48 protein-coding genes (1 of these 48 running past the window's edge) are annotated in these 57671 nt (G+C 73.9%); 33 read left to right on the top strand and 15 right to left on the bottom strand.

The window, feature by feature from the left end:
- The 11 genes in view from ACTMS2_RS24855 to ACTMS2_RS24805 are tightly spaced (each overlapping or abutting the next) and all read left to right on the top strand, a layout consistent with a single transcriptional unit that may run on beyond the window.
- Positions 1 to 3354: the final stretch of an eCIS core domain-containing protein gene (locus tag ACTMS2_RS24855; protein WP_441177547.1), read on the top strand. The gene continues 4206 nt to the left of window position 1, outside the view; the window shows 3354 of its 7560 coding nt (coding positions 4207-7560); its start codon lies beyond the left edge, outside the window; it ends in the stop codon at positions 3352 to 3354.
- Positions 3351 to 3995 (top strand): hypothetical protein, encoded by a 645-nt coding sequence (locus ACTMS2_RS24850; protein WP_089000538.1) that lies wholly within the window; start codon positions 3351 to 3353, stop codon positions 3993 to 3995. Before ACTMS2_RS24855 ends, ACTMS2_RS24850 begins: the two co-directional genes overlap by 4 nt.
- Positions 3992 to 4414 (top strand): hypothetical protein, encoded by a 423-nt coding sequence (locus ACTMS2_RS24845; RefSeq protein ID WP_441177546.1) that lies wholly within the window; start codon positions 3992 to 3994, stop codon positions 4412 to 4414. The genes ACTMS2_RS24850 and ACTMS2_RS24845 overlap by 4 nt, the downstream gene beginning before the upstream one ends.
- Positions 4407 to 5558, top strand: coding sequence for a hypothetical protein (locus ACTMS2_RS24840; RefSeq protein WP_441177545.1), 1152 nt, complete (start codon positions 4407 to 4409; stop codon positions 5556 to 5558). The genes ACTMS2_RS24845 and ACTMS2_RS24840 overlap by 8 nt, the downstream gene beginning before the upstream one ends.
- A complete protein-coding gene (locus ACTMS2_RS24835) occupies positions 5555 to 6061 on the top strand; it encodes a phage baseplate assembly protein V (RefSeq protein ID WP_101409696.1) in 507 nt (168 codons plus the stop codon). The genes ACTMS2_RS24840 and ACTMS2_RS24835 overlap by 4 nt, the downstream gene beginning before the upstream one ends.
- Positions 6061 to 6405, top strand: a complete 345-nt coding sequence (locus tag ACTMS2_RS24830) for a hypothetical protein (protein ID WP_441177544.1) — start codon at positions 6061 to 6063, stop codon at positions 6403 to 6405. The genes ACTMS2_RS24835 and ACTMS2_RS24830 overlap by 1 nt, the downstream gene beginning before the upstream one ends.
- Positions 6402 to 6764 (top strand): GPW/gp25 family protein, encoded by a 363-nt coding sequence (locus tag ACTMS2_RS24825; RefSeq protein WP_089000541.1) that lies wholly within the window; start codon positions 6402 to 6404, stop codon positions 6762 to 6764. The genes ACTMS2_RS24830 and ACTMS2_RS24825 overlap by 4 nt, the downstream gene beginning before the upstream one ends.
- Positions 6761 to 9139, top strand: coding sequence for a baseplate J/gp47 family protein (locus ACTMS2_RS24820; protein WP_441177543.1), 2379 nt, complete (start codon positions 6761 to 6763; stop codon positions 9137 to 9139). The genes ACTMS2_RS24825 and ACTMS2_RS24820 overlap by 4 nt, the downstream gene beginning before the upstream one ends.
- Positions 9136 to 11592, top strand: coding sequence for a hypothetical protein (locus ACTMS2_RS24815; protein ID WP_441177542.1), 2457 nt, complete (start codon positions 9136 to 9138; stop codon positions 11590 to 11592). Before ACTMS2_RS24820 ends, ACTMS2_RS24815 begins: the two co-directional genes overlap by 4 nt.
- Entirely contained in the window at positions 11589 to 13712 is a 2124-nt protein-coding gene (locus tag ACTMS2_RS24810) for a hypothetical protein (RefSeq protein WP_441177541.1), read from the top strand. Before ACTMS2_RS24815 ends, ACTMS2_RS24810 begins: the two co-directional genes overlap by 4 nt.
- Complete coding sequence (locus ACTMS2_RS24805; protein WP_441177540.1) at positions 13709 to 17140, top strand: DUF6519 domain-containing protein; 3432 nt, start codon at positions 13709 to 13711, stop codon at positions 17138 to 17140. Before ACTMS2_RS24810 ends, ACTMS2_RS24805 begins: the two co-directional genes overlap by 4 nt.
- 190 nt (positions 17141 to 17330) lie before the next feature.
- On the opposite strand, the gene ACTMS2_RS24800 is transcribed toward ACTMS2_RS24805, so the two are convergent.
- The 3 genes from ACTMS2_RS24800 to ACTMS2_RS24790 form a co-directional block, all read right to left on the bottom strand.
- Positions 17331 to 18623: an RNA polymerase sigma factor gene (locus tag ACTMS2_RS24800; protein ID WP_441177539.1), complete on the bottom strand. Its 1293-nt coding sequence runs from the start codon at positions 18621 to 18623 to the stop codon at positions 17331 to 17333.
- Positions 18624 to 18628: 5 nt separating this feature from the next.
- A complete protein-coding gene (locus ACTMS2_RS24795; protein ID WP_231926197.1) occupies positions 18629 to 18970 on the bottom strand; it encodes a YciI family protein in 342 nt (113 codons plus the stop codon).
- 178 nt (positions 18971 to 19148) lie between these two features.
- A complete protein-coding gene (locus ACTMS2_RS24790; RefSeq protein WP_441177538.1) occupies positions 19149 to 21140 on the bottom strand; it encodes a SpoIIE family protein phosphatase in 1992 nt (663 codons plus the stop codon).
- Between the two features lie 246 nt (positions 21141 to 21386).
- Here ACTMS2_RS24790 and ACTMS2_RS24785 point away from each other — a divergent pair, with 246 nt between their 5' ends.
- The 4 genes from ACTMS2_RS24785 to ACTMS2_RS24770 all read left to right on the top strand — a co-directional run bounded on the left by ACTMS2_RS24785 (position 21387) and on the right by ACTMS2_RS24770 (position 25001).
- On the top strand, positions 21387 to 22499 hold the full coding sequence (locus ACTMS2_RS24785) for a DUF4185 domain-containing protein (RefSeq protein ID WP_441177537.1): 1113 nt from the start codon (positions 21387 to 21389) through the stop codon (positions 22497 to 22499).
- A gap of 104 nt (positions 22500 to 22603) precedes the next feature.
- Entirely contained in the window at positions 22604 to 23731 is a 1128-nt protein-coding gene (locus ACTMS2_RS24780) for an ABC transporter permease (protein WP_441177604.1), read from the top strand.
- Entirely contained in the window at positions 23728 to 24405 is a 678-nt protein-coding gene (locus tag ACTMS2_RS24775; protein ID WP_358168520.1) for an ABC transporter ATP-binding protein, read from the top strand. Before ACTMS2_RS24780 ends, ACTMS2_RS24775 begins: the two co-directional genes overlap by 4 nt.
- Before the next feature lie 14 nt (positions 24406 to 24419).
- Positions 24420 to 25001, top strand: a complete 582-nt coding sequence (locus ACTMS2_RS24770; protein WP_101409688.1) for a TetR/AcrR family transcriptional regulator — start codon at positions 24420 to 24422, stop codon at positions 24999 to 25001.
- Positions 25002 to 25004: 3 nt separating this feature from the next.
- On the opposite strand, the gene ACTMS2_RS24765 is transcribed toward ACTMS2_RS24770, so the two are convergent.
- From ACTMS2_RS24765 to ACTMS2_RS24750, 4 genes are all read right to left on the bottom strand, one after another.
- Positions 25005 to 25178, bottom strand: a complete 174-nt coding sequence (locus tag ACTMS2_RS24765) for a hypothetical protein (RefSeq protein ID WP_441177536.1) — start codon at positions 25176 to 25178, stop codon at positions 25005 to 25007.
- A 28-nt stretch (positions 25179 to 25206) separates the two neighbouring features.
- Positions 25207 to 25482, bottom strand: a complete 276-nt coding sequence (locus tag ACTMS2_RS24760; RefSeq protein WP_357718634.1) for a potassium transporter TrkA — start codon at positions 25480 to 25482, stop codon at positions 25207 to 25209.
- Positions 25483 to 25599: 117 nt separating this feature from the next.
- Complete coding sequence (locus ACTMS2_RS24755) at positions 25600 to 26364, bottom strand: rod shape-determining protein (RefSeq protein WP_441177535.1); 765 nt, start codon at positions 26362 to 26364, stop codon at positions 25600 to 25602.
- 144 nt (positions 26365 to 26508) lie between these two features.
- Positions 26509 to 26715 (bottom strand): hypothetical protein, encoded by a 207-nt coding sequence (locus ACTMS2_RS24750; protein WP_441177534.1) that lies wholly within the window; start codon positions 26713 to 26715, stop codon positions 26509 to 26511.
- A gap of 287 nt (positions 26716 to 27002) precedes the next feature.
- Here ACTMS2_RS24750 and ACTMS2_RS24745 point away from each other — a divergent pair, with 287 nt between their 5' ends.
- The 10 genes from ACTMS2_RS24745 to ACTMS2_RS24700 all read left to right on the top strand — a co-directional run bounded on the left by ACTMS2_RS24745 (position 27003) and on the right by ACTMS2_RS24700 (position 40539).
- Positions 27003 to 27443 (top strand): hemerythrin domain-containing protein, encoded by a 441-nt coding sequence (locus tag ACTMS2_RS24745; protein ID WP_441177603.1) that lies wholly within the window; start codon positions 27003 to 27005, stop codon positions 27441 to 27443.
- Between the two features lie 228 nt (positions 27444 to 27671).
- The gene (locus ACTMS2_RS24740) at positions 27672 to 31391 is read left to right on the top strand and encodes a nitrate reductase subunit alpha (RefSeq protein ID WP_441177533.1); all 3720 of its coding nucleotides are present in this window, start codon (positions 27672 to 27674) and stop codon (positions 31389 to 31391) included.
- Positions 31391 to 33085: a nitrate reductase subunit beta gene (gene narH, locus ACTMS2_RS24735; RefSeq protein WP_441177532.1), complete on the top strand. Its 1695-nt coding sequence runs from the start codon at positions 31391 to 31393 to the stop codon at positions 33083 to 33085. Before ACTMS2_RS24740 ends, narH begins: the two co-directional genes overlap by 1 nt.
- Positions 33082 to 33708: a nitrate reductase molybdenum cofactor assembly chaperone gene (gene narJ / locus ACTMS2_RS24730; protein WP_441177531.1), complete on the top strand. Its 627-nt coding sequence runs from the start codon at positions 33082 to 33084 to the stop codon at positions 33706 to 33708. The genes narH and narJ overlap by 4 nt, the downstream gene beginning before the upstream one ends.
- 55 nt (positions 33709 to 33763) lie before the next feature.
- The gene (gene narI, locus ACTMS2_RS24725) at positions 33764 to 34525 is read left to right on the top strand and encodes a respiratory nitrate reductase subunit gamma (protein ID WP_441177530.1); all 762 of its coding nucleotides are present in this window, start codon (positions 33764 to 33766) and stop codon (positions 34523 to 34525) included.
- 33 nt (positions 34526 to 34558) lie between these two features.
- Complete coding sequence (locus ACTMS2_RS24720) at positions 34559 to 35818, top strand: MFS transporter (RefSeq protein ID WP_441177529.1); 1260 nt, start codon at positions 34559 to 34561, stop codon at positions 35816 to 35818.
- 364 nt (positions 35819 to 36182) lie between these two features.
- Positions 36183 to 37550: an endo-1,4-beta-xylanase gene (locus ACTMS2_RS24715; RefSeq protein ID WP_441177528.1), complete on the top strand. Its 1368-nt coding sequence runs from the start codon at positions 36183 to 36185 to the stop codon at positions 37548 to 37550.
- A 174-nt stretch (positions 37551 to 37724) separates the two neighbouring features.
- Positions 37725 to 38621, top strand: coding sequence for a GNAT family N-acetyltransferase (locus tag ACTMS2_RS24710; protein WP_441177527.1), 897 nt, complete (start codon positions 37725 to 37727; stop codon positions 38619 to 38621).
- 136 nt (positions 38622 to 38757) lie between these two features.
- Positions 38758 to 40086, top strand: coding sequence for an extracellular catalytic domain type 1 short-chain-length polyhydroxyalkanoate depolymerase (locus tag ACTMS2_RS24705; RefSeq protein WP_441177526.1), 1329 nt, complete (start codon positions 38758 to 38760; stop codon positions 40084 to 40086).
- Positions 40087 to 40173: 87 nt separating this feature from the next.
- On the top strand, positions 40174 to 40539 hold the full coding sequence (locus ACTMS2_RS24700) for a hypothetical protein (RefSeq protein ID WP_441177525.1): 366 nt from the start codon (positions 40174 to 40176) through the stop codon (positions 40537 to 40539).
- 61 nt (positions 40540 to 40600) lie between these two features.
- Here ACTMS2_RS24700 and ACTMS2_RS24695 read toward each other — a convergent pair whose 3' ends face one another.
- The 3 genes from ACTMS2_RS24695 to ACTMS2_RS24685 form a co-directional block, all read right to left on the bottom strand.
- Entirely contained in the window at positions 40601 to 41806 is a 1206-nt protein-coding gene (locus tag ACTMS2_RS24695) for a hypothetical protein (RefSeq protein WP_441177524.1), read from the bottom strand.
- A gap of 100 nt (positions 41807 to 41906) precedes the next feature.
- Positions 41907 to 43430, bottom strand: coding sequence for a metallophosphoesterase family protein (locus ACTMS2_RS24690; RefSeq protein WP_441177523.1), 1524 nt, complete (start codon positions 43428 to 43430; stop codon positions 41907 to 41909).
- A gap of 343 nt (positions 43431 to 43773) precedes the next feature.
- Entirely contained in the window at positions 43774 to 45669 is a 1896-nt protein-coding gene (locus ACTMS2_RS24685) for a protein kinase domain-containing protein (protein WP_441177522.1), read from the bottom strand.
- Positions 45670 to 45908: 239 nt separating this feature from the next.
- On the opposite strand from ACTMS2_RS24685, the gene ACTMS2_RS24680 reads away from it, so the two are divergent.
- The 3 genes from ACTMS2_RS24680 to ACTMS2_RS24670 all read left to right on the top strand — a co-directional run bounded on the left by ACTMS2_RS24680 (position 45909) and on the right by ACTMS2_RS24670 (position 47777).
- On the top strand, positions 45909 to 46340 hold the full coding sequence (locus ACTMS2_RS24680; protein ID WP_441177521.1) for a hypothetical protein: 432 nt from the start codon (positions 45909 to 45911) through the stop codon (positions 46338 to 46340).
- Positions 46341 to 46407: 67 nt separating this feature from the next.
- Positions 46408 to 46680 (top strand): GlsB/YeaQ/YmgE family stress response membrane protein, encoded by a 273-nt coding sequence (locus ACTMS2_RS24675; protein WP_441177520.1) that lies wholly within the window; start codon positions 46408 to 46410, stop codon positions 46678 to 46680.
- Positions 46681 to 46850: 170 nt separating this feature from the next.
- Positions 46851 to 47777, top strand: a complete 927-nt coding sequence (locus ACTMS2_RS24670) for a mechanosensitive ion channel family protein (protein ID WP_441177519.1) — start codon at positions 46851 to 46853, stop codon at positions 47775 to 47777.
- Here ACTMS2_RS24670 and ACTMS2_RS24665 read toward each other — a convergent pair.
- Positions 47746 to 48978 carry a cation:proton antiporter domain-containing protein gene (locus tag ACTMS2_RS24665; RefSeq protein WP_441177518.1) on the bottom strand — a complete coding sequence of 411 codons (1233 nt, stop codon included), beginning with the start codon at positions 48976 to 48978 and terminating at the stop codon, positions 47746 to 47748. The genes ACTMS2_RS24670 and ACTMS2_RS24665 overlap by 32 nt on opposite strands.
- A gap of 322 nt (positions 48979 to 49300) precedes the next feature.
- Between ACTMS2_RS24665 and ACTMS2_RS24660 the strand changes: the two genes are divergently transcribed.
- Positions 49301 to 50506 (top strand): DUF2254 domain-containing protein, encoded by a 1206-nt coding sequence (locus tag ACTMS2_RS24660; protein ID WP_441177517.1) that lies wholly within the window; start codon positions 49301 to 49303, stop codon positions 50504 to 50506.
- 45 nt (positions 50507 to 50551) lie between these two features.
- Here the strand turns inward: ACTMS2_RS24660 and ACTMS2_RS24655 are convergent, their stop codons facing one another.
- Positions 50552 to 51343 (bottom strand): potassium channel family protein, encoded by a 792-nt coding sequence (locus tag ACTMS2_RS24655; protein ID WP_441177516.1) that lies wholly within the window; start codon positions 51341 to 51343, stop codon positions 50552 to 50554.
- Between the two features lie 100 nt (positions 51344 to 51443).
- Here ACTMS2_RS24655 and ACTMS2_RS24650 point away from each other — a divergent pair, with 100 nt between their 5' ends.
- Positions 51444 to 51902 carry a MarR family winged helix-turn-helix transcriptional regulator gene (locus tag ACTMS2_RS24650; protein ID WP_441177602.1) on the top strand — a complete coding sequence of 153 codons (459 nt, stop codon included), beginning with the start codon at positions 51444 to 51446 and terminating at the stop codon, positions 51900 to 51902.
- A gap of 38 nt (positions 51903 to 51940) precedes the next feature.
- On the opposite strand, the gene ACTMS2_RS24645 is transcribed toward ACTMS2_RS24650, so the two are convergent.
- Entirely contained in the window at positions 51941 to 52456 is a 516-nt protein-coding gene (locus ACTMS2_RS24645; RefSeq protein WP_441177515.1) for a DUF421 domain-containing protein, read from the bottom strand.
- A gap of 230 nt (positions 52457 to 52686) precedes the next feature.
- On the opposite strand from ACTMS2_RS24645, the gene qcrC reads away from it, so the two are divergent.
- Both qcrC and qcrA read left to right on the top strand, forming a co-directional pair.
- Positions 52687 to 53511, top strand: a complete 825-nt coding sequence (gene qcrC, locus ACTMS2_RS24640) for a cytochrome bc1 complex diheme cytochrome c subunit (RefSeq protein ID WP_441177514.1) — start codon at positions 52687 to 52689, stop codon at positions 53509 to 53511.
- On the top strand, positions 53508 to 54596 hold the full coding sequence (gene qcrA / locus ACTMS2_RS24635; RefSeq protein WP_441177513.1) for a cytochrome bc1 complex Rieske iron-sulfur subunit: 1089 nt from the start codon (positions 53508 to 53510) through the stop codon (positions 54594 to 54596). The genes qcrC and qcrA overlap by 4 nt, the downstream gene beginning before the upstream one ends.
- A 109-nt stretch (positions 54597 to 54705) precedes the next feature.
- Here qcrA and ACTMS2_RS24630 read toward each other — a convergent pair whose 3' ends face one another.
- Complete coding sequence (locus tag ACTMS2_RS24630; RefSeq protein ID WP_441177512.1) at positions 54706 to 55305, bottom strand: TetR family transcriptional regulator; 600 nt, start codon at positions 55303 to 55305, stop codon at positions 54706 to 54708.
- Positions 55306 to 55405: 100 nt separating this feature from the next.
- Between ACTMS2_RS24630 and ACTMS2_RS24625 the strand changes: the two genes are divergently transcribed.
- On the top strand, positions 55406 to 56563 hold the full coding sequence (locus tag ACTMS2_RS24625; protein ID WP_441177511.1) for an FAD-dependent oxidoreductase: 1158 nt from the start codon (positions 55406 to 55408) through the stop codon (positions 56561 to 56563).
- Between the two features lie 70 nt (positions 56564 to 56633).
- On the opposite strand, the gene ACTMS2_RS24620 is transcribed toward ACTMS2_RS24625, so the two are convergent.
- Complete coding sequence (locus ACTMS2_RS24620; RefSeq protein WP_441177510.1) at positions 56634 to 57356, bottom strand: VOC family protein; 723 nt, start codon at positions 57354 to 57356, stop codon at positions 56634 to 56636.
- Positions 57357 to 57671 lie beyond the last annotated feature (315 nt).

Genomic DNA, 57671 nt, shown 5'->3' with positions numbered 1-57671 from the left:
GTGCGCGCCGGCGCGTACGCGGTGGAGCGGGTCGAGGCGCGTCGGCTGCGGCTGCGCGCCGACCTCGACACCGACGGCGGCGGGCTGCTGCCGCCCGAGTTGGCCGGCGCGGCCGCCGAGCAGGGCCTGCCCACCCGGCGGACCGCCCTCGGCGTCGGCGTCGGCGACCTCGCCGTGACCGGGGCGAGCGGGCCCGGCCTGGAGGCCCGCCGGATCGCGTTCACCGCGCCGGCCCGGGGCGACGGGCAGCCCGGCGAGGCCGTCCACGGCCGGGTGGTGCCGCGCGGCGACGACCTGAGCATGCCCGACCTGGTGGTGGAGCAGACCGAGCTGACCGGGGTCATCCTGCGCTCGCCGGGGCGCAGCCTCTACTCGCGCGGCAGCACCCGGATCGGGCGGATGAGCCTCGACGTGCTGATCCGCACGGCCGCTACGGGCTCGGGCCGGCAGACCCGCGGCGCGCTGGTACGCAGCATGGTCATCGACCGCATCGACGCTGACCAGGTCGGCATGGACGTCACCGAGCCGGCGCCCGGCTACTCCGTGGAGGCGGTCTCCGGGGCGCTGGTCGGCGTCCGGCTGCGCGACCTCGACGTCGACCTCTCCGGCGCGGAGGCGACCTACTCCGGGCGGCTCACCGTCGGCCAGCTCGACCAGCTGCGCTTCGCCGTGCTCTCCCGCGCCCTGCAGGGGCCGGCGACCACGATCACCGGCACGGTGGGCGGGCAGCCCACCGGCCCGGGGGCGGCGGCGGTCACCGTCGACCTCATCCGCGCCGGCGCGCACCAGGTCGACCCGGCCACCGGACGGGTGGTCAGCGACCCCACGGACGCCGTCGCCACCCGCCTCGACGGGCTCACCCTCACCGACACCACCCTGCGTACGCCCGACGGCCGGGTCACCGTACGCCGGGCCGGGGTGAGCGGGCGCATCGTCACCGAGCAGGGCGGCGGGCTGCGGTTCGAGGACATCGGCCCGTCCCGGATCGAGTTGTCGGCGATCGACTGGCGGGCGGGCGACGGGCGGATCACCTCGCGCGGGCCGACGGTGCTCGACGGGCTCACCGTCACCGGCCGCTGGGACAGCACCCCCGAACACCGTGACGCCGCAGGGCGCCTCGTCCCCGCCACCGCCGAGCTGTTCGTCGAGCGGCTGCACATCGACCGGGTCACCGGCCGCGACCTGCGCTACCGCAGCGGGGTGCTCGACATCGGGCTCGGCCGGGCCACCCCGGTGCCGGCGGGCGAGCCGGACCTGCCGCCGCTGGAGATCCTCGACGTGGACCTGCGCGGGCTGCGCTGGAGCAGGGCGGCCGGGCTGGTGGCCGGGCGGCTGCGCACCGGGGCGACCCGGGTCGAGATCGCCGGCCAGATCGACGCGGCCCTGCACGTCGACGGCGCGCTGTCGGCCGCGCAGCTCACGCTGGGCTTCGGCCGGGGCGGCCGGGTCGAGGCCAGGGTCGTCGGCGGCGAGGGCCACCTCGGCGTGGGCCCGCGCCCCGGCGAACACGAGCAGCACGTCGGCATCCAGGGCCTGGACACCGGCCTGATCCGCGTCGCGCCGGACCGGATCGAGATCGGCCCGGACGGCTCCCCCGGGCTACGCCTGGCGACGGTCGCGGTGGACGCCCTCAACTGGCAGGGCGAGTCGCTCGGCCTGCGCATCGCCCCCGGGGAGGGCGCGCTCACCTTCACCGGCATCACCGCGCGGGCACGCATCGACCTGCACCCGGCCGGCACCCCGGGCGGCCGGTTCCGGCGGCTGCTGCTGCGCGAGGTGGTGGTGCAGGAGACCCGCGCCAGCGGCCTGCTGGTCGACCTACGCGACGGCGTCACCATCCGCCTCGACGCCGACCGCGAGGCCGTCCTCGGGGAGCTGCGGCTGCGCCCCGGCGCCGGCCAGGAGGGGTTCGTGGTCGAGGCCACCGGCACCGCCGCCGGCATGCGCGTCCTCGGCGGCCTGGACATCGGCGCGATCAGCGCGCCCCGGGTCGGCTTCGACATCGGCACGTTCCTGTCGCGCGGCAGCGCCGACCTCGCCGCCACCGGGCTCACCGTCGACTTCCTCGACCTGGGGGCCCTGCGGGTCAACCTGCGCGAGCCCGCCCTCACCGCGATCCGCGCGCAGATCACCGCCGAGTCCGGGCGGGAGCTGCGGCTGCTCGGCGCGCCGGCCGGCCGGCCCGAGTACGGGCTGCGCTTCACCTCGATCGGCTACACCCAGGACCCGGCCACCCCCGGCGGTCCCGCGCCCGGGCGCCGCATCGCGGTACGCGGTGGGGAGATCACCGGCCTCACCTTCACCGACACCGGTCTCGGCCTGCACATCTTCGTCGAGCGGGGCCTGCTCGGCGACCTCACCCACGACCTGGACACCGGCTCCGGCGAGCTGCCCTCGCTGGACATCCGCGACGCGACGTTCAGCCTCGACCTCGCCACCCTCCTCGGCGGCGCCGCCCCGGCCGCGCCGGCCCGCACCACCAGCGCCCAGCGGCGGGCCGCCATGGCGACGCAGTGGGACGGGCTGCTGCGGATCCTGCACACCTACAACCTGAGCGAGGTGATCGACAGCCTCGACGGGCACGTCGACTTCGACGTCGCCCACGACGGCTTCCTCTACGGCACCCGCGTGTGGGAGGTCCGGCTGTCCCTGCGCGACGGCACCGTGGACTACCGGCGGCTCACCGGGGCGCTGCCGTGGTGGACCCCGGGTCGGTTCGTCGTCGAGGGCGACGCCCTGGTCTACCGGGTGCACGTGCCCACCGTGGGCCCGGAGGGGGCGCCGCCGCCGGACAGCGACGTCGACGTGCTGCGCTGGCAGCTCACCACCGGGGAGGTGCAGCAGGCCCGCACCGAGCACCTGGTCCGGCTGAACCGGCTGCTCCAACCGACCCCCGAGTCCCGCGACGACCTGCTGCACACCATCGCCGACGTCGGCGACGACGAGCCGTCGACCGAGCCGCCCGGCCGGCTGGCCATCCGCAACGTCGACGTGGACCTCTCGGTGCGCAACCCCCGCGAGATCACCCTGCCGCTCGGCACCGGCAACGAAATCGTGCTCGCCCCCGACGCGCTGATGCACCTGACCGTCGGCGGCGGGCTGCGACGGGCCGCGGGCGGGGCCGGGCGCCCCGGCGCGCTGCGCCCGATCGCGCTGGAGAGCGCCACCGTCGCCCGGCTGAACCTGCTCTTCGGCTCCGTCGGCGTCTCCAGCGGCCAGATCCGGATCACCCACCTCACCGACGCCCGGCTCACCTTCGACGGGCTCAGCCCGCAGCTGCTGACCGGACGGATCGACCGCGCCGTCGCCGAGCGCATCCGCTGGCGGCGTACCGCTCCAGGAGGCACCCCGTGACCAGTCCGCTCAGCCCCCGCCTGCTCCGCGCCGGCCTGGTCGTCCTCGACCCGGACAGCGGCCGGACCCGCCGCGTGATCACCCTCCAGTACAACCCGGACGCGCTGACCCGGGGCTTCCAGCTCAAGACCGGCGGTGCGGAGGGCGGCGCGAAGGGCGAGGCGCTGCGGATCACCGGTCCGCCCGTACAGACCCTCACGCTGGAGGCCGAACTCGACGCCGCCGACCAGCTCGCCGAGCGCGACACCGCCGAACTCGGCCTGACCGCACAGCTGGCCGCCCTGGAGTCGCTGGCCTACCCCAGCCTGGCCGCCGTGCAGGACGCCGCGGCGCTGCTGGCCGCCGGGACCCTGGAGGTCGTACCCCCACCGGCCCCGCTGGTGCTGCTGGCCTTCGGACGGCGCCGGCTCTGGCCGGTACGCATCACCGAACTGACCATCACGGAGGAGGCGTTCGATCCCATGCTGAACCCGATCCGCGCGAAGATCCGGCTGGGCCTGCGGGTGCTGACCGTCAACGACGTGGGCACCGCCGGGCGGGCCGGCGGGCTCGCCATGGCCGCCCACCAGCAGCTCGAACAGCTCGCCGGCCGGGCCCGCGGCGGCCGGCTGGGCGACCTCGGAATCGACCGGCTGCCGTGACCGGGCCCGGCGACACCGACCCGGCCCTGGTGGCCGCCCACAGCCGCGTCGCGGAGACCCTCTTCGCCGCGACCGGCACCGGCGGCGTCGGCGAGCCGTCGCCGGGGGCGATCCCCCCGGAGAGCCGGTACGCCGGCGTCGGCACCACGACGACCGTCGACCCCGACACCGGTGCGGAGCTGGTCCACCTGCGCCGCCGGTTCGTGCCGCCCGCCGAGCGGCTGGCCACGGCCGGCTGGGAGCGGGTCGCCGACGGCGACCGGGTCGACCTGCTGGCCGCCCGTACCCTCGGCGACCCGACGGCCTTCTGGCAGCTCTGCGACGCCAACGGCGCCTTCGACCCGGCCGAGCTGGAACAGCCGGGCCGGGTGGTGCGGGTGGCGCTGCCCGAGGGCTTCCCGGGAGGCGGCGATGCCTAGGGGCGTACGCCTGCAACTGCTGATCGGGCCGCTGACCTTCGGCCCCGCCCCGTACGAGCTGGTGGAGGCGTTGCAGGAGGCGCAGGTGACCCAGAACGCCGGGCAGCGCTCCGGGTTCCAGCTCCGCTTCGCCCTCGGGCGGGGCTCGCTGGCCGAACGGATGCTCGCCGACGGCAGCCTCGACCCGCCGACGCGGGTGCTGCTGGTGCTGCACCTCGACGGCCGACCGCAGGTGCTCTCCGACGGCGTCGTCACCCGTCACGACGTGGCCCGCAGCAACGACGCCGGCGCCTCCACGCTCACCCTCACCGGCGTCGACGTGAGCCAGATGATGGACCTGATCGACCTGTCGGACCTGCCGATGCCGATGCCGGCGGAGGCCCGGGTGCTGACCCTGCTCGCCCCGTTCGCCGCGTACGGGGTGGTGCCGATGCTGGTGCCCAGCGTGCTGGTCTTCGCGCCGAACCCGATCCAGCGGATCCCGGCGGTACGCGGCACCACCTTCGCGTACGTGTCGCAGCTGGCCGACGAGGTGGGCTACACCTTCTACGTCGAGCCGGGCCCCACCCCCGGCATGAACGTCGCCTACTGGGGGCCGGAGGTCCGTGCGGGCCAGCCCCAGCCGGCGCTGACCGTCAACGCCGACGCCGGCTCCAACGTGGAGTCGCTGTCGTTCTCGTTCGACGGGGTGCAGAAGACCCTCCACCTGCTCACCGCCTTCCCCGAGCAGGTGCGGGTGCCGATCCCGCTGCCGGTGCCGGACGTCACCCCGCTGAACCCGCCGCTGGGCCGCAGGATCCCCGTCCCGCTGTCGTACCGGCGGATGAACGTCGGCCGGTCGGACCCGGCCGGCACCGACGACGCCACCGCCCGGATGGACGTGGTGCAGACCCTCGCCCGGGGCCTGGCCCGCGCCGCCCAGTCGGCCAACGTCATCACCGGCTCCGGCTCGCTGGACGTGCTGCGCTACGGCCGGCTGTTGCAGTGCCGGCGGCTGGTCGGGGTGCGCGGCGCCGGCCGCGCCTACGACGGCGAGTACGTGGTGAAGAGCGTGACGACCACCGTCAAGGCGGGCGAGGTCAAGCAGCGCTTCTCCCTCGGCCGCAACGCCCACGTCTCCATATCCGGGAGGGCCCAGCCATGACGACCAGGTACTACGGCAAGTATCGCGGCACGGTGGTCAACCACATCGACCCGTTGCAGCAGGGACGCATCCAGGTGACCGTCCCCGACGTCACCCTGCCCCCGTCGACCTGGGCGATGCCCTGCTTCCCGCTCGCCGGGATCCAGGCCGGCGTGTTCACGGTGCCGCTGCCCGGCACCGGCGTGTGGGTGGAGTTCGAGCAGGGCGACGCCGACCATCCGATCTGGACGGGCTGCTGGTACGGCTCGAAGGCGGAGATCCCCGCGCTGGTGGCCTCGGCGCCGCCGCCCACCCCGCCGATCGTGTTGCAGACCCCCGGCCAGGCCACCCTGATGATCTCCGACGCGCCCGGCCCGGCCGGCGGCATCCTGCTCAAGACGCTGACCGGGGCGATGATCTCGATCAACGACACCGGGATCGTCATCTCCAACGGCAAGGGCGCCTCGGTCACCCTCATCGGGCCGACCGTGGCCGTCAACCAGACCGCGCTGACGGTGACGTGATGCCGGGCCCGCCGCTGCACGTCGGAGCCGTCGTCTCCTGCCCGCACGCCGGGCCGGTCACCGCGCAGACCGCCAACTCCCGGGTGCTCGTCGACGGGCTGCCGGTGCTCACCGCCGCCGACGCGTACCCGGTCGCCGGCTGCACCTTCCAGGTGCCGGTCGGCGCCGGCACCAAGCCCCAGCCGTGCGTCCGGATCCAGTGGACCGCCCCGGCCGCCCGGGTGCTGGTCAACGGCCAGCCGGCGATGCTCGCCACCAGCATCGGGCTGGGCGTCAGCGCCGAGGGCGTGCCGCAGGGCCCGCCCACGGCGAGCGGGTTCCAGATCCGGGCGGTGGCGTCGTGACGTACCCGGCCTTTCCGTGGCGCCCCGACAACCGGGGCCGCTCGGGGCTGGCCGGCCCCGAGCGGCACGTCGCCGACCTGGTGGAGGCGGTGCTGTTCACCGCGCCCGGCGAGCGGGTCAACCGGCCGGACTTCGGCGCCGGGCTCGGCCAACTGCTCTTCGCCCCCGTCGACGAGGCGGTGGTGGGCGCCGCCGAGTTGCAGGCCCGCAGCGCGCTGCAACGGTGGCTCGGTGAGCTGATCGAGGTCGACGAGGTCCGCGTCGACCTGGCCGAGGCGGCCGTACGGGTGCACGTCGGCTACCGGCTGCGCGCCACCGGCCGCCCGGCGGAGGTACGGATCTCGAGGGGGACCGGATGAGCGTGCGGTGCAGCGACGACGAGCGCCGGGCCGAGGTCGCCCGCCCCGGCAGCGCGTTCAACGGCGTGGACTTCGTCGAGGTGGACGCGGCCGACCAGAAGCTGCTGCGGGTCGGGTTCCTGCACCCGCTGCCCGGCCAGCCGGGCGGCGTGCCGGGCGGGGCGGCGCTGGTCGCCGGCAATGTGGTCGTCGACGGGGGCGTACGGATCACCGGCGTGCGGGTGCTCACCGTCGCCGCCTCCGGCACGGTGCTCACCGTACGGGTGGACCGGGCCGGCGACTTCTCCCCGTACACCCTGCGGTTGGTGCGTTCGGCGGTGGACGAGCGGGTGCCGCCGGGCTTCGACCCGGTGCTGGCGGCGGCCACCTTCTCCTTCAAGGCGAACTGCCCCAGCGACCTGGACCCGGCGCCCGCCGCGCCGGTCGTTCCCGCGCCCCCGGCCGCGCCCGCGCCGGTCGACTACCTGGCCAAGGACTACGCCGGTTTCCGGCGGCTGCTGCTCGACCGGCTCGCGGCCCTGCCCGGCTGGACCGAACGCAACCCGGCCGACCCGCTGATCACCGTGGTGGAGGCGCTGGCGCACGTCGCCGACCGGCTCTCCTACCGGCAGGACGCCGCGGGCACCGAGGCGTACCTCGGCACCGCCCGCAGCCGGATCTCGGTGCGCCGGCACGCCCGGCTGCTCGACTACACGGTGCACGACGGCTGCGCCGCCCGCGCCTGGCTGAGCGTGCGGGTCGCCGCCGGCTCCGACGCCGAGGTTCGGGGTGTGCCGGCCGGCACCCCGGTGCTGGCCGCCGACCGGGCCACCCCGGCCCTGCCGCCCGCCGACGCGGCGGCGCTGCTGGCCGACGGCGCCACCGGCTTCGAGACGCTGACCGCGCTCGCCCCCCGCTCCGCCCGCAACGAGATCGCCCTGCACGTCTGGGGCGGCAGCGACTGCCACCTGCCGGCCGGCGCGACCCGGGCCACCCTGGTCGACCTGCCGGCAACCGGGCTGGCCGCCGGTGACCTGCTGCTGCTGGAGGAGGTGCTCTCCCCCGCCACCGGGCGGCACGCCGACGCGGACCCGGCGCACCGGCAGGTCGTCCGGCTCGTCGCGGTGCGCCCGGGCACCGATCCGGTGGAGGGGCTGCCGGTGCTGGAGGTGGAGTGGGGCGCCGCCGACCGGCTGACGTTCCCGCTCACCGTCACCGCCTCCGTCGCCGGCCCGGGCACCGGCCAGCTCGTCACCTGCGCCGTCGCCCGCGGCAACGTGGTGGCCGTCCAGCACGCCATCGCCGTACGCGGACACCTGCCGCCCGCCGCCGAGGCGCGGTGGCGGCCGGTGCTCACCGCCGAGCCGGTGGCGGCGGCGGCCCCGTTCCCGACGGACATGCCGGCGGCCCAGGCCCTCGACCAGGACCCGCGCGCCGCGCTGCCGCTGATCCGGTTGGAGACCACCGAGGGAAGCTGGCGGCCCCGCCGGGACCTGCTCAACGCCGACCGGTTCGACCAGGGCTTCGTGGCGGAGCGCGAACGCGACGGCCGCGTGGCGCTGCGCTTCGGCGACGACGTGTCGGGCCGCCGACCGCCGGCCGGCACGGTGTTCGAGGCGACCTGGTGGCGCGGTGGCGGCGCCGCCGGCAACCTCGGCCACGACGCGCTGACCACGCTGGTCACCGACCGTTCCGGCGTCCTCGGCGTGACCAACCCGCTGCCCGCCGTCGGCGGCACCGACCCGGAGGACGTCGAGCACGCGCGCCAGCACGCGCCCGTCGCCTTCGCCACCCAGGAACGCGCCGTCACCACCGGCGACTGGGTGGCCGCGGCGCTGCGGCTGCCCGAGGTGGCCGGCGCCACCGCCCGGATTCGCTGGACCGGCTCCTGGTGGACGGTGTTCCTCACCCTCGACCTGCTGGGCGGCCAACGGCTGGCCGGCGAGCCGGGGCTGGCCCGGCGGCTCGCCGGCCGCCTCGACCGGTTCCGGGTGGCCGGGTACGACCTGCAACTGCGCGACCCGGTGGACCTGCCGGTGCAGCTGCGCCTGTGGGTGTGCGTGGCGCCGGGGGCGTTCCGCTCCGACGTGCGTCGGGCCCTGCTGGAGCTGTTCTCCGACCGGGACCTGCCCGGGGGGCGTCGGGGGTTCTTCCACCCCGACCGGTTCAGCTTCGGTACCCCGCTCTACGTCAGCCAGCTGCTGGCCGCCGCGGTGCCGGTCCCGGGCGTCACCGACGTCCGGGTCACCGAGCTGCACCCGGTGGGCGTGGCACCCGGCGGCGAGCTGGCCGACCGGGTGCTGCGCACCGGCGACACCGAGGTGATCCGCCTCGACAACGACCCCAGCGTGCCGGAGCACGGCATGCTGCACCTCGACCTGGTGGGTGGGCTGTGACGACACGAGCGGGCCGGGGGCCCAACCCGCCGGGACGCGGCGGTATCGACTACCGGCTGGGCCGGCAGGCGGACTTCGCCGCCGACATGCTGACCCGCCTCGGCGCCCGGCCGGAGCTGGCGGGGCTGACCACCCGCGAGGCCGACGACCCGGCCGTCGCCCTGCTGCACGCCTGGGCGGGTGCCCTCGACGTACTCGCGTTCTACCAGGAGCGGATCGCCAACGAGGGCTTCCTCGGCACCGCCACCGAACGCGGCTCGGTGCTGATGCTGGCCCGCGCCATCGGCTACGAGCTGCGCCCTGGCGTCGCCGCCGCCACCTGGCTCTCCTTCACCGTCACGGCCACCCCGGGAGCGCCGGACGGCGTGCCGATCCCCGCCGGCAGCCAGGCGCAGAGCGTCCCGGGCCCCGGCGAGCTGCCCCAGGTGTTCGAGACGGTCGAGCCGCTGCTCGCCCGCCCCGAGCTGAACGCCGTCGGGCTACGGGTCACCGAGCCCCGCGACCCCCGCCCCGGCGACGACACGCTCCACCTCGCCGGCACCGGTACGGTGCTCGTTCCCGGCAACGCGCTGCTGGTGCTCGGCCCCGACTGGTTCGACGTGCGCCGGGTGCGGGCCGTCACGGCGGTGCTGCCGCAGGCGGCCACCGCGCTCGACGGCGGCGAGGTGGTGCCCGCGTACACGGTCGTCGGGCTGGACGCGCCGGTGGGCGCGCGGGCCCTCGGCGCGGAGCTGCGCCACCAGGTGCCCGGGGTGCAGGTGCACCTGCTGGCGCAGCGGGCCGCGTTGTTCGGCCACCAGGCCCAGCCGTGGTCGGCGCTGCCCGTTGCGCTGCGGGTGGGCGAGCTGAACCCGGGCACGAACCAGGTGCTGCCCGGCGCGTACGCGAACCGCGCGGACAGCTGGGTGGACGCCCCGTTCGCGGCGGCCGTACGCGAGCTGCACCTGGACCAGTCGTACCCGTCCGTCGTCGCCGGCTCGTGGCTGGTGCTGGAGACCGGCGGGACGCCGCAACTACGCCGGGTGGACGCGGTGGCGGACCTGCCGGTGGCGGACTTCGGCATCGCCGCCCGCACCACCCGTGTCACCGTCACCGGCGGCGACTCGCACACCTTCTCCCGCCGCTCGACGACGGTGCTGGGCGACAGCCGGCTGCTCCCCCTGGCCCCGGTGCCGCGCACCGCGCCCCTGGCCCGGGTGGCGACGCTGGAGCTGGCCCGCCCGGCGCCCGGGCTGGAGCCCGGCCGGCGGCTGGTGCTCACCGGCGTCGACCCGGCGGGCGCGGCGGTCTGCGAGGTGGTCGTCGTCCAGCGGGTCCGCGACGCCGCCACGGTGGACCTCGAGGCGAACGTGGCGCACACCTACCGGCGCGACAGCGTCCGCGTCCTGGGCAACGTGGCGGAGGCGACCCACGGGGAGAGCCGGGCCGAGGTGCTCGGCGGTGGTGACGCCCGGCAGGCGTTCCAACGGTTCACCCTGCGGCACGCGCCGCTGACGCACGTGCCCGCCGCGACCGCCAGCGGGTCGCGCACCACCCTGGCGGTCTGGGTCGACGGGGTGCGCTGGCAGGAGGTGCCGGCGCTGCTCGGTCAGCCCGCCACGGCCCGGGTCTACACGGTGCGCCGGGCCGACGACGGCACCGTCACCGTCACCTTCGGCGACGGTCGCACCGGGGCGCGGCTGCCCACCGGGCGCGACAACGTGGTGGCCACCTACCGGTCCGGGATCGGCCGGCTGGCCGACCTGGCGCCGGGACGGCTGACCATCCCGCTGTCGCGGCCGCTGGGCCTGATGGAGGTCACCAACCCGGTGCCCGCCGCCGGCGCCGACGACCCGGAGGGCGTGGACCGGGCGCGCCGCAACGCCCCGCTGGCCGTACGCACCCTGGGGCGGGTCGTCTCCCTGCACGACCACGCCGACTTCGCCCGCGCCTTCGCCGGCATCGGCAAGGCCCGCGCCGACCTGGTCTGGGACGGGCAGCGGCAGATCGTCCTGCTCACCGTGGCCGGGCCCGACGGCGCGCCGGTCCCGGAGAGCGCGCCGGTGCGCGGCGACCTGCTGCGCGCCCTCGACGCCGCCCGCCAGCCCGCCGTGCCGGTACGCATCCTCGGCCACCGCCGCCGCCGGGTCGCGGTGACGGCCCGGCTGCTCGTCGCGCCCGGGCACCGCTTCGCCGCCGTCGCCGCAGCCGCCCGGGCGGCGCTGGTCGCCGGCCTCAGCTTCGACGCCCGCGACTACGCCCAGCCCGTACGCGCCAGCGAGGTGCAGGCCCTGCTGCACGCGGTCCCCGGGGTCGCGGCGGTGGTGCTGGAGCTGCTGCACGAGGCCGGGCAGCCCGCCGGCCGGGCCGAGGTCATCGCCGCCGCGCCGGCGCGCCGCACCGGCGACCTGCTGCTCCCCGCCGACCTGCTCACCGCGGACGCCGGTGACGTCACCCTGCTGGAGGCATCGTGAGGGCCGAGGAGATCTGGGCGCTGCTGCCGGCCGCCCTGCGCAGCCAGGACGAGGCGGCCGGCGGCGTGCTGCGCGCGCTGGTGGAGGTGATGGCGGAGCAGGCCGTCCTGCTCGCCGCCGACGTCGACCAGCTCGCCGACGACTGGTTCGTCGAGACCTGCGCCGAGTGGGTCGTGCCCTACCTCGGTGAGCTGGTGGGCGCGGGCCGGCTGCACCCGCTGGCCGACGGCACCGGGTTCTCCGACCGGGCCCGGGTGGCCGACACCATCCGGTTCCGGCGGCGCAAGGGCACCACCGCCGCGCTGGAGGAGCTGACCCGGGCGAACACCGGCTGGAGCACCGCCGCCGTCGAGTTCTTCGAACGGCTGGTCGTCACCCAGCACGTCAACCACGTGCGCACCGCGCCGGCCACCGCGGCGGTCCGTGACGCGGGGCCCCTCGAACTGGTCGGCGGCCCGTTCGAGCCGGTCTGCCGGACGGTGGACGTGCGGGCCATGGACGCCGGCCAGGGCCGCCCCAACATCCCGAACATCGGCATGTACGTGTGGCCGCTGCCGTCGTACCGGCTGGACCGGGCCAGCGCCGCGCCGGTCGCCGACCCGCCGGACGGGCGGTGGTGGATCGACCCGGTCGGGGTGGACCGGCAGCTCACCGGGCCCACGGTCACCGAGCCGGACATCGACCACCGCGCCGACGAGGCCAACGTGCCCGGCCCGCTGCGCCGCCGCCCGCTGCGCGACGAGCTGGCCGCGCTCGCCTCCGCCGCCCCGCCCGCCCCGCAGGAGCTGCGCTGGTTCCGCGAGGACGACCCCTCCTTCGTCGTGTGGATCCAGCCGGCGCCCGGCGACGAGCTGCGGCCCGTACCCCTGGAGCAGCTGCGGATCTGCGACCTGGCCGGATGGGAGCGGCCGACCGGCAGCCTGGTGCGCGTCGACCCGGTACGCGGCCGGGTCACGGTCGCGCCCGGGCGGCCCGTGCACCGGCTGGCGGTCTCCTGGTGGTACGCCTTCGGCGCCGACGTGGGCGCCGGCCCGTACCCCCGCCAGGGCGACCTGGGCGCGGCCGACGGGCCGGTGGACTGGCAGCTCGCGGTGAGCGTGACCGAGCCGCCGCGCCCCGGCGAGGTCGTCGCCTCGATCGCCGAGGCCGTGACGGCCTGGCACGACTGGCAGGCCGACCACCCGGGCACGGCCGGCCGGATCGTGCTCACCGACAGCCACCGCTACCCGGAGGACCTCCTGGTGCGGGTCGGGCAGGGCAGCCGGCTGAGCCTCCTCGCCGCCCGGTGGCCCCAACCGCCGGACCGGCCACGCCGGCAGGCCGACCTGGACCCGGTCGGCGTCCGGCCCTGCCTGCTCGGCGGCCTGTCGGTCACGGGCACCGGCGCCGGCGAGCGCCCCGGCGAACTTCTCCTCGACGGCCTGTTGGTCTCCGGGGCGGTGAGCGTCGCCGCGCCCGCCGCCGGCGAGACCGGCCTGGGCCGGATCGAGCTGCGGCACTGCACCGTCGGGCCGGCGGCGACCGGCCTCACCGTCGCCGCCGGCAACGACCGCACGCGGGTGGCGGTGCACCGCTGCGTCACCGGCGCGCTGGCCGCCGGCGACGGTCCCGTCACCGTGGTCGACACGCTCGTCCACGGTGGGATCGCCGCCCCGGACGCCGAGGCCGACCTGACCGGGGTGACCGTCCTCGGCACCACCGACGTGCGGGTGCTGACCGCCACGGACTGCCTGTTCGACCAGCCGGTCAGCGTGGCCCGGCGCCAGCAGGGCCACGTCCGCTTCAGCTACCTGCGGCCCGGGTCGGTCACCCCACGCCGCTACCGCTGCCAGCCGGACCTGGCCCAGCAGGCCCACCCCGGCGACCCCGACGTGGCCACCCGCGTCGGGCCGGCGTACGCCAGCACCCGCTACGGCGACGCCACCTACGGCCGGCTCGCCGGCACCGCCGCCGCCGAGCTGCACACCGGCGCGGAGTCCGGCGCCGAGATGGGGGCGTTCCGGCGCGCGCTGACGCCGCAACGCCTCAACAACCTCGCCCTCGCGCTGGCGGAGTACCTGCCGCTGGGGCGGGTGGCCGCTGCCCTGCCCGTCCTGCCGACCGGAGGAACCACACCATGAAGGGCGACATCAGCCGCGCCACGTTCGACCAGCGGCGGCACGCGACGAGCGTACGCAAGCAGCAGGGCCGGGTGGACCTGGACGCCGACTGGAACGAGCAGCAGGACATCCAGGCGCACCTGCGCGCCACGGCGCTGACCGACGTGGTCGGCGCGGCCGGCGCGCCGCTGGCCGGCGGGGCGTTCGCGCTCACCGGCGGGGCCGACCTCACCCTGTCGGCCGGCCGCTACTACCTCGACGGGGTGCTCTGCGAGAACGACGCGCAGGTCTCCGTCTTCGGCCAGCCCGACCTGCCGGCGGCCGGCCCGTTCGTGCGCCGCCTCGACGGCACCTGGCTGCCTGCCGGCGCCCCGGTGCCCGCCGGGGTGTACGTGGCGTGGTTGCAGGTGTGGCCGCAGCACGTGACGGCCATCGAGGACCCGACCCTGCGCGAGGTCGCCCTCGGCGGGCCGGACACGGCCACCCGGCTGCGTACCGTCTGGCAGGTGCGGCTGGCGCAGGCCGGGCCGCCGGGCACGCCGGTCGGCTGCGCGGACACCCCGCCCGGCTGGGCCGAGCTGACCGCCGCCTCCACCGGCACCCTCGCCGTACGCGCCGATCCCACCGGCGCCGCCGGGGGCGACTGCGTCATCCCGACCGGCTCGCCGTACACGGGGCTGGACAACCAGTACTACCGGGTGGAGATCCTCTCCGGGGGTGCCCCGGGCACCGCTACGTATGTGTGGTCGCGCGACAACGCCGCGACGGTGGCGACGTGGGAGAGCATCGACGTCGACGTGCTGACCGTGAAGGTCCCCGGCCGCGACGGCAGCGCCGGCTTCGCCAACGGCTCCTGGGTGGAGCTGACCGACGACGGCCGGGAGCAGAACGGCGTGCCCGGAACCCTGGTGCAGGTCGACCGGGTCGAGGGCGACCGGATCGTGATCCGGCCCGCCACCGCCACCGGCAGCCTCGACCGGGCCGCCTTCCCGAGCCGGCCGAGGGTGCGCCGCTGGGACGGGCGGGGCGCCGTGCCGGCCGGCGGGGCCGAACTCGACCTGGAACTCGGCATCAAGATCCGCTTCGCGGCCTCGGGCGGCTACCGCACCGGCGACTGGTGGTCGTTCCCCGCCCGCGCGGCGGTGCACGACGTGGAGTGGCCGCGGGTCGGCACCACGCCCGTGCCGCAGACCCCGCACGGGCCGCGCCGCTCCCACGGTCGCCTGGGCGTCGTCGCGTACGACGGCAGCCAGTGGAGCGTCCTGCGCGACTGCCGGCCGGTCTTCGCCCCGCTGACCGGTCAGCTCGCCCTGAGTCTGCTCGGCGGCGACGGCCAGGAGGCCGTGCCGGTGCCGGCCAGCCCGGCGACCCTGGTGCCGCTCGGCCACGACCTGGTGGCCGGCGTCGCCGTCGGCGGCCGGCCCGTCGCCAAGGCCCGGGTCAGGTTCGGCGTCACCGTCGGCCAGGGCCGGGTGACCTCCGGGTCCACCACCGCCGCCACCGTCACCGTCGAGACGGGCGCCGACGGGCGGGCCCGCTGCGCCTGGCAGCTCGACTCCGCCACCGCCACCCAGGAGGTCACCGCCGTCCTGCTCGACGAGGCCGGACAGCCCACCGGCCTGCCGCTGACCTTCACCGCCAGCCTGTCGCGCGCCGACCGGGTGTCGTACGACCCGACCGGGCACCCGGCGCTGGCCGGCTCGACCACGGTGCAGGCCGCCATCGACCAGCTCGCCGCCGCCACCACGGGCGGCTGGGCGACGGTGACCGTCCGGCCGGGCATGGACTGGGTGCAGGCGCTGAGCACCCTGCCCGCTGGCGACGTGCTGATCTGCTTCGCCCCCGGCCTGTACACCAGCACCACCCCCGTCACCTTGTCCGGGCGGGCCAACATCCGGCTGCTCGGCAGCGGCCCCGCCAGCCGCGTACGGGTCCAGGGCCACGAGCACGCGCTGATGTTCGTCGACTGCGGCACCGTGTCGGTGGCCCACCTGGCGGTGGAGACCCCCGGCCCGGCGTCCGCCTCGCACCGCCTCGGCCCGGTCACCGCCGTCAACTGCGCCGAGGTCACCGTCGAGCACGTCCAGCTCACCGGGGTGCCCGGCGCGTCACCGCAGAGCACCTGCCTGACCGTGCGCAACGACCACAACACCCCACCCGGCCGGGTCCGGGTGCTCGACTCGGACTTCCGCATCGGCCACGGGCAGCAGGGCGTGCTGCTGGTCAACCCCGACCACGCGATCGTCACCCGCTGCCGCTTCTCCTGCCCGCCCCGGCCGGCCTCGCTCACCCTGGCCGAGCTGGTCAAGGACGAGAAGTTCCGCGGCCAGCTGGCCGGCCAGCTCGTGGGCCGGCTCGCCCTCGACCGTCACGACCGGCTGGAGCGCGGCGAGTGGAACACCGTCGTGCGGGTCGGGCAGTGGGGCGTACGGACGAACTCCATCGTCCCGGAGAGCGAGTGGCGGACGCTGACCACGCTGCACCCGCCCACGGCCGAGGACCTGCGCGGCGGGGAGGCCGCCGGGGCGTACGTGCTGCGCCTGGTGGAGCTGGCCACCCAGGACCCCGGCCGGCTGCCGACCTACAAGCGGCAGCTCACGTCGCTCAAGGGGCGCCTCGGCGAGAGCGCCGGACGGATCTTCGACACCGACGAGGGCCGCCAGACGCTGCGCGACTACCTGGTCGGCGGCGGGCTGGACGTGCGGCGGGCCGACGACATCGCCCGCGACCGCCGCGAGGTGGCCCTGCCCGCGCCCGGCGCGAGCCTGCGCTTCGACTCGGCGTTGAGCCAGGGCGCGTGGGAGGCCGCCGTCGCCGCCTCGCCGCCGCCCCGCCCGGTGCAGACGCCCTCCGCCGCCGCCCGGCACCTGCGCGCCGTCGCCGACCGCATCCTGCTGGAGCCGGCCTTCGGGGAGCGCTACGCCGCCGCGTACCGGCAGGCGCTGACGGCGGCGGCCGAGACGTCGGTGGGCGCCTGCGGGGTGGTGATCGGGGGCGGGACCGCCGTCGGGGACGTCGAGGTCTCCGACTGCCGCTTCGACCAGGTGGCCGAGGGCGTGCACATCGGGGTGTCGCACCGCTCGGGGTCGCCCATCCAGGGCCGCACCATCCGCGTCACCGGCAACGACATCCACCTCTACAAGGCCTGGTGGCGTGCGTCGAGCACGATCCGCGGCATCAAGGTCGGCAACATGCGGCACGTGTTCGTCTCGGACAACCGGATCTCGGTGGCCGCCGGCACGGGGCTCGGCGTCTGGGCGTCCGGGGTGGGCGGGCCGATCCTGACGATCCGGGACAACCTGGCGCAGAACTGCGACCCCGGGATCATGTGCGACCCGTCCTGGTGGATCGCACCGGGCAAGCACCTGTGGTCGGTCACCGACAACGTCTCGACGCACGGGCCGATCCTGCTCGGCAGCGGCGTACGGAACTCGGGCAACGTCAGCTGAGCTGTCGCCTGGGCGACTGCGCGGCCGGCCCCGACCGGCCTACGCTCTCGGTGACTGCCATTCAGCACGGTTGCGGATCGCGGATGTGGTCGAGGGGTTCAAGTCCTCTGGTGGTCACCAACAGTGGCAAGGCGGGTCCTCACGGGCCCGCCTTGTCCCGTCCGGGGCGCGGGAACCGGTCGGGCGGCCGTCACGCCGGCGACGCGCCGGGCCCTCCGATCGCGTCCAGCCTGCGGCGCAGCAGGGCCCGCTCCGGCTCGGTGCCGGCCAGGGCGAGCGCCTCCCGGTACGCCTCGGCGGCCTCGGCGTGCCGGCCGAGGCGGTGCAGCAGGTCGGCCCGGGCGGCCGGGTACGGGTGGTGGCCCCGCAGCAGCGGCTCGCCGGCCAACTCGTCCAGCAGCGCCAGGCCCGCCTCCGGGCCGTCGCGCATCGCCACGGCGGCGGCCCGGTTGAGCGCGACGACCGGGGACGGCGCGAGGGCGAGCAGCACGTCGTAGAGCGCGACGATCTGCGGCCAGTCGGTGGTGGCGAGGTCCGCCGCCTCGACGTGCAGGGCGGCGATCGCGGCCTGCACCCCGTACGGGCCGGGCGGACCGCCGGTCAGCGCGACGGGCACCAGGGCGAGGCCCTCGGCGATCATCCGGCGGTCCCAGCGGCCACGGTCCTGCTCGTCGAGCAGCACCAGCTCGTCGTCGGGGCCGGTGCGGGCGTCGCGGCGGGCGTGGACGAGCAGCATGAGCGCGAGCAGCCCGGCGACCTCCCGCTGGGCGGGCAGCAGCCGGCGCAGGATCCGGGCCAGCCGGACGGCCTCCTCGGCGAGGTCGAGCCGTTGCAGGCGAGGGCCCCCGCTGGCCGCGTAGCCCTCGGTGAAGATCGAGTACACCGCCTGGAGCACCCCCGGCAACCGTTGCGGCAGCTCGCCCGCCTCGGGAACGCGGAACGGGATCCGCGCCTCGTGGATCTTCTTCTTCGCCCGGGTGATCCGCTTGGCCATCGTCTCCGTCGGCACCAGGAAGGCGCGGGCCACCTCGGGCGTGGTCAGGCCGGCCAGGTAGCGCAGGGTCAGCGCCCCCCGGTACTCGGCGGCGAGCGCGGGATGGGCGCAGGTGAAGAAGAGCTGGAGCCGCTCGTCCGGCAGCTCGTCACCCGCCCCGACGGCGGGGGCGGGGTCCGCGCGGTCCGCCTCCGCCTGGAGGACGGCCAGCCGTACGGCGAGGGCCTGGTCCCGACGCAGCCGGTCGACGGCCCTGCGCCGCGCCGTGGTCATCAGCCAGGCGCCCGGCCGGGGCGGGACGCCGTCGACCGGCCACCGCGCCAACGCCGTCTCGACGGCCTCGGAGGTGACCTCCTCGGCGAGGTCGAGGTCGCCGAAGCGGCGGACGAGGGCCGCCAGCAGCCGGCCGCGTTCCTCCCGGAACACGGCCTCCACGACCGCCGCCGGCGCCTCGTCCGTCCCCCCGTTGCCGGCGGGCGTCACGCCCACCGCGCTCAGCCCGCGAAGTCGGCGACCGGCCGGACCACGACGGAGCCGCCCGCGCGCGCGCCGGGGCAGCGCGCCGCCCAGTCGAGCGCGACGTCGAGGTCCGGCACGTCGATCACGTAGAAACCGCCGAGGATCTCGCGGGTCTCGGCGAACGGCCCGTCCGTGACGGTCCGCCTGCCGTCCGGGCCGACCCGGACCGTGGTGGCGGTGACCAGGTCGGCCAGCGACTCGCCGGAGACGAGGATCCCCGCCTCGCGCACCTGCTTGTCGTACGCCATCCAGTCCCCGACCTCGCAGCCGGCGGCGCCGCCGTCCCCGTCGACCGCCCCCGCGTTGATGAGCAACATGTACTTCACGATCCCACTCCCCTTCCGTGTCGCGTCGCCCCTGCCGTTCCGGGCGACGCCGTACGCCATCACTACGGACGGGGGACGGCCGATTGGACACCCCACCCGGGATTTTTCCGCGCCGGGCCCGGCGCGGTCCCTGTTCCCGGGACGATCCCGCGCGAGCCACCCCCGCCGGCTACGGGCGTGCCCCCTCGTGGGTGGCGTCCGTGCCGGCCTGCGGCAGGAGGTGGCGCAGCCCGGTCAGCTCCAGTACGGCGTGGGCCGGGCTCTGCGGGGTGGCGGTGACACGCAGGTGCGCGATGATCCGGTCGACCTCGTGCAGGATCCGCACGCCGGTGCTGCTCAGGTGGGTGACGGGGGTGAGGTCGATGGTCAGCGGCAGGCTGCCGCCGCGACTGGCCTGCATGATCGCGGCACGCAGCGCGGGGCCGGTGGCCAGGTCCACCGGCCCCTGCACCCGCAGCACCCGGCCCGTCGGTGTCTCGACCACGGTGACGACGAACTCCTCGGCGGCGGTGGCCTGCTTGTGGGGTCCGGCGGCCTGGGCGGCGGCCACGGTGCTCACCGTGGTCCGCTGGCCGATGTGCCGGTGCATGCTGACGGTGGTGCCGGTCTCGGTGTGGCGGACCTCCGCCCGGTCGACGAGTCCGCGGATCATCGTCAGCCCGCGGCCGCGGCCGCCCGGGTCGGCGCCCGGCGGGCGCCACCGTCCCTGGTCGGCGCAGCTGACGTGCACGACGCCCTGGTGGTCCAGCGTGCCGTGCAGCGTGAACGTTCCCGGCGTACCGCTCGGGTAGGCGTGGTCGACGGCGTTGGTGACGGCCTCCCCCGTAGCGTGCACGAGGTCGCTGGCGTCGGGGACGCTGGCCCCGATCCGGGCCAGCCAGTCGCCCAGGTGCCGGCGCATCGGGCGCAGCGCCGCCGTCTCGGCGGGCAGGGTCACGTGCAGGGGCGCGACGGGCGCCGGCAGGAGGTGGGCGGCGAGGAGCGTGGTGTCGTCGCCGAAGCCGCCGCCGGCCAGGGCGAGACGTTCCGTGACCAGGGTGCAGATCCGGTCGGGCAGCCGCTGCGGGACGGTCGTGGCCTCGTGCAGGATCGCCCGCCGGGCCCCCGCCGCGGCGTCGGCCAGGATGCGGGCGCCGTCGTGCAGGTTTCGCCGGGGTCGTTCGATCAGGCCGTCGGTGTAGAGCAGCAGGACGTCGTCGGCCCGCAGCCGGCAGGTGTGGACCGGGGCGGGATCGGCTCCGGTGCCCAACGGCCCGGCGGGCGTCAGCGGCAGGTACCGGCCGTCGCCGCTCGGGCCGACGACCAGGGGCGCGGGGTGCGCGTGACTGGCCACCTCGAGGGTGCCCGTGCCCGGGTCGAGGATCGCGAGGCAGGTGGTGGCCGCCCGGGTCGCGTGGGTGCGGGCCGCGAAGTCGTTCAGGACGGCCAGCACCTGTGGCAGGTCGCCGCCCGACTGCAACGCCTGCCGGGCGACCGTACGCAGCTGGCCCATGGCGGCCGCGGCGGCGGCGCCGTGCCCGACGACGTCGCCGACGGTCAGCGCGAGCCGCCCGTCGGGCAGGGGAACGGCGTCGAACCAGTCCCCGCCGGCGACGAGGTCGCTGCTCGCGACGAGGTAGTGCGCGGCGACCTGGACGTGCGGCAGGACGGGCAGCATGTCGGGCAGGAGGCTGCGTTGCAGCTCCAGGACCAGGCCGGCGGCCTGCCGGTAGCGGCGCTCGGCGGTGGCGGCGGCAGCCTCGGCGGCCTGCCGGGCGACCACCACGGGGGTCGCGTCGACGGCCTGCACGATCACCCCGCGTACCGAGCCGTCGGGGTTGCGCCAGGGCGCCATGTCGAACGTGTAGAAGGCCTCCGTCAGCCTGCCGTCGCCGTTGCGGTCGGTCAGGACGCGCTGCTCGTAGCCGTGCGAACGGACGCCGTGCAGGGCCTGGTCGAGCAGCTCGAAGATGTGCTGGCCGGCGAGTTCCGGCACCGCCGACCGGAAGGGCTCGCCGAGCAGGCCGCTGCGGTTGCCGACGGCGGCGCGTACGGCCGGGTTCGCGGCCACCACCCGCAGCTCGGGACCCTCGAAGATCCACACGAATCCGGGCAGCTGCTCGAACCCGTCGAGCACCGCCTGCGGATCGCCGGAGGACCAGCGTGTACGCGGATCGACCACAGACGCCTACCCCTTACCCGTGCGCACCACCAGAACCCTGTCATGCCCGCGCCCGCCCCGTCCAATCCACCCCGGGCGGCGTCGCGACCCTCGCCCGCCGACGCGCCACGGGCCGCCGGGCGGGCAGGTCCTTGACCCTGCCGGGCGGCTGGCCGTAGGTTCCAGCCCTACATCGACATCGATAACTAGCGGTGCGCTTCCCGCGTCCGCGGCCTTCCGGGAACCCGCACGAAGAGGATGGTCACCATGATCTCCCGCCGCTCCCTGCTCGGCACGGTCGCCGCCGCCGGCGTGGCCACGGCCGTAGCGCCGGTCCTCGCCCCCGGCGTGGCCCGGGCCGCCTCCTGGAAGAAGCGCCTGACGGGCGCCGACCTCGACACCAACCACCGGTGGCGGGTCGCGGGCACGGACCTCGGCATCCCGTACGTGCTGGAGAACGGGTCGATCGGCTACCTGTTCGGCGACACGTTCGACACGCCGTGGCCCGAGGGCCCGCCGGTGCCCAACGACTGGCGCTCGCCGGTGATGCTGCGCTCCGCCGTGCACCCCGGCGCCGCCGGCGGGATCGTCTTCGACAGCGCCGCCCGCGTCGCCGGCAACGGCCGGGCCCCGGAGCTGATGCACAACGGCCACCACGGGATCGGCATCGACGGCCTGTGGGAGGTGACCGTCATCCCCAACGACGGCATCGCCTTCCCCGAGACCGGCCGCCAGCTCGTGTCGTACATGAGCATCGAGAACTGGCACTCCGCCGGCCCGGCCGGGCCGCACTGGCGCTCGCGCTACGCCGGGCTGGCCTACAGCGACAACGGCAACGACTTCATCCGTACGCCGCTGAAGTGGTGGAACGACGCCGCCAACACCGACCCGTTCCAGATGTGGACGATGCAGCGCGACGGCGACTGGGTGTACGTCTTCTCGGTACGCGCCGGCCGCCAGCACGGGCCGATGATGCTGCGCCGGGTCCGCTGGGACCGGCTGTTCTTCCCCGAGTCGTACGAGGGCTGGGGCTTCAACGGCAGCAACTGGGGCTGGGGCCGCCCGTGCACGCCGATCCTGACCGGCCGTTTCGGCGAGCCCTCGGTGCGACGGCTGGCCGACGGTACCTGGGTGATGTCGTACCTCAACTGCGCCACCGGCTGCGTCGTCACCCGCACGGCGGACGGGCCGGACCGGGTCTGGACGGCGGAGAAGGTCCAGGTCACCTCCTGGCAGGAGCCCGGCCTCTACGGCGGCTTCATCCACCCGTGGTCCAGCCGACGGGCCAACGACCTGCACCTCATGGTCTCGAAGTGGACCAGGACGTCCGACAACCGCAGCACCGCCTACCACGTCAGCCAGTTCGTCGGGTCGGCGTAGCCAGGCGCCGCCCGGCCTGACCGACGGCGCCGGGGAAAGATGCCGACAGCATGTTGGTACGATGCCGACATGCAGTCGGTAAAATTGCGCCCCCGGTGGTGGGCATGTTCCTAGCGGTACGCGAACTGCGGTTCGCCAAGGCCCGGTTCGGCCTGATGGGGGCGGTCGTCGCGCTCATCGCGGTGCTGGTGGTGCTGCTGTCCGGGCTCTCCACGGGCCTGGTGAATGACGGCGTGTCGGGGCTCCAGCGCATCCCGGCGACCTCCTTCGCCTTCGCCGACGGGGTGCAGCACGATTCGGCGTTCTCCCGCAGCGTCATCGACGTCTCCGCGGTCGACTCGTGGAAGGCGCAGCCCCGGGTCGCCGACGCGGCGCCCTTCGGCAACGCGCTGATCAACGCCCGCAGCGACTCGGGCGTGGAGATCGACCTCGCGTTGTTCGGCGTACCCACCGACTCGTTCCTCTCCCCGCCCGTGGCCGAGGGCGCCCGGCTGGACGCCGCCGACGGGATCGTGGTGAGCCGTACCGCGATCGAGGCCGGGCTGCGGGTGGGCGACACGGTCACCGTCGACCGGATCGGCACCCGGCTCACGGTGGTGGGCGCCATGGCCGAGCAGCACACGTTCGGTCACGTCGACGTGGCCTACCTGCCGCTGCGGATCTGGCAGGAGATCAAGGCCGGCGTCCGTCCCGGCGAACCCGTACCGGGCGGCACCTACGACGAGATCACCGCCGTGGCGGTGCGGGCCGCCGACGGCGCCGAGGTCGACCTGGCGGCCGGTGACCGTGCCGCCGGCACCGAGAGCCTGTCCCGCACCCAGGCGTACGGCGCCTCGCCCGGATACACCGCCGAGACGTCGACCCTGCGCCTGATCGAATGGTTCCTCTACGCCATCTCCGCGCTGGTGGTCGGCGCCTTCTTCACCGTGTGGACCATCCAACGCCGCGCGGAGATCGCCGTGCTGCGGGCCATGGGCGCTCCGACGGGATACCTGCTGCGCGACGGGCTGGCCCAGGCCCTCGCGTTGCTGCTGCTCGCCGTCGGCGCGGGCGTCGCGGTCGGCACCGCCGCCGGCAGCCTGGTCGGCAGCGGCATCCCGTTCGCGCTCAGCGCGCCGGCGATCGCGGTGGCCGCCCTCCTCCTGCTCGTCCTCGGCCTGGCCGGAGCGGCCGTGGCCATCGTCCGGATCGCCGCGGTGGATCCGCTGACCGCACTGGGAGCGAACCGATGACCGACACCGGACTGGTCATGCGCGGCGTGAGCCTGCGCTTCGGCGACGGCGACGACACCGTACCGGCCCTGGACGGCGTCGACCTGACCGTCGCCCCCGGGCAGTTCGTCGCGGTCGTCGGCCCCTCGGGGGCCGGCAAGTCCAGCCTGCTCGCGGTGGCCGGCGGGCTGACCGTCCCGACGTCGGGTTCGGTCACGCTCGCCGGGCGGGACATGACCGTGCCGAGCGCGCGGGCGCGGGCGGCCCTGCGCCGGGAGTTCGTCGGCTTCGTGTTCCAGTCCAGCAACCTCATTCCCGCGCTGACCGCCGTGGACCAGCTGCGGTTGCCGGCCCGCTTCGGCGGTCACGGCTCCCGGGCCCGCGAGGCGACGGCCCTGCTCGACGAGGTCGGGATGGCCCACAAGGCGAACCGTCGACCGCACCAGCTCTCGGGTGGCGAACGGCAGCGTGTCGGCATCGCCCGTGCCCTGGTCAACCGGCCGCGACTACTCTTGGTGGACGAGCCGACCGCCGCCCTCGACCGTGCCCGCAGTCACGAGGTGGTGGAGCTGCTCGCCCGCGAGACCAAGGAGAACGACGTCGCCACCGTCATGGTCACCCACGACCACGACGTGCTGCGCCACTGCACGACGGTGTACGAGATGATCGACGGGCGGCTGATGCCCGTGCCGTGACGATGGGGGGTTCCGTGCCGAAGATCCAGGCGCCCACGGTGGCCGAGCACCGTGCCCGGCAGCGGCGGGCGATCCTGGCGGCGGCCCGGGAGATCCTCGCGGAGAGCGGGGCGCGGGCGCCGAGCCTGGCCGAGGTGGGCAAGCGGACAGGCCTGGCGCGCCCCAGCGTCTACCAGTACTTCAAGTCGCGGGAGGACCTGCTCAACGCCGTCATCGCCGACATGTTCCCGGAGTGGTCGGCGTACGTCACGCAGCAGATGGACCGGGCCACCGACCCGGGCGGGCGGGTGCTGGCCTACGTCGAGGCCAACCTGCGGCTCGTCGCGCAGGGCGAGCACGCGGTCATGCGCGGGCTCGCCGCCAGCGTGCCGGGCGCCGTCCTCGCCGAGGAGAGTCGCGTCCTGCACGACCAGTTGCGTACGCCGCTGGTGGCGGCCCTGGCCGAGCACGGCGCGAGCGACCCGGCCGCCGCGGCGGAGCTGGTCCAGGCGGTGGTCTACGCGTCCTCACAGATGATCGAGAACGGCACCCCGGAAGCCGCCGTGCTCGCCCTCACCCGGGAGCTTCTGGGCCCCTACCTACGACAGCAGGGCTGAGCGTCACCGGTGTCCGGCGGCGGCCCGGCGGACCAGCCGGCGCGCCTCGTCGCGGGGGACGCCCCTGGCGCGCAGCAGGTCGTTGGCGATGGTCCGCAGCTGGGACACGACGATGGTGCCGGAGAAGCCCATGTCCTGGCGGCACGCCTCACCGGCCTCCCGGACCGCCACCAGCACCCGCTCCTCCCCCGGCCGGTCGGGCGGCTTACCCGCCGACGGCTGGGGTAGTCGTCGCCGGAACTCCGGCTCCCGGGCCGGTGACGTCGAGGGCGTCGAGCAGACCCAGCAGTCCGGCCAGGACGACGGCCTCGTCGCGTTCCAGCGTGATGCTGCGGGTGGCGTCGGGGTCCTCGCCGTCGGAGTGGACCAGCTCGCGCCGGCCGCCCGCGTGGTGGGTCACCACCCCGACGCGCAGTCCGGCGGCGGTGGTGAACATGCGGCGGGTGCCGATGCCGGGCAGCGGGGTCAGTTCGACGTCCATCGGAAACTCCAGGGGATGCGGGGAGGGGCCGGGACGGTTCGGTCCCGGCGCGGTGCGGTGGGGCGGCGCGGTGGGGCGACCGCACGGCACCGCAGGCCGTGCGGTCGCCCCACCGCCTCAGCCGGTGAGCAGCAGGCGCAGGCCGACGAGCGTGGCCAGGTGCGGATCGATGGGCATCGTGACGACCCGACCGGTCAGCGCCGCCAGTCGGGCGCCGAGTTCGGGGTGCACGGCCCCGCCGCCGGTGATCAGCAGCCGGCGGCGCCCCGGCCACACGGGCCGCGCCCCCAGGCGTCGTACCGCGGCGGCGATCAGCGGCACCTGGTCGAGGGCGTTGGGCACGTCGACGCGCTCGGCCGCCTCGACCGCGCGGTCGGCGATGTGGGCGATCTCGGTGCGGCCCTGTCCGATGTCGACGGCCACCACGTCGTCGCCGTCGAGGTCGGCCCGGCAGGCCAGGGCGGCGGCCAGCGGTTCCTCCACCGTGGCGACGCGCCCGCCGAACGCGTGGCGGACCGCCGCGACGAGGAGGTCCTTCTGCCGCAGCGTGGCGGTGGCCGGCACGCCGACCACGACCGGGGAGACGTCGTCGCCGGGCCGTCCGCTGGCCGCGGCCACCACCCGCAGCAGGTGTACGCAGGCGAAGAAGTCGGTCACCACGCCGTGCCGCACCGGCCACGCCAGTTTCACGTCACCGGTGTCGCGCATCGCGATGGCGGCCCGCCCGACGGCCTGGGCGCCGGCCGAGTTCCACGCGACGACGGCGGGCTCGGCGACGACCGTGCCGGACGTCGGCGTCCACAGCCGCACCGTCGAGGTGCCCAGGTCGAGGGCGACGGGATGGCGCAGGCCGAGGCGGGCGTACGCGCCGGGGGCCAGCATGCTCACCACCCCCGTCGCGGGGCGGGCATGACCCGGGCTCCGTCGCCGACGGAGCGGGGCAGGATGGATCGATCGTGGTGCAGGGTGGGCATGGCGCTCCAAGCCACGGGCCCGCGTCGTGGGACGCGGGAAGGCGGACGGGCTTCAGACGGCGAACGTCAGTCCGGGCGGAGCGCGGTCGGCCGACCACGCGGGCACGCAGCCGGGGACGGCCCGTCGCGTACGCCGGAACACGATGCACAGCCCGACGGCCCGCGCCGCGGAGAGGACCACGACCAGCACGGTCAGCATCAGCAGCGCCGGCAGCGAGACCCGCTTGCCGGCGCGGCGGAGGCCGTGCCGATCCTGCATGGGCCCACCATAGCCGGGCGACCGGCCGGCCAGCCACGCCGTCACCCGACGGGCCACCGACAGCCGACAGCCGACAGGCGGGCGGCGGGCGGCGGGCGGGCGGTAGTACGGCCGCGACAGGCGGGCGTGTGCTGAGCGGCGAGCGGCAGCGGGGGCGCGCTGGTGGGGCGGGCGGCGGTCGGGGCGGGCCCGTCGTCCCGGCGTACCGGGCCGGTCGGCCCTGCCGACGGTGCCGCGGCCGCGCCGAGGATGGGACCGGACGCCACCGGATCCTGGAGATGATCAGCATGTGCAACTACTGCGGCTGCCGCGAGTTCCCTCTGATCGGCCGGTTCTCGGTCGAGCACGAGGCGATCGCCAACGCCGCCGGCCGGCTGCGCGACGCGGTACGGGCCGGGGGCGCGGACGCGCCGGCGGCGCTCAACGCCCTGCTGGCTTTGCTGATCCCGCACACCGCCACGGAGGAGGAGGGACTCTTCGCCGAACTGCGGGCGGAAGGCAGCCTGGCCGACGCGGTGGAGAAGCTCTGCGCCGAGCACGAGGACATCCACGGTGTGCTCGGCGCCGTCGACCGCTGCGCGCCGGACTGGCCGGCGGTGCTGGCCGCCCTGGACCGGCTGCACCGGCACATCGACAACGAGGAGCACGGGCTCTTCCCGGCCGCGGTGATCGCGCTGCCCATCCCGGCGTGGGACCGGATCACCCCGACGGCCGGCGCCGCGCGGTAGGTCGCGTCGGAGGCCGGCACCACCGCGCGCGGCCGAAATGCCGACCGGCACGGCGCGAAGCACCGCCACCGGGACACGGCCGGAACACCTGATGATCTCGGGACCTTCGGCCCGGTTGCCCGGGGCGGCTGATCGCGACGATGGCTCCGGGCCCCCGCCTCCGGTTGCGCTTCGGCGTATTCGCCGCAAATGTGGGGCTCACGGTGATCTACCGGAGGGATGGGCCTTATGTCACGAGCTACCGAGGGAGCCGGGCGGGCGCTGCTGGCGGTCGGCGGCCTGGTGCGCCGGGCCGAGGTGTCCGCCGACGGCCGGACGCTGCACCAGATCGGCGGCCGGGAGGCGGACGCGTTCTACCGGGACCGCTGGTCCTACGACAAGGTGGTGCGCTCCACGCACGGCGTCAACTGCACCGGCTCGTGCTCCTGGAAGGTGTACGTCAAGGACGGCATCATCACCTGGGAGCAGCAGCAGACCGACTACCCGAGCGTCGGGCCGGACCGGCCGGAGTACGAGCCGCGCGGCTGTCCCCGGGGCGCCGCCTTCTCCTGGTACACCTACTCCCCCACCCGGGTGCGCTACCCGTACGCCCGGGGTGTGCTGGTGCAGATGTACCGCGAGGCCAAGGCCCGCCTCGGTGACCCGGTCGCCGCGTGGGCGGACATCCAGGCCGACCCGGAGCGCCGCCGCCGCTACCAGAAGGCGCGCGGCAAGGGCGGCCTGGTGCGCATCGGCTGGGACGAGGCACAGGAGATGGTCGCCACCGCGCACGTGCACGCGATCGCCGAGTACGGCCCCGACCGGGTCGCCGGCTTCTCCCCGATCCCGGCGATGTCGATGGTGTCGCACGCCGTCGGCGCCCGGTTCGTGTCGCTGCTCGGCGGGTCGATGCTGTCCTTCTACGACTGGTACGCCGACCTGCCGGTGGCCTCCCCGCAGGTCTTCGGCGACCAGACCGACGTGCCCGAGTCCGGCGACTGGTGGGACGCCTCCTACTTCGTCATGTGGGGCTCCAACGTCCCGGTGACCCGCACCCCCGACGCGCACTGGATGGCCGAGGCGCGCTACCGGGGCCAGAAGGTCGTGGTGGTCAGCCCGGACTTCGCCGACAACGTGAAGTTCGCCGACGAGTGGATGCCCGCCCAGCCGGGCACCGACGGCGCGCTGGCGATGGCGATGGGGCACGTGATCCTCAAGGAGTTCTTCGTCGACCGGCGCACCCCGCGCTTCGTCGACTACGTGCGCCGCTTCACCGACCTGCCGTTCCTGGTGACGCTGGAGCCCGGCGCGGACGGCGCGTACCGGCCGGGCAAGTTCCTGACGGCCGAGGACCTGGGCGGGACCGGGAAGGAGGCGGCCTTCAAGACGGTGCTCTGGGACTCCGCCACCGACGCGCCCGCCGTGCCGCGCGGCAGCCTCGGGCACCGCTGGGGCGAGCAGGACGGGCAGTGGAACCTCGACCTGGGCGACCTGGAGCCGGCACTGACCTGCCTGGGCGCCGGCGCGGCGGTCGAGGTGGAGCTGCCCCGCTTCGACACCGACACCCCGCAGGTGCTGCGCCGCGGCGTGCCGACCCGGAGGATTCGGCGGACGGCGGCGAGCGCGAGGAGCGAGCTTGCGAGCCCCGCAGTCGCGAGCGAAGAGATCATCGTGACCAGCGTGTTCGACCTGCTGCTGGCCCAGTACGGGGTGGCCCGCGACGGGCTGCCCGGGCAGTGGCCGGCGGGCTACGACGACGTCGCGTCGCCGTACACGCCGGCGTGGCAGGAGCCGGTCACCGGGGTGCCGGCGGCGCAGGTGGCCCGGGTGGCGCGGGAGTTCGCCGACAACGCGGAGCGCTCCGGCGGCCGGTCGATGATCCTGCTCGGCGCCGGCACCAACCACTGGTTCCACTCCGACGCCACCTACCGGGCGATCCTGGCGCTGGTGACGCTCACCGGCTGCCAGGGCGTCAACGGCGGCGGCTGGGCGCACTACGTCGGGCAGGAGAAGTGCCGCCCGGCGACCGGCTGGGCGCAGCTCGCGTTCGGCCTGGACTGGGTGCGCCCGCCACGGCAGATGATCGGCACCGCCTTCTGGTACGTGCACACCGACCAGTGGCGCTACGACACCTACTCCGCCGACGTGGTCTCCTCCCCCGTCGGCACGGGCGCCTTCGCCGGCAAGCACACCATGGACCTGCTGGCCCAGTCGGCGCGCTCGGGCTGGATGCCGTCGATGCCCACTTTCGACCGCAGCCCGCTCGACCTGGCCGACGAGGCCCTGGCCGCCCGCCCCGACGACCCGGGCGGCTGGGTGGCCGAGCAGCTCGGCGAGGGGCGGCTGCGCTTCGCCTGCACCGACCCGGACGCGCCGGAGAACTGGCCTCGGGTGCTGACCGTGTGGCGGGCCAACCTGCTCGGCTCGTCGGCGAAGGGCAACGAGTACTTCCTGCGGCACCTGCTGGGCACCGACGCCAACCTGCGCGCCGACGAGGCTCCGGAGGAGCTGCGGCCGAAGGACGTGACCTGGCGGGACGAGGCGCCGGAGGGCAAGCTCGACCTGCTGCTGTCGCTGGACTTCCGGATGACCTCCACGACGCTCTTCTCCGACGTCGTGCTGCCGGCCGCCACCTGGTACGAGAAGCACGACCTGAGCAGCACCGACATGCACCCATTCGTGCACGCGTTCACCCCGGCGATCAACCCGCCGTGGCAGACCCGCACCGACTTCGACGCCTTCCACGGCATCGCCCGCGCGTTCTCGACGCTGGCGCAGCGGCACCTCGGCGTACGCAAGGATCTCGTCGCGGCGCCGCTGCTGCACGACACCCCGGACGCGATGGCGACCCCGCACGGCCGGGTGCGCGACTGGGCGGCCGAGGGTGAGACGCCGGTGCCCGGCCGCACGATGCCGAAGCTGCTGGTGGTGGAACGCGACTACGGCGCGGTCGCGGACAAGCTGGCCGCGCTCGGCCCGCTGATGGACACCCTCGGCACGTCCGGCAAGGGGGTGGCGGTCGACGTCACGCCGGAGGTCGCGTACCTGCGGCGCAGGAACGGCGAGGTGCGCGGCGGGGTGGCCGACGGGCGGCCGTCGCTGGCGACGGACGTGCACGCCTGCGAGGCGATCCTCGCCCTCTCCGGCACCACCAACGGCCGCGTCGCCACCGCCGGCTTCCGCGACGTGGAGAAGCGCACCGGCGTACGCCTGGCGGACCTGGCCGCCGAGCACGAGGGCAAGCAGATCACCTTCGCCGACACCCAGTCCCGCCCGGTGCCGGTGATCACGAGCCCGGAGTGGTCCGGCAGCGAGCACGGCGGTCGCCGCTACTCGCCGTTCACCATCAACACCGAGCGGCTCAAGCCGTGGCACACCCTGACCGGGCGGCAGCACTTCTTCCTCGACCACGACTGGATGCACGAGGCCGGCGAGGCGCTGCCGATCTTCCGCCCGCCGCTGGACATGCACCGCCTCTTCGGCGAGCCGAGGCTCGGCCGCAACGGCGAGCTGGAGATCACCGTCCGGTACCTCACCCCGCACTCGAAGTGGTCGATCCACTCGGAGTACCAGGACAACCTGCTGATGCTGACGCTGTCGCGCGGCGGGCCGACGATGTGGATGAGCGAGGCCGACGCCGCGAAGATCGGCGTACGGGACAACGAGTGGATCGAGGCGGTCAACCGCAACGGCGTTGTTGTCTGCCGGGCCGTGGTCAGCCACAAGATGCCCGAGGGGACGGTCTACATGTACCACGCCCAGGAGCGGGTGATCGACGTGCCGAAGGCCGAGGTCAACGGCCGGCGCGGCGGCATCCACAACTCCCTGACCCGGCTGCTGGTCAAGCCCACCCACCTCATCGGCGGGTACGCCCAGTTGTCGTTCGCGTTCAACTATCTCGGGCCCACCGGCAACCAGCGCGACGAGGTCACCGTGATCCGCCGCCGTTCGCAGGAGGTGCAGTACTGATGCGCGTGATGGCCCAGATGGCGATGGTGATGAACCTCGACAAGTGCATCGGCTGCCACACCTGCTCGGTGACGTGCAAGCAGGCGTGGACCAACCGGTCCGGCGTCGAGTACGTCTGGTTCAACAACGTGGAGACCCGGCCCGGCCAGGGCTACCCGCGCACGTACGAGGACCAGCAGCGGTGGCAGGGCGGCTGGGTGCGCACCCGCTCGGGCAAGCTGAAGCCGCGCTCCGGCGGGCGGGTGAAGAAGATGTTCGGCATCTTCGCCAACCCGAAGCTGCCGTCCATGCAGGACTACTACGAGCCGTGGACGTACGACTACGAGCACCTGCTCACCGCGCCGGCGGGGGACGACACGCCCGTCGCCCGGCCGAAGTCCCTGCTCACCGGCCAGGACACGAAGATCACCTGGAGCGCCAACTGGGACGACTCGCTCGCCGGCGGCAACGAGATCGCCGCCGGCGACCCGGTGCTGGCGAAGGTCTCCGACCAGGTGAAGCAGGAGTTCGAGAAGACGTTCATGTTCTTCCTGCCGCGCATCTGCGAGCACTGCCTCAACCCGTCCTGCGCGGCGTCCTGCCCCTCGGGGGCGATCTACAAGCGCGCCGAGGACGGCATCGTGCTGGTCGACCAGGACCGGTGCCGGGGGTGGCGGATGTGCGTGACGGGCTGCCCGTACAAGAAGGTCTACTTCAACCACCGCACCGGCAAGGCCGAGAAGTGCACGTTCTGCTTCCCGCGCATCGAGATCGGCCAGCCGACCATCTGCTCCGAGACCTGCGTGGGCCGCCTGCGCTACCTGGGGCTGATGCTCTACGACGTCGACCGGGTCGCCGAGGCCGCGGCCGTCAAGGACGAGGTCGACCTCTACGCCGCGCAGCGTTCGGTCTTCCTCGACCCGCACGACCCGGCCGTGGTCGAGGCCGCGCGGGCCGCCGGCATCCCCGACGACTGGATCGACGCCGCGCGGCGCTCCCCGATCTGGGACCTGATCATGAAGTACGAGGTGGCGCTGCCGCTGCATCCGGAGTACCGGACCATGCCGATGGTCTGGTACATCCCGCCGCTGTCGCCGGTGGCCGACGTGCTGCGCGACACCGGCCACGACGCGGAGGACGCGGGCAACCTCTTCGGCGCGATCGACGCGCTGCGCATCCCGGTGGAGTACCTCGCCGAGCTGTTCAGCGCCGGCGACCCCGCCCCGGTGCGCGACGTGCTCAACCGGCTCGCGGCGATGCGCTCGTACCAGCGCCGGATCAACCTGGGCGAGGCGCCCGACGAGTCGATCGCCGCCGCCGTGGGCATGACCGGTGAGCAGATGGACGAGATGTACCGGCTGCTGGCCATCGCCAAGTACGAGCAGCGCTACATCATCCCGGCGGCGCACGCCGAGGACGCGCACCGGCTGGAGAAGATCGCCACCGAGTGCAGCCTCGACTACGAGGGCGGCCCGGGCATGGGCGGCGGCGGCCCGTACGGGCAGGGTCCCTTCGGGGAGTCGTCGGGCACGCCGGTGCCCGTGCAGGTGGAGACCTTCCACATGCTGCGCGACCGGCAGACCGCGGACGGTTTCACCGATCCCGGCGACGAGCCGCGCCGGGTGAACCTGCTGAACTGGGACGGCAAGGGCACCCCGAGAGGGCTCTTCCCGCCCCGGCCACGAGACGCCGAGCAGGACGGGGAGGGACGATGAGCGGGCCCGTCTGGCGGGCGGTGGCGGCGCGGGCCGCGTCGCTGCTGCTGCGCTATCCCGACGAGGAGGTCATGGCGGCGCTGCCGGTGCTGCGCGCCGCCCTCGACGAACTTCCGGCGGCGGTCGCCGGGCCCCTGCGCGAGGTGGTCGCGTACCGCGAGGGCACCGGGGCCGGCCAGCTCCGCTCGGCGTACGTCGAGCTGTTCGACTTCCGCCGCCGCTGTTGCCTGCACCTGACGTACTACACCTGCGGGGACACCCGTAAGCGGGGCGAGGCCCTCGTCGGCTTCACCGCCGCGTACAAGCGGGCGGGCCTCGAGGTGGTCGACGGCGAGCTGCCCGACTTCCTGCCCGCGGTGCTCGACCTGTCCGCCGCCGACGACGGCGGGTGGCGGCTGCTGCGCGACAACCGGGTCGGCCTGGACCTGCTGGTGGAGGCGCTGGGCCGGGAGAGGTCGGCGTACCAGCACGCGGTGGCCGCCGTGCGGGAGATGCTGCCGCCCGCCGGGCCGGCGGAGCTGAGCGCCGCCGCCCGGCTGGCCCGCACCGGCCCGCCCGTGGAGCAGGTCGGCCTGGAGCCGTTCGGGCTCGTCGACACCACGACTCCGGGCGGTCGCCGGTGAGCGCGAGGAACGCAGCGCAGCGGAGTACCGCAGTCGCGAACGAGGAGGGGCACCGATGAACACGCTGCTGTGGGTCGTGTACCCGTACCTGTCCCTGGTGGTGCTGGTCGGGGGGCTGATCTGGCGGCACCGGTACGACAAGTTCGGCTGGACCACCCGCTCCTCGCAGCTCTACGAGAGCACGATCCTGCGGTGGGGCAGCCCGCTGTTCCACTTCGGGGTGCTGATGGTCCTGATCGGACACGTCGGTGGCCTGCTGATCCCCGAGTCGTGGACCGAGGCGGTCGGCATCACCGAGCACGGCTACCACCTGATGGCCGTGTTCATCGGCACGATGGCCGGTTTCTGCACCCTCATCGGCCTGGGCATCCTCATCGCGCGGCGGCGGCTCACCGGCCCGGTCTTCGCCGCCACCACCCGCAACGACAAGGCCATGTACGTGGTGCTCGCCGGCGTGATCGTGCTCGGCCTGTGGGCGACCGTACGCGCCAACGTGTCGGGGCCGGGCTACAACTACCGCGAGACGATCTCCCCGTGGTTCCGGTCGCTGTTCTACCTGAGCCCGGACCCGGAGATCATGGCCGGCGTGCCGGTGGCCTTCCAGATCCACATCCTGGCGGCGTTCGCCCTCTTCGCGTTCTGGCCCTTCACCCGGCTGGTGCACGCGTTCAGCGCGCCGGTGGGCTACGCCACCCGCCCGTACGTCGTCTACCGCAGCCGCGACGAGCGGCCCGGGTTGCGCCCGGGTCGCCCCGGCTGGGAGGGCCCGCCGAAGCTGCCCACCCCGCGCTCCGGGCGCAGCCGCTCGCGCCGGTGACGGCCGGACCAGACGATTCGACGGAGAGCAGCCATGAGCATCCTCCCTGACGGACAGCCGACGCAGGCGACCTCCACGCCGGGTGCGGCCTCCCGCGGCGCTGGCGGCGGACCGGTGCCGGGCAGATCGGGCGCCACCACCCAGCTCGTCCTGGCCACCCTCGGTTTCCTGGTCAACTTCTGGGGCTGGGCGCTGCTGGGCCCGCTGGGACCGGGTATCAAGGACCGCCTCGACCTCAGCTTCGCCGCGCAGTCCCTGCTGGTGGCCGTACCGGTGATGGTCGGGTCGCTGGGCCGCATCCCGGTCGGCGCCCTGACCGACCGCTACGGCGCCCGGGTGGTCTTCCCGCTGGTCACGCTCGCCACGATCGTGCCGGTGCTGACCCTCAGCGTGGTCTCCTCCTATCCGGCGCTGATCGTGACGGGTTTCTTCCTGGGCATCGGCGGCACCGCCTTCGCCGTCGGCGTGCCGCTGGTCTCCGGCTGGTACCCGCCCGCGCGGCGCGGGTTCGCGATCGGCGTGTTCGGCATCGGCATGGGCGGCACGGCGATCGCCAACTTCACCACCGTCCGGCTCGCCGACGCCTACGGCTCCCGGGCGCCGTTCCTGCTGGTGGCCGCGATCCTCGCGGGCTACGCGGTGCTGTCGTTCCTGCTGCTGCGCGACGCGCCGGGGCGCGTCCGGCCGACCGGGTCGGCGTGGGCACGCCTCGCCGCGGTGGGCCGGCTGACCGTGACGTGGCAGTTGTGCTTCCTGTACGCGGTCGGCTTCGGTGGGTTCGTGGCCTTCAGCGTGTACCTGCCCGCGTACCTGAGCACCGCCTACGGGCTGGACGCCGCCGACGGCGCGTTGCGCACCGCCGGGTTCGTGGTCCTCGCCGTCCTCGCCCGCCCGCTGGGCGGCTGGCTCTCCGACCGGCTGCACCCGGTGCCCGTCCTGGTCTGGTGCTTCGCGGGGGTGGCCGCGTTCGCGGTGGTGCAGGCCTTCGAGCCGGCCCTGCTGCCCGTGGCGACCGTCGCGCTGCTCGGGATGGCGGTGCTGCTCGGCGCATCCAGCGGGGCCGTCTTCGCCCTCGTCGGCAGGGTCGCCCCGGCCGATCAGGTGGGCGCGGTCACCGGCCTGGTCGGCGCCGCCGGTGGGCTGGGCGGGTTCGTCCCGCCGCTGGTGATGGGCTGGGTGTACGGCGTGCAGGGGTCGTACGCCATCGGCCTGATGCTGCTCTCCGACGTCGCGCTGGCGGCGGCGGTGTTCACGGCGGTGAAGATGGGCGGCCTGGCCAGGCGCGACGCCTGAAGGCCGGGCGGAGCGGCCCGGAAACCCTTCCCGAGGCGTTACGGAAGCACTCCGAAAAATCCGGTCGACGGACACTCACACCGATCACACGAGGATCGGTGCGGGTGTCCGTCTTCGTCTCTGCGACTCCACTGACCTGCCATCTGGCGCGGGCATGTCGCGACAGGAGGCACCTTAGCTATCGTTAGTTTTCCGGAAATTCTTGCTCGTGCATGTATCGCGCTGCCATACTCCACATCCACCGGGGTCGATGACGGTGGGTTCGCGGCCCGTGCGCCGCAGCCCGCCGACCGGCCCGATTCGGCACACCCCACCACCCCGGTCCGCCACCGACGGTGCGGTCCGGACCCCGGAAGGAGCAGGAATGATCGAGAGGTGCGACCGGGACACCCGGCCGAGATCGCGCTCGCGCCTACACGCGGCCCTCGCCGTCGCCGCCGTGGGACTGCTCGCGGCGACCGGCGCCACGGTCCTGCCCGGCGCGGCGAGCGCCGGGACGACCCTGGGCGCGTCGGCGGCGGAGCGCGGCCGCTACTTCGGCGCCGCCGTCGCCGCCAACAAGCTCAGCGACAACACCTACGTCACGATCCTCAATCGCGAGTTCAACTCGGTGACGCCCGAGAACGAGATGAAGATCGACGCCACCGAGCCGCAGCAGGGGCAGTTCACCTTCGCCAACGCCGACCGCATCGTCAACCACGCCCGCAGCCGGGGCATGAAGGTGCGCGGCCACACCCTGGCCTGGCACTCACAACAGCCCGGCTGGATGCAGAACATGTCCGGCAGCGCCCTGCGTTCCGCCATGCTCAACCACGTCACCCAGGTCGCCACCTACTATCGCGGCAAGATCGACTCGTGGGACGTGGTGAACGAGGCGTTCGCGGACGGATCCAGCGGCGCCCGCCGCGACTCCAACCTGCAACGCACCGGCAACGACTGGATCGAAGCCGCCTTCCGCGCCGCACGCACCGCCGACCCCGGCGCGAAGCTCTGCTACAACGACTACAACACCGACGACTGGAGCCACGCCAAGACCCAGGCCGTCTACGCCATGGTCCGCGACTTCAAGCAGCGTGGCGTGCCGATCGACTGCGTGGGCCTGCAGTCGCACTTCAACAGCGGCTCGCCCTACCCGGGCAACTACCGCACCACGCTGTCCAGCTTCGCGGCGCTCGGCGTCGACGTCCAGATCACCGAGCTGGACATCGCCGGGGCCTCGCCCACCACGTATCGCAACGTGGTCAACGACTGCCTCGCGGTGGCCCGGTGCACCGGCATCACCGTCTGGGGCATCCGGGACAGCGACTCCTGGCGGGCCTCCGACACACCGCTGCTGTTCGACAACAGCGGCAACCGCAAGCCCGCGTACGACGCGGTCCTCGCCGCCCTGAACAACGGCACTCCCCCGCCGACCACGCCGCCGCCGACGACCGGCCCGACCACCCCGCCGCCGGGCGGCGGAAGCTGCACCGCGACCCTGCGCGACGGCACCCGGTGGGGTGACCGGTTCAACAGCGAGGTGACGGTCAGCGGCGCCACCAACTGGACGGTCGTCGTCGCGGTGACGCCCCCGCAGAAGGTCTCCGCCACCTGGAACGGCACGCCGAGCTGGGACGGCAGCGGAAACGTCATGACCATGCGCTCGAACGGCAGCGGCAACGTCTTCGGGTTCACCACGATGGCCAACGGCAACTGGAGCCGCCCGCAGGTCTACTCCTGCACCGCCTCCTGAGCACGGCCGCCGGACGGTCCCGGGGCGGCGCCCGCCGCGCCGCCCCGGGACCGCCGGGTCGACTCCGGCCCCGGCCGTCGGGCGCGTCGGCCGACAGCGGGGCCGGCGGCCATCGTGCGCGTCGCCGGAAGGGCGTTGGCGTGGACCGCAGTTACCTGACTAAAGTCAGGCTTCATGGAAGCGGAGCTCATCGCCGCCGTGCGGCGGTTCAACCGGACGGTGACCCAGCGGGTGGGGGCGCTCGACGACGAGTACATGGCGCGCGCCCGCCCTCTCGCGCAGGCCCGGCTGCTGTGGGAGATCGGCCCCGCCGGCGCCGAGGTCGCCGCGCTGCGGTCCCGGCTCGGGCTGGACTCGGGGCACCTCAGCCGCCTCCTGCGCGCCCTGGAGGGCGCCGGGCTCGTCACCGTCGGGCCGGCCGGGCAGGCCGGCGGGGACGCCCGGGTGCGGGTCGCCACGCTCACCGACGCCGGCCGCGCCGAGTGGGCGGAGCTGGACGCGCGCTCCGACGAGTTCGCCCGGTCGATCCTCGCACCGCTGACCGGGCGGCACCGCGAGCGGCTCGTCGCGGCGATGGCCGAGGTGCAGCGGTTGCTCGTCGCGTCGATGGTGCTCGTCGGGCCCTGCCCGCCGGGCGACCCGCGGGCCCGCGCGTGCGTACGGGCCTACGCCCGGGAGGTGGCGCGGCGCTTCGACGGCGGGTTCGACCCGGCCCGCAGCAACCCGGTCCGCGACGAGGAGCTCGTCCCCCCGGCGGGCGTGTTCCTGCTCGCCACGCTCAACGCCGAGCCGGTCGGCTGCGGCGCGGTGAAGCTGCACCCTGGCGCTCCCGCCGAGATCAAGCGGGTCTGGGTGGCGGACTCCGTACGCGGGCTCGGGCTCGGGCGGCGGTTGCTGGGCGAGCTGGAGCGGCACGCCGCCGAGCGGGGCTGGACCGCCGTCCGGCTGGACACCAACCGCAACCTCACGGAGGCGATCGCGATGTACCGGGCGGCCGGCTACCGGGAGATCGAGGCGTACAACGCCGAGCCCTACGCCCACCACTGGTTCGAGAAGCGACTGGCACCGTGACGACCCGACCGGCGCTTGCGGGACCCTCGACATTCATGGAAACTTGTCGATGCTTCTGAGCCGGATGTGATCGGGTAGCCGGGCAGCCCTCGATCGGAACCCCGCCCTGTCCGCCGTCTGAGGAGAGGAACAGTTGATGAGAGCCAGACTCCGACTGCTGGGCGCCGCCCTGGCCGCCGCCGCGCTGACCGCGCTGGCGGCGGTGGCGCTCGCCCCGCCGGCGTCCGCCGCCACCCTGACCGAGGTGACGAACTTCGGCCCCAACCCGAGCAACCTGCGCATGTACCTGTACGTGCCGGACGCCGTCGCGCCCCGGCCGGGGCTGCTGGTCGCGGTGCACTACTGCACCGGCACAGGCCCCGCCATGTACGCCAACACCCAGTACGCGGCCCTGGCCGACCGGTACGGCTACATCGTCGTCTACCCGTCGGTCACCCGCAGCAGCCAGTGCTTCGACGTCTCCTCCCCGCAGGCGCTGCGCCGCGACGGCGGCAGCGACCCGGTGGGCATCAAGTCGATGGTCGACCACGTCCGGCAGCGGTACGCCGTCGACCCCGACCGGATCTTCGCCACCGGCATCTCGTCCGGCGCCATGATGACCAACGTCCTGCTCGGGCTCTATCCCGACGTGTTCAGCGCCGGCGCGGCGTTCTCCGGGGTCCCCTTCGGCTGCTTCGCCACCACCAACGGCTCCGAGTGGAACAGCGAGTGCGCCAACGGCCAGGTCAGCCGGACCCCGCAGCAGTGGGGAGACCTGGTCCGCAACGCCTATCCGGGATACACCGGGCGGCGGCCGCGCATGCAGACGTGGCACGGGACGAACGACGAGGTGTTGCGCTACCCGAACTTCGGCGAGCAGATCAAGCAGTGGACCAACGTGCACGGGCTGAGCCAGACGCCGACGTACACCGACAGCCCGCAGGCCGGCTACACCCGCACCCGCTACGGCGGCAGCGGCGACCGGGCACCGGTCGAGGCGATCAGCATGCAGGGCGTGTCGCACAACCTGCCGGTCGACGCGGCGCAGGCGATCCGCTTCTTCGGCCTAGACACCACCGCTCCCCCAACGACCCCGCCCCCGACCACCCCGCCCCCGACGACTCCGCCGCCCAGCACTCCCCCGCCCAGCACCCCGCCGCCCGTGCCGGGCGGCTGCCGGGTCGGCTACACCGTCAACGCGTGGAACGCCGGGCTGACCGCCTCCGTCACCGTCACCAACACCGGCACCGCGACCGTCGACGGCTGGTCGCTGGCCTTCCCGCTGCCCGCCGGGCAGAACATCACCAACGGCTGGAACGCGACGTACGCCCCCACCAGCGGCGCGGTCACCGCCCGCAACGTCTCCTACAACGCCACCATCGCGCCCGGCGCGTCGGTCAGCGTGGGCTTCCAGGCCACCCACACCGGCGATACGGGGCGACCCTCCTCGTTCACCCTCAACGGCGTCACCTGCACGATCGCCTAACCGGCCGGGGCGGCGCCGACCCCGGCGCCGCCCCGACGGACAGCCGGTGCGCCACCGCAGCCGGTTCCCTGTTGCTACCGTCCCGGGATGCGGTGGACGGTGGCCCGACGGAGTCTCGCCGTGCTGGCCGGCTGGTACGCGTTCGCCGTGCTCGCGCCGGTCGCGGCGGCGACCTGGATCTTCGGCCCGGAGTTCCTGGGGCTGGGCTCGCCGAGGCCCGGCCCGGTGAAGCTGTGCGCGGAGCGGACACTGGCCTGCCACGGTCCCGGTCCGGACGTGTGGACCCTGCTTCGGCTCGGCGTACTGCCCCTGCTGGGCAGCCTCGCCATGTCGCTGCTGGTGCACCGGTTCCTCGTCGGCCGGGTCAGGTCGGCGACGGTCGCGGGCACCCTGGCGGCGTTCAGCGGCTGGCTCGGCTGCGCGCTGCTGACCTGCGGCCTCCTGTACCGCTAGCGACCAGTCGCCGCGGCCAGCAGGATGCGGCCCGGGATCCCGGACCCGCCGGTCCTGCGGGTCAGCGCAGCGTGGAGCCGGTCAGCGTCGGGTTGCGGGCACCCAGGAAGAAGATGCCGGGGTACCCGCGCGTCTCGAAGCCGTCGCTCGGGTTGCGGCGCAGGGTGGAGTCCTCGATCCGCATGGTGCCGGTGCGGTCGTTGCTGACGAAGAAGACGGCCCCGCCGCCCTCGTTCGCCTCGTTGCCCTCGATGATCGTGCCGGCGATCCGGACGCTGAACTCGTTGCCGTCGCAGTAGATCGCCCCGCCGCTGCCGCCGCCCGGCGTGCCGGCCCTGGCCGGGTTGGCGCCGGTGCCGACCGCCCGGTTGCCGGTCAGGACGCTGTTCAGCACCACCCAGCTGACGCCGATGCTGCTCAACGCGCCGCCGTTGGCGCAGACGCCGCCGTCGAACGTGCTGCCCACCACGTACACGGGCCTGTTCTCGTGCTGGCTGAGCACCCGGATGGCCGCGCCGCCCAGGTCGGGGCCGGTACGGTCGCAGCGGTTGCGCACGAACCGCGAGTTGACCACCTTGAACCGGCCGCCCCGGACGAAGATCGCCCCACCGCCGCCGCCCTCGGTCCGCTCGCCGCTGGAGTTGCCGTCGGCGAAGGTCAGGTTCTGCACGGTGAGCTGCGGGTGGTCCTGGTTGTGACAGTGCGAGGTGGTCCAACCCTGCGCTTCGTCACAGGTGTTCATGTAGAGGATCCGCCGTCGCCCCTGGCCGCTGAGGGTGACCTTGCCGCCGCCGTCCAGCACCACCCTCGGCCCGTTGGCGTTGCGGACCTTGGCGGTGGCCGTCATCGTGATCGTCACCGGGTCCGGCCCGCAGTCGAAGGTGATGACGCCGCCGGCCGCCACCGCCTTCACCACCGCGGCCGAGGTGCAGCTGGCGGCGGTGCCGCCGCCGACCGTCCGCGTCGGCTTCGACGTGTCGACGGCCCGCGCCTCCGCCGGCACGTCCGCGCCGCCCCTCGGGTTGCCGGCCTTCAACGTCCCGCCCTTCGTCGAGGGCCTGGGGGTCGCGCTCGCGGAGGGCCCGCCGAGGCCGGAACGTGCTGTCGGGGCGCTACCGGGGCTGGACGCCCCGACGGGGCCGGACGGCGCCGGCGCGGCCACCGGGGCCGACGCCGCGTCGCCGCCGGTCGTGGAGTTTCCGCAGGCGGGCAGGCCCGCCCCGGCGACGGTCAGGGCGAGCAGGGCGACAAGTGGCTTCACACGCACGCTGTGATGCTAGGAGCCACGCGGACCGATGAGCGAATCCGTCGCCCGGCTCGACATCCGCGCGCACCACCACGGGCCACGAAAGCCCACGGTGGTGCGTCTACCGGTTCGCGGGACGAACAACCGGGGTGGGCGCGCCGGAGGTCGGGGGAGCGCTGACCGGAGGAGCTTCGATCACCTTGCGGTCGAGGCTGACCTGTGCCGTGCCGGTGCCGCCGACCCGGATGTCGTCGTACGCCTTGAGCTGGCGGTCCGGGCCGAGATAGAGAACCGACATGGCAAGCGGTGTCGGCTCGTCGCCTTCGAGGCCTCGTAGTCCTGCCCCACCGGTGGAACCCTGCACCGACAGTCGCGTGGTCACCTCACCGGTCGGTGGCAGCACCGTCACCTCCCGGCGGTGGGTGTGCCCGGCCAGCACGACGGGCGCGAGGCCGTTGAGCGCGGGGGCGGACGCGGGGTCGTGCACCAGTGCGAGATCCACGGGGGCGTCCAGGGCGCGGATAGTGGTGGCCAGGAGTTCACCGGCGCCCTCGACCGTCGTCGGCGACTCGTCCCAGGGGCCGGAGGCCTCCTCCCGCTTGTCGGGAGTGAAACGGGGATCGGCGATCCCCGCGATCCTCAGCCCCGCGACGACCGTGACGGAGTTGTCGAGCACGACCGCGTTGGGCTGGCTCGCCACCGCGGCAGCGGTGCGGGGCGAGTCGTGGTTGCCGCGGATGTAGACGTAGGGCACGTCGAGCTGACTGATCATGGAGACGTAGGTGGTCTCGGGTTCGCTGCCCCAGTCGGTGATGTCACCGGTGTCGATCACCGCGTCGATGTCGTACTGGTCGACGACGGTCTTGATCACCGGCCAGGCGGCCGGATTGAGGTGCAGGTCCGAGACGTGCAGAAGCCTGGTGGTGTCCGGGGACGCCTGGTAGATCGGCAGGCTGGACACGGTGGCGTACAGCTTGCCGACGTTGCCCACCAGCCGTTGCAGCTGCTCGGCGTAGCGGCCGTAGTCGTCGGCGATCCGCTGGGCGTCACCGATCAACGCGGGGGCGTTGGCCAGCAGTCCCTCGTAGCGCGGCTCCGCAAGCGCCTGCGGTCGCAGCGTCGCGGCGGCGGTGCCGAGGGTGCCGCCGGTGATCAGCAGCGCCAGGCCGCCGGACCAGGCGACCCGGCGGACGGACCGGAAGGTCACGGCGGCGAGCAGCATCGAGGCCAGGACCGCCACCCCGAGCGTACGCAGCCCGAGACGCACCAGCGCGTCACGGAGGTCCTGCGGTGCGGTCTCCCCGGCACGGGCGAGAGCTGCGGGATCGTTGATCAGCGCCTCGGTCCGTCGTTGGTCCAGCGAGTCGAGGCGGGCGGTCAGCTGAGCGGGCCCCTCGTGACTGTCGAGGAAGAGCGACCCCAGGGGTGGCACGGCCACCTCGGTGCCTCCGTCCGCGGCGAGGGTCACGTGGAACGCGACCCGGAACGGGCCGACGTCACTCTCGCCCCTGCCACCCAGCAGGACACCGACTGTGACGCCGACGCCGGTGACGGCCACGAGCGCGGCCACGGTCACGGTCCGCCTGGCCCATCGGGAACGGACGAATCGGGACGCACCTGTCCTGACGCCTCGCAGGGTCGGCATCATGTCGCGGTAGCGCGACCGACGGGCACCGGAGTGTGGGGTCACGGTCGGAGTCCGATCTGTTGCTCAGGAGGGGGCGGCCGGAAGCGCAGCAAACAGCTCCGGCCGCGACTGCGCCGGACGTGCGCCTTCCGACTGCCCGGACCTTCGACCTCACCGAAACCTGCACGCATGCAACAATCCCTGCGGCTGTCACGCTACCCGTCGGGACGCGGACCGGCCAGCTCCGCTGTCGGCCCCGACCGTCGGGCGGCGCCGCAGGTCCGGTTGCCTGGTCCTCCGGCACGCGCGCAAGAGCACGGCACTCCGACGATCCGTCACGGCCGAGGCCCCTGCGGGGCTGTCACACGGCGATCCGCGGTGAGCCGGTCGCGGATTCGTCCGCCCCCGCCGGTGACCCGGTGGCGGAAGGATCGGCGGAGATCGGCGTGCCGGGCGGGTCGCTGGGTCGGGGGTCCGGGACGGACCCGTCGCCTGGCGGCGGCGATGCCGAGGCGCTGCTCGGCGGCGGGTCGGCGCTCGGCGACGGCTCCGTGCTCGGCGGCGGGTCCGTGCTCGGCGGCGGGTCGGTGCTCGGCGACGGCTCCGTGCTCGGCGAGGGATCGACGGGCGGTGGAGGCGTGGTGGTGTCCTGGGGGTGCCCGGTCGCCGGCGGGCTGGCGGGCGGCTGCGGGTCACCTCCCGGGTCGGGCTCCAGCGGAAGCGGATCGCTGTCCTGCGGAGTCGTGGGCTCCCCTGGCGCGGCGCCGGCGGACGGCGTGGAGGCAGTCTCACCGGCCGGCCGACCCTTTCCTGCCGAAGGGGCGGAGGCGGGTGGCGGAGCGGACCCGACGACGGGCGACGCGATCTGGCTGACCACCCGGTCACACGGCAGGCCGTTGACGGAGAACGCGACCGGAGCCCTCAGGCGTTCGGCCTCGACCGTCCCCCGCAGCGCCGCTGCCAGGGTCGCGCCGGGGGCCAGCGGCCTCGCCGGGGCGAGGGTCACGCGGCGGCGGTCCTGCTCCCAGGACGTGCCGGTGGTGAGCACCCGGTGGCCGGGAGGCAGCGCGAACGCCAGTGACCAGTCACGCAGCCACTGCCCCCCGATGTTGGTGACGGTCAGGTCGGCACGGAAGCTCCCGTCCGCCATCTGGTGGGCGGTGTACCGGGCGGCGCAGCCGCCGGACTGCGGATCGGTGCTGCCGTTGTCGCTGTCCGCGGCATCGTCGAGCGCGGTGAGGCCCGGCAGTTGGCCGACGAGTACCGCGGCGAGCAGGACCGCCGGTACGCCGACGGCGGCCCGGGAGCGGAGGCTGCGCAGACGTGCAGGGCCCGGTACCGGCACGGTCCCGGGCCGCGTGTCCGCGGTGCGAGCCGGAGCCCTCGGACCACCGGTGAGCTCACGGGTCGATCCGGTGGCCGCCGGCGGGTCGGACACCGCGGCCGCAGGCCGCACCGACACCACCTCCACGCCGGTGGCGCCCCGGAGGGCGACCGCCACCTGGGCGGCCTCCGGCCGGCGACCCGCTTCCGACGACAGGCAACGCCCCACCAGGTCGGCCACCTCGTCCGGCAGTCCGGGAACGGACGGGACCTCGGCAGCACCCCGGCCGCGCCGCAGCTCGGCGGGACTCAGCCCGCTGACACACTCGGCCAGCACCAGGCCCAGGGCGAAGATGTCGCCGGCTGGCGCCGCCGTGGCGCCGGCCGCCTGCTCCGGAGCCAGGTATGCCGGCGTGCCCCAGATCAGTTCCCCCTCGTCGGCGGGGTCCTGGCCGACACCTGCGGCGATGCCGAAGTCGACGACCTTGATCCCCCGGGAACCGAGCATCACGTTGCCGGGTTTGACGTCGCGGTGGACGAGTCCGAGGGCGTGTGCGGCGGCGAGGGCGTCCGCCACGGCGGCGCCCACCCGGGCGACTTCGCGCCAGGGCATCCGTCCCGACCGGCGCAGACAGGCGGCCAGGGTCTCGCCGTCGACGAACTCCATGACGAGGAACGGTGCCCTCCCCCTGCCCAGACGCCGCTGCTCGCCGTAGTCGTAGACGCCGGCGACGTGCGGATGGTCGAGTCTTGCCGCCGCGAGCGCCTCACCGCGCAGCCGCCCACGCGCCGCCGGGTCGTCCAGCAACTCCGCGGAGAGCATCTTCACCGCCACCGTGCGCTGAAGCCGCAGGTCGAAACCGCGCCAGACCACCGCCATGCCACCCTGCCCGACCGGTTCGTCGAGCCGGTAGCGCTGCTGCAGGAGTCGCATGTGTTCGTCTCCCCGGTCGTCGTACGGCGTCGACGCGGTCGGGGCGGGATTCCGCTCCGGTCGCGCCGTTGTTTCCGTCGACGCTGGGCGGTACCCGGCGCTCGTGGCCCAAAACCCCTGCTCAGCAGTCCTCCGGACGATGGCGGGGATTGTCATGCAACCGTCATCATCCTGCGGTCATGCCGCCATATGCGGGGGAAGTTCTTGTCCATGCGGCACGACGGAGAGGAGGGACCGCGATGGGTGGACGGCAAGGCCGGGTGCGTCCGGCGCTGGCGACCCTTCCGGCGGTGGTCCTACTCGCCACGGGCTGCACGAGCCCACCGGCGGCCCCGCAGCCCAGTCCCGAACCGGTGCCCACCACCCGAGCCGGCACCGTCGCGCGAGCGGAGGTGGGCGACCGGCTCACCATGACCGCCGCAGTCGACCGGATCATCACCGACACCGCGTTCGTCGTACGCGACGAGGATCTGACCGGCGGCACCCTGCTCGTGCTGACGACGGGTCCGTCGGCGCCGGCTCCGCCGCAGCTCGTGACCGTGCGGGGCACCGTCATCCGGTTCTCCCACGGCGACCTCACCGTCCGCTACCGCCTCGGATCCCCGGAACCGTACCGGGCCTTCGAAGGTGGGCGGGCGCTCGTGGCCCAGGATCTGAAGGTCTGGCAATGAGCCTTTCGACGCGGCCCGAGCCCACGCGCGGGCCGGGTTCCGACCGCCATACCCACGGAGGAGCAGGATGACATCCGGTGCCCTTGTCAGCGCCATCGTCGTCGGTCTCGTCGCCGGCGCACTGGGTCGCCTCGCGGTCCCGGCACGTGAGGCGATACCGCGATGGTTGGCGCTGGTCCTGGGCGTCACCGCCGCCCTGCTCGCCACCGTCCTCGCCGTGCTGGGCGGCGTCGACGCCCGCAGCACCGGCCTCCCCGGAGTCATCGGCCAGGCGGGGTGCGCCAGCCTCACCGTCATTCTCGTCGCGACCTTCTCCGACCGCCGTCACCCTTCCCGTTAGTACGGTGGCCACCGACGACCGCCGGTCTGCCGGTGCCGTGACTTCCGCGGACCACCGGCTCTCCCCTACCAGGCGCATTCCGGTATCTCGCCGCCGACGGCTGCCTATGGTGGAGGCGACGCGACGGACGCGCGTGCGCCGTTCGCCACCGAGGACGATGGGCAAGCAGCATGGACCGGTTCCTGGAGGCTGTCTGGGACACGAGCAGCGTGGGCGGCCGCCTCGTGACCAGCGTCGTCCTGATCGTGCTAGCCATCGTGCTCGCCCCCCTGGCCGGCCGCCTGGCCACCCTCCGGGTACACGACACGACCAACCGTTACTACCTGCGCAAGGCGGTGCACTACCTGACCGTCGTGGCGTTGCTGTTCGCGCTGGCACTGCTGTGGCGGCCGTTCGCCGGCCGGGTCGGTGTGGTCTTCGGCCTGCTCGCCGCCGGTCTCGCGCTGGCCATGCAGGAGGTCATCGGCGCGTTCGCCGGATGGGTCAGCATCCTCACCGGCCGGCAGTTCCGCGTCGGTGACCGGATACAGATGTGCGGGGTCCGCGGCGACGTCCTGGACATCACCCCGCTGCGTACCCGCATCCTGGAGAGCGGCTCCTCCTCCGACCCGGAATCCTGGATCCGCGGCCGCCAGTACACGGGACGTGTGGTCTCGCTGTCGAACCGCTTCGTGTTCAGCGCACCGGTCTACAACAGCAGCACGGTGCTGGACCATCTGTGGGAGGAGTTGACCCTGCCCGTCCCCTACGAGGCGGACTGGCATCTGGCGGAGCGCATCCTGTGCGAGGAGGCGGAGAACGTCTCCTCGACGGTCGAGGCGCGAGGCGCCATCGAGCAGATGCGTCACCGCTACCCGGTCGCCGACGCGGAGGTCGATCCCCGCGTCTTCATCCGCGCCACCCCCAACTGGGTCGAGCTGTCGGCGCGGTTCGTGGTGCCGGTGCGCGCCGCACGACAGGTCAAGGACCAGGTCACCCGGCGGGTGCTGGACCGCTTCGCCGAGAACGGCATCCGGGTGGCGTCGGTGACGCAGGACATCACCGTCCACCCGCCGCAGTCCTCGGCTACCGGCGCCGCCCCGGATGGCCGTCGGTGACGGTCGCCGACCGGCGGGCGTACCAGCGACGGCCCGGCGTGGCGGTGACGCCGTGCACCACAGTGCTCGCGACCACCACCAGGCTGCCGGCCGCCCACAGCCGGGGATCCCGGGCTCCCTCCTCCTGGCTGTGGGTGAGATAGAACAGCGCCGACACGCCGATCGGCCCGAACCAGCCCAGGAACACCACGCTTCGCCGGGGCATCCCCAGTACGCGCTTCAGCGCGAGCACCACCGGCAGGCGACGCAACACCAGCACCGCGACCACGAAGGCCGCCAGGGGCCAGCCCAGATCGACCCAGTCACGCCACGGCACCTCGACGCCGAGCAGGAAGAACAACGGCAGCACCAGATAGCGGGTAAGCGCGTCGTCGAGCCTCTGCTCGGATGCACGTGACCGGTCGCCGATCACCGCGTTGTAGGCCAGACCGGCGGCGAACACCGCCAGGATGCCGTCCGTGCGTACCACGCGGGCGACCCCCAGTGCCGCGATGCCGAGCACGACCGTGAAGATCAGCAGGGAGCCCTCGTCCACGTCCTCCCGGGCCTCGGCTGTCATGACGGCCCGGCCGGCGGCGTAGCCGACCGCCAGGCCGACCACCACGGCCCCCACCACCCCCCACACCGCCGTGCCGAGCTGCCCGGCGAAGGATCCGGACGTCACGGCGGACAGCGCGAGCACGACGAACACGAAGGCGAGCCCGTCGTTGGCACCCGACTCGCCACTGATCACCTGACGTAGCCGAGCCGGCAGCTGCCGTTCGGCGGGCCCGCCCGAGACGACGCTGGAGGCGAGGACCGGGTCGGTCGGCGTCAGACAGGCACCCAGCAGCGCGGCCAGGGCCACCGGAAGGCCGAGGAGGAGCCAGGCCAGACCAGCGCTGACCACGGCCATACCCGCCATCGCGACGGCGAGGAGCACACCGATCGGGCGAATCACCGACCGGTACTCCGGCAGCGGAAAACGCAGCGCGACGGCCATCAGCGAGATGGCCAGCAGGACGCGGCTCGCCTCCAGGGTCAGTACGGACGCCTGGCGGTGGGGCAGGTCGATCAGCCCGAGGACCGGACCGACCAGTACGCCCAGCAGCAGCGCGAGCAGAGGCTCACTGACCGGTGCCTGACGGATGGAGCTGGACCAGAAGGCCAGCAGCACACCCAGGACACCGACCAGGGCGTAGCTGAGGTGAAGCGGGTCCATCCTGCGGCGCTACCCCCTTCGTGTCCGCTTCACACCCTTCACGCGGGCACCTGCCGCGGACGGTCGCGTCGACTCGGGTCCGGCCGCCACGCAGGCCGGGCAGGCGGCGGGCCCGGCCGCACAGCACTGCTCGCCCGAGAGGTGCGGGTCACGGTCCCCAGCGACGGAGCACCGGCGACTGATCCCGCCGGTTCCGGGCCGGCCAGCGCTGAGCCGACCAGCGTGTCGGAAGCACCGTCCCCCGTGCCTGGGTCGACGGACGGGGCGCGCCACGGTCCGTCGTACGTCACGATGGGGGTGTGCCGTCGAGGAACTGGTCGTCGTGAGCCGGCCCCGCACCGTGTCCGCGCGGCTCGCCGAAGTGCGGGAGAGCTTCTGGCTGGTGCCGGGGGTGTTCGCCGTGGGCGCGGTGGCAGTGGCCGGCGGCCTTTCGATGCTGGAGCTACAGCTGGACCTTCCCGTCGAGGGGATCCTGCCCAGCAATCCCGCGGGTGCCCGATCACTGCTGTCGTCGATCATCACGGCGATGATCTCCTTCACCGCGCTGGTCTTCTCCATCACGGTCGTGGCCCTGCAACTGGCCAGCAGTCAGTACACACCGCGGGTCCTCCGGACGTTCCTCCAGGATCGGATCATCCAGGCGACGCTCGGTACGTTCGTCGCCACCTTCCTGTTCGCGATGGTGGTGCTCGCGGCGCTGCCAGCCCGGGACGGGGAGCGGTTCCCGGAACTGTCGCTCGCGGTGTCGATGTCGCTCGTCCTGGCCAGCACTGGCATCTTCATCTACTACCTGCACCACATCACCACGGTGATGAGGGTGTCGCACATCATCGCCTCGATCGGCGCCCAGACGCGGCGATCGATCGCCCGCCTACCCGCGCCCGACGAGCCGGCGGCGATGGTGCACGGCAAGGTCACGCAGACCGTGCCGGCCCCGGCCCCCGGGATGGTCAGCAACGTCGACCTCCCCCTGCTCGCTCGCCTGGCACGCGAGTACGACTGCGCCATCACCGTCGTCCCCGCCCCGGGTGACTTCGTCGTCGAGGGGGCACCGCTGGTGCGCGTCCACCGGGTGGTCGGCGCAACGGGTCGCCCGGTACCGAACGACGAGGCCAGCCAGGGAGTGACCATCGGCATGGAGCGCACCCCGGGCCAGGACGTCGGATTCGGCTTCCGACAGTTGGCCGACATCGCCGAACGCGCGCTGTCCCCGGCCGTCAACGACGTGACCACCGCCGTGCGCGCCGTGCAGGAGGCGCACGACCTCCTGCGCCGACTCGCCACCCGCCCCGACCCCGTCCACGTCGTCCGAGACGACGACAGCACCGTACGCGTCCGGGTGGACGGGGTCCGGTACGACCTCCTACTGGCCATGGTCGTCGACGACATCCGACTGGTCGCCGGTCAGCAGCCGCGCGTCGCGCGGCTGCTGGACGCTGTCCTGCGCGACCTGGCGACCGTCGCGCTTCCCGCGCACCGGGCGGCGATCGTGTGTCGGATGTCGCCGGCAGCCCGCAGCAGCCACTGACAGCCGATGGCGCACCGCTCGCACGACCGTCGCGCGCGAACGTGGTCAGCGGGAGGGTTGGGGTGCCTCGCCCCGCCGCTGCGATTCGTCGCCGGCCCGTGACGCCGGCGGGACGAGTTGCTCGCGCAGGGCCGCGATCTCGGCGCGGAGGACGGCGATGTCCTCGCTCGTCGCCGCGGCCGCCTGCCCCTTGTCGGAGACCCGCTCCACGATCCAGGTGGCCAGCGAGCCCGTGACGAAACCGATCAGGCCGATCCCCCCGACCATGAGCCCCAGAGCCACGAACCGTCCGGCGTCGGTGACCGGATAGTGGTCCCCGTAGCCGACGGTGGTGATGGTCACCGCCGCCCACCAGAGGGCGTCGTCGAACGAGACGATGTTGGCGTCCGTGGCGGACTGCTCGGCGTCGAGCACGGCCAGCGCGGAGACCAGTACGAGCAGCATGGTGGTCACGCCGACATAGATCGCCAGCCGACCGCGGGCCCACGTCTCCGTCCTCCGGCTGAGCGTCAGCACCACGGTGACCAGTCGCAGCGCCCGCAGCGGCCGGAGGACGGGCAGCACCAGTACGGCCAGGTCGAACAGGTGACCCCGCAGGAATCGCCGCCGGTGCTCGGTCAGCCTCAGGCGCACCAGGAAGTCGGCCCAGAACGTCAACCAGATGAGGACCGTGGCGACCTCGCAGGTCCGCTGCCAGGGCGCCCCCAGGTCGGGTCGGAGGATCGGTGCCGCGTAGACGACGAGGAAGATCACCGACAGGACTGTCAGCGGGAGCGCCGTCCGGCGCTCCCATCTCGTCGCCCGATCAGCGGGACGCGTGTGGTTTCTCGCCTGCATGACCGGTTCCACCCCGAAGTTTTGCGTGTATACATGCAATCATTGCCGGGTGGGACTTTACGCGGAAAGCGATACCCGGTCGACTCTCGGCGGCGAGGAGCTGATCGACGGGCTCTCGGCCCTCAGTCGCGCCTTGGTGGGAATCACCGCCCGGACGCTGGCGACCCTCGATGTCGAGGTCACCCTGTCGCAGTACCGGACCCTGGTCGTCCTGGCCTCCCGAGGCCCGCTGCGCACCGTGGACCTGGCGGCTGCGCTGCACGTGCACCCCTCCACCGCGACGAGGACCTGCGACCGTCTGGTGCGCCGGGACCTGGTGGCCCGGCACCACCGGCCCACGGACCGGCGGGTGGCCCTGCTCACGCTCACGGAGGCCGGCAAGACACTGGTGGGCGATGTCATGCGGCACCGGACCGAGGAGATCCGGCGCCTGGTGCGGGCCGTCGCCACCAGTCCGCAGACGACCGCCGAGCTCATCACCTCGTTGGTGATCGCAGCCGACGAGCCCACGGAGGAACAGTGGTGGCACCGCTGGGAGCGCTGCGCCGTGGCGCCCTAGCGGCGGCCTCGGCGCACTCCTGCCGAGCGGCCCGCCCGCTACCCGGCATGGTCGACGACGTCGGCGAGACTGCTGCCGTCGCCCAGCTGTGACCGAGGGATGACGCTCAGACTGCCGTCGGTCTCCAACACCACCGCCGCGAGACCGTGGAGATCACCGGCGCCCTGACTGCGAGCGGCCTGCCGGATCTCGCTCTCGGCGACCCGGGCGCGGCGCATGGTGGCGTGACGCATCTGCCCGTCACGCAGCAGCATGGTCGGTCGTGCCTTGATCAGCCGTTGTGACGACGGCCAGCGCACGCCGAGCAGCGCGACCACGTACTGCAACGCCACCAGCAACAGCAGCGCCAGGATGCCCTCCGCCAGGGAGACGTCACGCGACAGGAGGATCGTGGCGAGGGTGGAACCCAGGGCCACGGTGACCACGAGGTCGAACGCGTTGAGCTTGGACAGGGTCCGCTTGCCGGACAGCCGCAGGATCAACACCAGCGCCGGATAGACGATCGCCGCGACGACGAGTAGACGCAGCAGGTCGGCGGGGTTCTTCAGCACCATCTCAGCGCCGTACCCGCGATGCGCGCCTCGCACGCGGCCGAACCGACGGCTCGTCTCCACACGCGCGGAGGAGCCGAGGGGTACGCGGGCTGACCTGCGGGGCACCGACGGCGCGGTGCCCCTCCTTGACGAATCTGGGCGACGAACTTCGGTACACCTGCCGCAAAGCCGTATACCTTGAATAGGCACGAAGGCCGCTTATCGAACGACTCTGAAGAGCAGAGGACGCCATGCACGACTCACGCCCCGGGTGCACCCGACCGGGGGTACCTGTCCGCCTCAGCCGAGCCCGGCGGCGAGCCGCCGGCATCGCGCGGATGGTTACCGCACTCGTCCTGGCCGGGGGTGCCTACGCGCTGTTCGCGCCGGCCGCCCAGGCCCAGGAGGAGCCACGGTCGAGCGCCGCGGCGGCCGAGGGCGAGGCGTTGTTCGAGGTCGGCTGCATCACCTGCCACGGTCGCAGCGCCGGAGGGGTCGAGGGACGCGGACCCAGCCTGATCAACGTCGGTGGCGCCTCGGTCGAGTTCCAGGTCGGCACCGGCCGGATGCCGCTGGCTCGCCAGGAGGCTCAGGCGCAGCGCAAACCGCCGCTGTACACCGACGAGCAGGTCCGCCAGCTCGCCGCCTACATCGACTCCCTCGGGGTGGGGCCCGTGGTGCCGGACAACGTCGACGCCCTGGTCGACGAGGCCAACCTGGCCCGCGGCGGCGAGTTGTTCCGGGTCAACTGCTCGCAGTGCCACGCCTTCGGCGGCGGTGGCGGGGCGCTCTCCTCCGGCAAGTACGCCCCCAGCCTCTACCCCGCCAGCGACCGGATCATCTACGCCGCCATGCTCAGCGGCCCGCAGAACATGCCGGTCTTCGGCGACAGCACCCTGACGCCCGAGCAGAAGGCCGACCTGATCGCCTACATCCAGCGGGTGATCCAGACCGACAACGATCCCGGCGGGTTCAACCTCGGCCGCTACGGTCCGTCCACTGAAGGGCTGGCGGTCTTCCTGGTCGGGATCGTCGTGCTGGTGTTCGCGAGCCTCTGGATCGCGGGCAAGTCGTGACCGGACACCGCGCCCAACAGAGCCGGGAGCCGGTCGACGTCACGGATCGGTCGTTGTCCCGCTTCGAGGTCGTACGCGAGGGCGCGCGGCGTGACGACATCGAGATCGTGCACTACGAGCCCCAGGTCGCCGCCGGCTCCAAGGCCGAGCGCCGCCTGGTCCGTACCGTCGCGGTGTTCTTCCTCGTCGCGGGACTCGCCGCCACCGCGTTCCTGGTCGTGTTCATCTGGTGGCCGTGGCGCTACCAACTCCTCGGCGAGATCGAGGAGTACTACACTCCGCTGCTCGGGACGACGATGGGCATCGCCCTGCTGGGCATTGGGTTCGGGGTCCTCGTGTGGGGCAAGAAGCTGTTGCCCAAGGAGGTGTCCATCCAGGACCGCCACGAAGGTGCGGTCTCCGCCGACGAACGCGCCGTCACCGGACAGACCATGCTCTACATGGTCGACGAGATCGGTGTGAAACGTCGCCCGCTGCTGGGTGTCTCGCTGCTCGCGGGCCTCGTTCCCCTCGGCGCGGTCGCCGCCGCGCCCCTTGTCGGCGGTCTCATCGCCGACCCCCACAAGGACAACCAGCTGTTCCGCACCGGCTTCGCCCCCGCAGACGACCAGGGCGCCGTCACCCGCGTGCGGCTGGTCCGCGAGGACGGCCGGCCGGTACGCCCCGCCGACCTGCTCCCCGGCGGGCAGGTCACCGTCTTCCCCGGCATCCCGCACGGCGTCAGCAACCAGTACGCCGACTCGGTCACCCTGCTCATCCACCTGCGGGCCCAGGACGCCCTGCGGGCACGCGAGAACAACGAACAGGCCGGCAAGCAGGACTGGATGTGGGGCAACTACATCGCCTATTCCAAGATCTGCACCCACGCCGGCTGCCCCGCCAGCCTCTACGAACAGCAGACCAACCGGCTGCTCTGCCCCTGCCACCAGTCGCAGTTCCTCATCACCGACAACGCCAAACCCATCTTCGGCCCCGCCAGCCGGCCCCTTCCCCAGCTCCCCATCGAGGTCGACGACGAGGGCTTCTTCGTAGCCACTTCCGACTACCAGGAACCCATCGGCCCCGACTTCTGGGAACGCCCCTGACCACGCAGCGCCACCGGCCGCCCGCTCCCGGAGGCCAGCGGGCGGCGAGTGCGAATCGTGCGGCTACGGCCCATCTCGGTGGACGTCAACCGGCATGCCACGCCACCGGTCAGGGCGCCGCGACGGCCGGGAAGCCACCGACCAGCGCGGTCACGGCGCGACGGATCAGGACGTGCGCCGCCGGGCCGGTGCCGCGGGTGAGCGCGACGTGGTGCAGCAGGCCGGCCACCGCCAGGCCCAGCGCCTCCGTGTCGACGCCGGCGGGCACCCGCCCCCGTTCCTGTTCGGCGGCCAGGTAGTCGGCGCTCGCGCGTTCGATCGTCCGCAGCACGGCGTTCCCGGCGCCCAGCACCGCTTCGACGCCCGCCGTCAGTTCCGGCCGGTGAGCCGTCAGCCGGGTCAGGGCCAGCAGCGCGCCCCCCGGCACCGCCAGGAAGGCGTCGCTGAGGTTCCCGACGACCGTGCCGGTCCCCGCGCGCCCCGCCAGGGCGGCCACCTCGCCGGCGATCTGGAAGGTCCGGTCGACCGCGTAACCGACCAGGAAGTCGTCGAAGTTCGCGAAGTGCGCGTACAGCAGCCCGGTGGCGACCCCCGCCTCGCGGGTCACGGCGCGGCCGGTGAGGCGACCGGGCCCGTCCTGCGCGATCACCCGCTCGACGGCGGCGAAGAGCTGCTGCCGGGGCTCTTGGGTGGCGACTCCGCGTGGCATGCCCGGATTCTAGGCGCCGTGCGGGGCCGCCGTTGCGCGAGTATGAGCAAACGCTCATACTGGTTTGAGCATATGCTCATTCTTGAGGCGAGGAGCACGGATGAAGCACGCGGTGATCGTCGGCGCCGGCATCGCCGGACTGGCCACGGCCCTGCGTCTGGAGCGGGACGGATGGCGCACGGTCGTGGTGGAGCGCGCCCCGGCCCGCCGCAGCGGTGGCTACCTGGTGAACCTGCTCGGGCCGGGCTACGACGCCGCCGAGCGCCTCGGTCTGCTCCCCGCGCTGTCCCCGCGGCAACTGGGTCTGTTCACCACCGTGCTGGTCCGGGCCGACGGGCGGCCCAAGTTCACCGTGCCGTCGGCCGTCGCCGAGGCCGCCCTCGGCGAGCGGACCATGACGGTGTTCCGGGGCGACCTGGAGACCGCCCTGTACGAGGCGGTGCGCGACCGCACCCGGTTCCGCTTCGGCACCACGATCACGTCCGTCGACCAGGACGCCGACCGGGTACGGGTCACGCTCAGCGACGGCAGCACGCAGGACGCCGACCTGCTCGTCGGGGCCGACGGGGTCCACTCCGCGACCCGTACGGCGGCGTTCGGCTCGGGGTTCCGGGTCGACCTGCCGTACGTGGTGGCCGCGTTCCCGCTCGCCGGTCCCGTGACGGACGTACCGCAGTCGTCCGCCACCACGTTCATCGGCCGGGGACGCACGGCGGCGATCGTCGACCTCGGCCCGCGACGGTCGTCGGCGTTCTTCACGTACCGGTGCCCGGACCCTCCCGCGCAACTGCGGCGCGGACCGGGGGCCGCGCTCGCCGAGGCGTTCGGCGACCTGGGCGCGGGCGTGCCGGACGCGCTGCGTCAGCTCGACAAGGACCCGTCCGACGCCTACTTCGACGCGGTCAGCCAGGTGGTCATGCCGCGCTGGGGCACCGGCCGGATCGTGCTGCTCGGCGACGCGGCCTGGTGCGTCACCCTGTTCGCCGGACACGGCGCGGCCCTCGCGCTCGCCGGCGCCGAGCAACTCGGCGCAGCCCTGCGTCGACACGACGACGACATCCCGGCGGCCCTGGCCGAGTGGGAGGTTGGCCTGCGGCCGGAGGTCACCAGACGACAGGCACTCGCCCGCCGGGGAATGCTCCAGTACGCGCCGCCCAGCCGGTTCCACGTGTGGATGGGCGACGTGACGATGCGGGCGATCACGCTGCCGGGCATCCGCGGTCTCGTCCGGCGCGGCATCGAACGTACGAGCCGGTGACGCCCGGTCAGAGGCGCGCGACGAGCACCTCGGCCACCGGCCTGGCATCGGCCAGGTTCCGCGCGGCCGGCTACCGGGGCGGCAACACGCAGAACTCGTTGCCGTCGGGATCGGCCAGCACCGCCCGGTCGACCTCGCCCTGGCCGATGTCGATCCGGGTCGCCCCGAGGGAGAGCAGGCGGTCGACCTCCGTTTGAAGATCGCCGTCGGCGGGCGGCGCGAGGTCGAAGTGCAGCCGTTGATTGCCGGTCCTCGGCATCAGCGGCGGGCCGCCCCAGGTGATCTTCGGACCGCCGAGCGGTGACTGGACCGCCGTCTCCTGGTCCTGGTCCCAGACCAGCGGCCACCTGAGTGCTTCGCTCCAGAAGTAGCCGACCTCCTGCGAGCCGTCGCAGGCCAGCGCGCCGACGAATCCGCAGCCGGCGAGGAAGTCATTGCCCGGCTCGATGACGCAGAACTCGTTGCCCTCGGGGTCGGCGAGCACCACGTGCCCCTCTTCCGGACGCTGGCCGACGTCGATGTGCCGTGCGCCGAGCTCCAACGCCCTGTCCACCGTCCGCTGCTGCTCCCCCGGGGACGCGCTCGTCAGGTCGAAGTGCATCCGGTTCTGGCCGACCTTCGGTTCCCGGGTCGGCAGGAAGCGGATCCGGAATGCCGTGTCGTCACCGGGCAGGAGGGCGACACCGTCGTACGGGTCGTCGGCCAGGTCCCGGCCCAGGACCCCCGACCAGAACCGCGCGAGTGGCAGCGGTTCGTACGCGTCGAAGCTGATCGCGAACAGTTGACATGTCATGGCTGGCCATCTCCGATCGCCGATCGGCCACCGCCGATGGTGAACCCCCGCCGCCGGGTCGATCGGGAGCATAGGGGCACGCCGGCGCCGTCCGCAGCCGAGTATTCCGCCGCCGCACCGGCCGGCAGCCCGTCGTGACCGGCCCGGCCCGGCTCCTTCGCGCCGGCGCCGCCCGGCAGCGGCACAGCACCAAATCCCCTGCTGTGGTACGACCTCTGCGCGGGAAGCGGCAGCCGATTAGGGCCTGTGTCGAAGTCGGTCACAGCCACTCGTTGATGGCCGCGAGGTGGATGATGGCTTCGTAGCGCACAGCGA

It is taken from the genome of Micromonospora sp. SD12 (assembly GCF_052068495.1).
In the GTDB taxonomy this organism is placed as follows: Bacteria; Actinomycetota; Actinomycetes; order Mycobacteriales; family Micromonosporaceae; genus Micromonospora; species Micromonospora echinofusca.
The sequence above is the reverse complement of the archived record's forward strand: the minus strand, read 5'-3'. Positions and strand labels throughout refer to the sequence as shown.

Coding starts and splice junctions, on each gene's coding strand:
- ACTMS2_RS24840 (WP_441177545.1), top strand. CDS start 4,407: ATGCCTAGGGGCGTACGCCTGCAACTGCTGATCGGGCCGCTGACCTTC.
- ACTMS2_RS24835 (WP_101409696.1), top strand. CDS start 5,555: ATGACGACCAGGTACTACGGCAAGTATCGCGGCACGGTGGTCAACCAC.
- ACTMS2_RS24830 (WP_441177544.1), top strand. CDS start 6,061: ATGCCGGGCCCGCCGCTGCACGTCGGAGCCGTCGTCTCCTGCCCGCAC.
- ACTMS2_RS24820 (WP_441177543.1), top strand. CDS start 6,761: ATGAGCGTGCGGTGCAGCGACGACGAGCGCCGGGCCGAGGTCGCCCGC.
- ACTMS2_RS24805 (WP_441177540.1), top strand. CDS start 13,709: ATGAAGGGCGACATCAGCCGCGCCACGTTCGACCAGCGGCGGCACGCG.
- ACTMS2_RS24795 (WP_231926197.1), bottom strand. CDS start 18,970: ATGTTGCTCATCAACGCGGGGGCGGTCGACGGGGACGGCGGCGCCGCC.
- ACTMS2_RS24785 (WP_441177537.1), top strand. CDS start 21,387: ATGATCTCCCGCCGCTCCCTGCTCGGCACGGTCGCCGCCGCCGGCGTG.
- ACTMS2_RS24780 (WP_441177604.1), top strand. CDS start 22,604: ATGTTCCTAGCGGTACGCGAACTGCGGTTCGCCAAGGCCCGGTTCGGC.
- ACTMS2_RS24775 (WP_358168520.1), top strand. CDS start 23,728: ATGACCGACACCGGACTGGTCATGCGCGGCGTGAGCCTGCGCTTCGGC.
- ACTMS2_RS24760 (WP_357718634.1), bottom strand. CDS start 25,482: ATGGACGTCGAACTGACCCCGCTGCCCGGCATCGGCACCCGCCGCATG.
- ACTMS2_RS24755 (WP_441177535.1), bottom strand. CDS start 26,364: ATGCTGGCCCCCGGCGCGTACGCCCGCCTCGGCCTGCGCCATCCCGTC.
- ACTMS2_RS24750 (WP_441177534.1), bottom strand. CDS start 26,715: ATGCAGGATCGGCACGGCCTCCGCCGCGCCGGCAAGCGGGTCTCGCTG.
- ACTMS2_RS24745 (WP_441177603.1), top strand. CDS start 27,003: ATGTGCAACTACTGCGGCTGCCGCGAGTTCCCTCTGATCGGCCGGTTC.
- ACTMS2_RS24740 (WP_441177533.1), top strand. CDS start 27,672: ATGTCACGAGCTACCGAGGGAGCCGGGCGGGCGCTGCTGGCGGTCGGC.
- narH (WP_441177532.1), top strand. CDS start 31,391: ATGCGCGTGATGGCCCAGATGGCGATGGTGATGAACCTCGACAAGTGC.
- narJ (WP_441177531.1), top strand. CDS start 33,082: ATGAGCGGGCCCGTCTGGCGGGCGGTGGCGGCGCGGGCCGCGTCGCTG.
- narI (WP_441177530.1), top strand. CDS start 33,764: ATGAACACGCTGCTGTGGGTCGTGTACCCGTACCTGTCCCTGGTGGTG.
- ACTMS2_RS24720 (WP_441177529.1), top strand. CDS start 34,559: ATGAGCATCCTCCCTGACGGACAGCCGACGCAGGCGACCTCCACGCCG.
- ACTMS2_RS24715 (WP_441177528.1), top strand. CDS start 36,183: ATGATCGAGAGGTGCGACCGGGACACCCGGCCGAGATCGCGCTCGCGC.
- ACTMS2_RS24710 (WP_441177527.1), top strand. CDS start 37,725: ATGGAAGCGGAGCTCATCGCCGCCGTGCGGCGGTTCAACCGGACGGTG.
- ACTMS2_RS24705 (WP_441177526.1), top strand. CDS start 38,758: ATGAGAGCCAGACTCCGACTGCTGGGCGCCGCCCTGGCCGCCGCCGCG.
- ACTMS2_RS24700 (WP_441177525.1), top strand. CDS start 40,174: ATGCGGTGGACGGTGGCCCGACGGAGTCTCGCCGTGCTGGCCGGCTGG.
- ACTMS2_RS24690 (WP_441177523.1), bottom strand. CDS start 43,430: ATGCCGACCCTGCGAGGCGTCAGGACAGGTGCGTCCCGATTCGTCCGT.
- ACTMS2_RS24685 (WP_441177522.1), bottom strand. CDS start 45,669: ATGCGACTCCTGCAGCAGCGCTACCGGCTCGACGAACCGGTCGGGCAG.
- ACTMS2_RS24680 (WP_441177521.1), top strand. CDS start 45,909: ATGGGTGGACGGCAAGGCCGGGTGCGTCCGGCGCTGGCGACCCTTCCG.
- ACTMS2_RS24675 (WP_441177520.1), top strand. CDS start 46,408: ATGACATCCGGTGCCCTTGTCAGCGCCATCGTCGTCGGTCTCGTCGCC.
- ACTMS2_RS24670 (WP_441177519.1), top strand. CDS start 46,851: ATGGACCGGTTCCTGGAGGCTGTCTGGGACACGAGCAGCGTGGGCGGC.
- ACTMS2_RS24665 (WP_441177518.1), bottom strand. CDS start 48,978: ATGGACCCGCTTCACCTCAGCTACGCCCTGGTCGGTGTCCTGGGTGTG.
- ACTMS2_RS24655 (WP_441177516.1), bottom strand. CDS start 51,343: ATGCAGGCGAGAAACCACACGCGTCCCGCTGATCGGGCGACGAGATGG.
- ACTMS2_RS24645 (WP_441177515.1), bottom strand. CDS start 52,456: ATGGTGCTGAAGAACCCCGCCGACCTGCTGCGTCTACTCGTCGTCGCG.
- qcrC (WP_441177514.1), top strand. CDS start 52,687: ATGCACGACTCACGCCCCGGGTGCACCCGACCGGGGGTACCTGTCCGC.
- ACTMS2_RS24630 (WP_441177512.1), bottom strand. CDS start 55,305: ATGCCACGCGGAGTCGCCACCCAAGAGCCCCGGCAGCAGCTCTTCGCC.
- ACTMS2_RS24625 (WP_441177511.1), top strand. CDS start 55,406: ATGAAGCACGCGGTGATCGTCGGCGCCGGCATCGCCGGACTGGCCACG.
- ACTMS2_RS24620 (WP_441177510.1), bottom strand. CDS start 57,356: ATGACATGTCAACTGTTCGCGATCAGCTTCGACGCGTACGAACCGCTG.